The sequence below is a fragment of the Vibrio sp. 10N.247.311.14 genome, from assembly GCF_041467715.1.
Lineage (GTDB): Bacteria > Pseudomonadota > Gammaproteobacteria > Enterobacterales > Vibrionaceae > Vibrio > Vibrio crassostreae_C.
This window is the reverse complement of record NZ_JBFSVE010000002.1, coordinates 57672-115342: the sequence shown is the minus strand read 5'-3', so window position 1 is coordinate 115342 and position 57671 is coordinate 57672. Positions and strand designations below refer to the sequence as shown.

Below are 57671 nucleotides of genomic sequence, written 5' to 3'. Positions count from 1 at the left end.
TGCTATCGAGAGTGAACAGGTCGCCTACGGCAAGTTGGATTTTGCCATCTTTGAATGTCGACACACGAATCTTGGGACCTTGTAAGTCTCCGAGAATGGCGATTTGAGTACCGTGTCTTTTTGCTATTGCTCTGACTTTTTCTGCGCGTTGTATATGGTCGTCGCTGGTGCCGTGAGAGAAGTTCATACGAACAATATTGGCACCGGCTTTGATGATCTCTTCAAGCACGTTACCTTTATCAGTAGAAGGGCCTAGCGTTGTGACGATTTTCGTTTTTCTTAATTCGGCTGTCATGAATACTCCTAGAGTGAGGCCAAGTAATCTTTTAAAAGACTGAATTAAGTATATGCATTAATTGATAATTTATTGGGAGCTAGGAGGATATTTCTTGATTTGCCTTTAATTATTGAATTCAGGGCTCAAATGCGATGTTTTATTCTGAAAATTAAGTCGCAAATTATCGATGTGGGTATTAATTTTCCTCGAACTATTTGACTCGATACACAAAGATTCATGTATATACGTGATACTGGTCACGGCGATATACCAAGTGACTTCACAATTACTTCGCAAAGTAAAAAAATTACCTCGTTGATGATTTCTGGAGCGTAAAATGTACATGGCTCAACCGGGCCATATTGATCATATCAAACAGGTCAATGCTGGTCGTGTATATAAACTAATTGACCTTAAAGGTCCTATTTCTCGTATCGATCTGTCCAAGCAAAGTGAGTTGGCTCCGGCGAGTATTACTAAAATTACCCGTGAACTCATTGAAGCTCACCTTATTCACGAAACGACGGTTCAAGAAGCCACGACTCGTGGGCGTCCTGCTGTCGGTCTGCAAACCAATAACGAAGGTTGGCAATTTTTGTCGATGCGTCTTGGTCGCGGATACTTGACGATCGCGCTCCATGAATTGGGCGGCGACGTGCTTATCGATACCAAGATTGATATCCATGAACGTGATCAAGACGATGTGCTTGCGCGTCTTCTCCATGAAATCGATGAGTTCTTCCAAACCTATGCCGAGCAACTCGACAGGGTGACGAGTATCGCTATCACACTGCCAGGTCTGGTGAATTCAGAGCAAGGTATTGTGTTGCAGATGCCGCACTATAACGTTGAAAACTTAGCGTTGGGGCCGGAGATCTACAAAGAAACCGGTTTGCCAGTTTTTATTGCCAATGATACCCGAGCGTGGGCATTAGCAGAAAAGCTGTTTGGTAACTCACAAGACAACGACAACTCTGTTCTTATCTCGATTCACCACGGTTTAGGTGCCGGGATCATTCTTGATGGTCGCGTTCTGCAAGGACGTCACGGTAACATCGGTGAGTTGGGGCATATCCAGATCGATAAAGAAGGCAAGCTTTGCCACTGTGGTAATCGAGGCTGTTTAGAAACGGTGGCGAGTTCTCAGGCAATCCGTGAGCAAGTCAAAGAGCGATTGGTAAATGGTGAAGAATCAACGCTAACGGTGTTTGAAGACGTCACTATTGAACAGATCTGTGCTGCCGCTGCTAATGGGGATCCGCTGGCTGTCGAAGTGATTGAACAGTTAGGCCGTTATCTAGGTTCTGCGATTGCGATTGTGATTAACCTGTTCAACCCAGAGAAAATCTTGGTGGGTGGTGTTATCAATCAGGCGAAGAGCGTGTTATACCCGGCGATTCAAAAGTGTATCGAAGAGCAGAGTCTATCGGTTTACCATAAAGACTTAGAGCTGGTGGAATCTCGTTTTTATAAGCAGGCAACCATGCCAGGTGCTGCGCTCATCAAGCAGGCCTTATACGATGGCCAACTGTTAATGAAAGTTATTGAAGGTTAACCCCTTTTTCTCGTCTTGTAGCCTTACCTTGAACCTTTCCATGTACTTAAGCTTTGTATAACATCATTTGTTGTACTTAGTTTAAGCATTCTGTGCATTGGCGCTTTGCTTTAACCTATTGAAGTAGGCTATTGTAGCCACAGTTATTATTTGTCACTAAGGTGTTGTATGTCTGGCGTTTTAAATTCGGTTGATCAGAGAACCAAACTGGTCGGTGAAAACCGTCTGGAACTCTTGTTATTCAGCTTAAATAGTCGTCAACTATTTGCGATTAACGTATTTAAAGTGAAAGAAGTCCTCAAAGTGCCAGTACTCACTCGCTTACCGGGCTCTCATCATCATATTACGGGTGTTGCGTCTTTACGTGGTGAATCGGTGCCTGTTATCGATTTACGCAGTGCTATTGGCTTTCCGCCATCTCGTGCGGAGTCTCAAGAGAGCAACCTGATTATTACGGAATACAACCGAACCGTACAAGGTTTCTTGGTTGGGCAAGTTCGTAATATCGTGAACACGACATGGACAGAAATCCAGCCGCCGCCAAAGACAACAGGCCGTGCAAACTACCTAACCGCTATTACGCATATTCAAGAAGAAGAGCAGCACAAGATCGTCGAGATCATCGATGTTGAGAAAGTGTTGGCTGAGATCATTGATTACGATGTCTCGATCTCTGAAGGCGTTTTAGATGAACAATTAGCTCAGGAGATGATAGGACGCAATGTGCTTATCGTTGATGACTCTTCAACAGCGCGTAACCAGATCAAAGGCACCTTGTCGCAGTTGGGTTTGAACATTATTGAGTGTTGTGATGGCTTAGAAGCACTGACCTTACTTAAGGGCTGGTGTGATGAAGGCAAAGACATCAATCAAGAAATATTGTTGATGATCACCGATGCTGAAATGCCTGAAATGGACGGCTACAAGCTGACACACGAAGTACGTACTGACCCAAGAATGCATGACCTATTCATCACGCTAAATACTTCATTAAGTGGAAGTTTTAATGAAGCTATGGTTGAGAAAGTAGGGTGTAACCGCTTTATTTCTAAGTTCCAGCCAGACCTCTTGGTTGAAGTGACTCAAGAGCGAATGCGTCAGATTTTATAATTAATGCTGCTGTACGGTTTGTTTTGAGTGACCTTATAGAAAACGCTTGCTAATATTCACGCAGCATATTTTTCTTAACGAAATATGCTCAACTACTAGCGTAATTTTTCACACACAATCTAAGGTAGTTCCTCTTAATGATATGGTTAACGTCTAAAGTCGTCATGACTTTGAGCTTATTACTGTATAGGGAATTTAAGAAAAGACGTACGGAAGCTGAAGTTGAGTCATAACTCAACAATTGGAATTGAAGGGAAGCGGATGCTTCCCTTTTTCGTTGCTCTTTCTTTCGTTTCTTTAGCCAAGGACCGATTGAGGACAATTGCTACTTCGCTAATGAAAATCCCGAGATTTGGTTTTCAAACCAACAATTTCATCGGTAATATCGATAAGTTTCCCCGCGATAACATGCACAACTTCTCCTTCTTTTTCTAATATCCCTTGTACTTTTAACGCCTTGGCTGTGAGATAAGCTTGTTGTTGAGCGCGCGCGGTTGCTCCCCATACCACGACATTAATATTGCCAGTGCTATCTTCTAGCGTGACAAAGGTGACACCTGTCGCGGTTCCGGGAGATTGTTTGCCTGTGACTAATCCGACAACGGTGACCATAGATTTGTGTCTTTGTTGTATTAAATCTTTCATGTGTGTGAATCGACCTAATCGTCCTGCTTCTTCGAGCAAAGTGATGGGGTGCTTGTTCAATGAAATTCCGACACTGGTGAAGCCTTCGAGTAGATCTTGCATCTCATTGGGCTTGTGCAGTACATGTTCGTCATGTCCTGCCTCAGCATCGTCATAGGCTTGGCTAAACAGAGGTAAATCCGACGCCGAGTCCATGATCGCCCAGCGAGTCTGGAAGCGGTCTCCAGAAACGTTATGTAGCGCATTGGCCGATGCCAGTAGCTCGATATCTTTCTTATTCATCGATAACTGTTTCACCTGACTAGGGTGGCGATAACCGGATGGTGGACGATTGGCGAGCACGCTTTGAATTCCATGCTCGCTGAATCCTTTGATTTGTCGCAGCCCTAAGCGAATCGCTAGACCATTCTGATGAGAGACAACCGTGTGGTCGTTTTGAGAAGCGTTCACACATATCGGAAGTATCACCACATTGTGTCGTTGTGCGTCTTGTACCAATTGTGAGGGGCTATAAAAGCCCATGGGTTGGCTATTCAACAGAGAAGCGTAGAAACATTCAGGGTAGTAGCACTTCAACCAAGCTGAGCAATACGCTAACACCGCAAACGAAGCCGAGTGGCTTTCAGGAAAACCGTACTCGCCAAAGCCGCATATCTGTTTAAAGATCTGCTCAGCAAACTCTGTCTCATAGCCGCGCTTTTGCATTCCTTCGATGAGTTTGTTTTTAAACTTAAAGACGTTGCCATTTTTCTTCCAAGCGGCCATTGCCCGTCTGAGTTGATCTGCTTCTCCGCCTGTGAACCCTGCAGCCACCATAGCGAGTTTGATCACTTGCTCTTGGAATATCGGTACACCTAAGGTGCGCGACAGTACTGATTCCACGTCTTTAGATGGATAACTGATTGGCTCAATGCCATCTCGACGCTTGAGAAACGGATGCACCATATCACCCTGAATAGGGCCTGGGCGTACGATAGCGATTTGAATCACCAAGTCGTAATAAGTCTTCGGTTTAAGCCTTGGCAGCATGCTCATTTGTGCGCGTGACTCAATTTGGAATATCCCGACTGTGTCTGCTCGCTGAATCATGCCGTAAACCTGAGGATCGTCCTTAAGGCGAGTGATCTCAGCAATGGTCAGTGATCGCCCGTGAATACGTTTGATCAGGTCGAAACATTTACGAATCGCAGAGAGCATACCCAACGCGAGCACATCAACTTTCAGCAAGCCTAAGGTTTCTAGATCATCCTTATCCCATTGGATAATGGTTCGATCGTGCATCGCTGCATTTTCGACGGGAGCCAGCTCATACAAAGGCCCTGAGGATATGACAAAGCCACCGACATGTTGAGATAAGTGACGTGGGAAGCCGATAATCTCATTAACCAAGTGGATAAACTGCTGCCCCTTCAAAGAATCAGGTTGTAGCCCTAATTGAGTGAGCTGAGCCTGCCAACCTAAGCTTTTGTCCCTGCGATTGGTGTTCTTGATGAAGTAGTCGAGCTGAGTTTCTTGTAGCCCTAATGCTTTCCCCACATCTCTCACCGCACTTTTGAAGCGATAAGAGATGACTGTTGCAGCAAGTGCAGCCCGTTCTCTACCGTATTTTTTATAGATGTATTGGATGACTTCTTCACGACGTTCGTGTTCAAAATCGACATCAATATCAGGCGGCTCATCGCGCTCTTTACTGATGAAACGCTCAAACAGCACCGAGATCTGTCTTGGGTCGACAGAGGTGATTTCTAAGCAGTAACAGACCACGGAATTGGCCGCTGAACCTCGACCTTGGTAAAGAATGCCTTGGCTTTTGGCAAACATCACGATGTCATGAATGGTGAGAAAAAAGAAAGGGTAGTCAAGCTCGTCAATTAATCCCAATTCTTTATCTATGATTTGTTGGATGTCGTTAGGTACACCTTGTGGGAAGCGAGTCTGTTTTCCTTTTTCGACCAACATGCGCAGATAACTCATGGGTGTCTCCCCTTGAGGAATCAGCTCACTGGGATATTCGTATCGCAAGCTATTTAAATCAAATTCACACAGCTCAGCGATACGGTTGCTCTCTTCTAGCCACTCCGCTTTGAAGATATGAGAGAGCTTATTGATACTCCGTAAACAGCGCTCGGCATTAGCGAGTAAGTGACTGCCCACTTCGGTAATGGGCTTTTGGTACTTTATCGCAGTGAGTGAGTGCTGCAAGGGTAAGCGATTCGCATTGTGCATCAACACACCACCACAAGCTGTAATCGGCAGTTGGTGATGTTGTGACAGCTCAACGCAGTAATCTGTGTACTGCGGGTCGGTTTGCTTTAGGTGTCTTTGTAAGCCAATCCACAACCGACCTGAATGATGCTGGGAGAGCCATTGCCCCCAGTGTGCGTCTTCATTTTTCTGTTGAGGAAGCCAAAGAATAAAGCAGTGCTTAGCTGACATGATGTCCCACTCAGAGAGCTGATAATGTCCCTTGCTGCTACGACGTCTCGCGTTGGTAATAATACGGCACAGCTCGGCGTAGGCTTGTCTGTTTGGGCATATCAAGACCACTTGGCACTCTTCATTTAGCCAAAACATGCTCCCGACAATTTGCTTGAGCGACAGTTTATGTTGCTTGATCGCAGAGTGAACCTTAACGATGCCCGCGACTGAGCACTCATCAGTAACCGCGAGTGCTTTGTAACGCAAGAAATCGGCCTGTAAAACAAGCTCCTCTGCGTGTGAGGCTCCCTTAAGGAAGGAGTAATTGCTTTGGCAAAATAGCTCTGAGTATTGCTGAGACATAACGTAATCTCACTTAACCATTGCGAGTGAACATGATTGAAAAGGGACGCTGAAATTGAATAAGTAGAACGGAGGAGCTAACAAAGTTTCTTGCTGACTTACGTTCTTACCGACTAGCTAAATAAGCCGTGCAAAAACCACTGTTTATCTGGCGTTCTAAATATCCAGAGCCACCGACCGTTTTCGCTGTGAGCAATAAAGTAGTCACGAATGACCTTCTCTCCGTCCCACCAGCCAGACACAATGCGCTCTGGGCCTTGAGATAAGGTGACGCTTTCGGTTAAGGCTTCGGGCTCTGGCAGTAAAATACTGGGCCTGAGCCGCTGTTGAACGACGCTGAGAGCTATGGTTTGTTGCTCGCTCTCTGGGGGTGTTTGCCTTTTTGTCACAGACTTACTCAGTGTTGGGAGCGAATACTGATTGGCCTTTTCTGGCCTTGGGTCGTGCTGTATTTTTGGTGTTTGAATACAGGCTTGTCCAAGCTTTGCTTGCAGTAGTGAGAGCAAATCTAACGCGGCAAGTGTTCCGGTATTACCATCAAAAAGATCATGGTAGGCCATTTGGGGTTCTCCATGACGAACCAAGCTGAGGGTCAGTCCTTGAACCGGTGCGGTGAGCTTGAGTGACTCTAAGGTGAGATGAGTAAGGTTCGCCCATTTTTCAGCAAGGTAATCACCTTGTGCCGAATAAAAAGAGACAGGGTGATCGTCTTTATCTCTTAGGTGTAAAGTCAGAGTTAACTCGAAAGCCACTCGATCGCGTAGCTTCAAAAAACACTCGAGTTGATTCAGTAATTTCAGCAACGGCTTTTCGATAAATAGGATGTTTTCAATATCAAACAACAGCTCCAAATATTGCTGGAAATTCTCTGGTGGGTGATAGAAATCAATTGGGTGCTTGAACTGGCCGTTTAGGCGACCGACATAATTGACCAAGTCGATATCAAAGCGGCGTGCGACCTCTTGCAAAGGCAGCTTTAATAGATCTTCAACGATGTTGATACCGACACGGTTCAGGCGTTCAACTTGCTTGGTCGGTAGCTCACTGGAATTCAATGCTTGTTGATTGACCCAAGTTTTCATCTGCTCAATATTGTTTGTTGCTTGGTTGATCGCTTGCTTACCCAAAAGGATCGCAGAAAGCGGCGAATAACCCGTAGCGAAGCTGAACTGGATATTGAGCGTTTCTAAGTGGCTTTTGAGCTCATGCCAGTAGTTATCTAGCCCGTCGTAAAGTGACAGCATGTTAGAGGCTTTAATCAACAAACCATTAGGTGGCAATAACGCCATGTCGGAAGTGACCAAATACGCCCATTGAGCGATCTCTTTAAGCTTACTTTTCTCCAGTTCAATACTGTAAGGGTGGACGTGTAAGTTGTGGCACAAAGCTGCTGCAGACCCTAAGCCCATACCAAGCGAAATTCCCGATTGCAGCGCAGCTGGGTTTGCTTGCAGTACATGGTGATCTTTTTCATCCACGATGATAATAGGTTGTTCGCGTGAGTCTTCGCTCGAACCCAATTCATTAGAGTTAAACAAGGTATCCAACTGCAGAGATGGAAAGTGCAGATAAAGCCACAACATACGTTAGCCTTGCTTCGCAATAGGAAAAGCCAGCACAGTGTTACCAGACAAAGCGCGGTCTGAATTGTCTTCATAAACGACTTTCTCTGTGAGTAACGGCCAGTAGTGTGTCATGTCTAGAATAAAGCTGCCATACGACCAGCTGCCTTTTCTCTTAGTCACTTCAACCTTTAATCCCTGCGCGTGAGAAGAGAGTTTCATGCTTAAGGAAACGGGCAGGGATAATTGATTATGGCTGGTGGCTTTAAAGTGAAACTGCAGGCACTTACCGGTTTCACTGGCTGCTTGTAGGCGCTTTGTTTGGTGTATTTCTAGATCGGCTCCCCATAGCAATACAGAGTGACAAGCGCCGCTTTTGAGGCACTGCTCAGCTGCCCACAACGCATCGAGATCGCGTTGAGGCTGGATAACGAGAATGTTTTCTAATTCAATGCCTTGGCTGTTAAAAAACTCAGCACAGATCTTCCCTGGCGGGTTAATGAATATGGCCAGTTTTTGCGAGTTTTGTTGAGATAAATAGGGCGTCAGTAGGCGAAGCTCGCCGATCCCTTGTTGTGATTCAACTTCAATAACGCCGTGCGTCGGGAAGCCGCCATCAAGCTGTTTATCCAGTTGAGGATAGCCTGTTGAAGTGGTGCTTCCTTGCGTTGTTGATTGTAACCCTTTCCAGATTAGCTGGCGGTCTTGTAAGTTTTTTATTAGTTCATGCATAATTAAATACCTGTATATTTATACAGTATATTTAACAATGGAAAAGATGCAAAGCAAAATGACGAAAATTAGGGGAATAATACCAATCACAGTAAGTAAGTGATCATAAATAGCGCAGGAAAAATGCTTGAGAACAAGGCAGAAATTTTCGATAAGTAGTTATTCTACAATCAAAATTTCTAACGCCGTTATCGAGTGTTTTAACAAGCTAGGATGACCAGTTATTTACTACGATTGGTATCAGTGTTAGTTGATTGATTTAGATACAAAAAAAGCCGCTATGGAAGCGACTTTTTACTATTGGTCAATGATATCAGTTACTTAGGTTGAGCATCGATACATTGGCCATTAATGTCTGTCACACTTGGGTTCATTAAGTGTAGGTACAGTGGGATGATGTCGAGTGGCGTTTTTAGCTTATTCGCATCTTCTCCTGGGTACGCTTTTGCACGCATACGTGTTTGAGTGCCGCCTGGATTGATTGCGTTAACACGGATGTTCGTGTCTTCAAGCTCGTCCGCTAGGATCTGCATCATACCTTCGGTAGCAAACTTAGAAATTGCGTAAGTGCCCCAGAATGCACGGCCAGAGTGACCAACCGTTGAAGAGGTAAATACGATACGACCTGCTTCTGCTTTTTTAAGTGCAGGTAGCAGAGCTTGAGTCATCAAGAACTCAGACTTCACATTGATCTGCATAACATCATCAAAGGTTTCTTCATCAATCTGCTCAAACGGGCTCAGAGTGCCAAGAACGCCAGCATTATGAAGTAGGCCGTCTAAACGACCGAACTGTGATTGAATGGTTTCAGCCATATCAACGTAGTTCTGCTTTGTCGCACCTTTTAAATCCAATGGGATAATTGCAGGCTGCGGGTAACCAGCGCTTTCGATTTCATCGTAAATGAATTCTAGGTTTTTAACATTGCGGCCTAACAGAATGACAGTTGCGCCATGTTGAGCGAAGCTTAGTGCAGCTTGGCGACCAATGCCAGCACCGGCACCTGTAACCAAAATTACTTTATCTTTGAGGGCATCTGTAGAGATTGGGTAATCCACTGTGCTTATCCTTCTTTCTTTTATTATGTTCGTCATTCCATTGATGTTTAATCACACAGATAACCGCAGGAATGATGAGAAATTCTTGGTAATCGTGACAAGATGGTTACAATACACTAATTCATACAATAGGGGATATGACATTGGAATTTTTGTTGGACTACGGCTTGTTTTTAGCCAAGATTGCGACCGTTGTAATCGCCATCATTGCAATTTTAGTCATTGCTAAATCTGTGGGTGGAAAATCAAGCGCGATTAAAGGTGAGCTGGAAATCACGAACCTATCTGAACATCATAAACAGACGATTGAACAACTAGAGCACCATCTACACGATGATGCTTTCATCAAAGCCCGTGATAAAGCAGAAAAGAAAGCGGAAAAAGAGAAAGTAAAATCACGCGGTAAAGAAGTGAAGAAAGCAGCGAAAGAGGGTGAGCTTGATAGTAAGCGTGAACCACATCTATTCGTTCTTGATTTTAACGGCAGCATTGATGCGAAAGAAGTGGCTTCATTACGTGAAGAGGTAACGGCGGTTCTGGCTGTGGCTCGTGAAGGTGATGAAGTATTGCTGAAACTTGAGTCTGGCGGTGGCATGGTTCACGGCTATGGTTTAGCGTCTTCTCAACTTGATCGTATCAAAGCGGCAGGTTTGCCTCTGACTATCTCGGTAGACAAAGTGGCGGCAAGCGGCGGTTACATGATGGCATGTATCGCAGACAAAATTGTATCTGCACCGTTTGCTATTGTTGGCTCTATTGGTGTTATCGCTCAACTGCCAAACTTCAACAAACTACTTAAAAAGCACGATATTGAGTTCGAGCAGCTAACGGCGGGTGAGTACAAACGCACGCTTACTATGTTTGGTGAGAACAGCGATAAAGCACGTGAGAAGTTTAAAGAAGAGCTAGAAGAGACACATGGCCTATTCAAAGACTTCATCCGTGACCATCGTCCTGCGTTAGATCTTGAAAAAGTAGCAACGGGTGAACACTGGTTTGGTACACAAGCACATGAACTTGGACTGGTGGATGAGATCAGCACTTCTGATGACTTAGTCGTAGCGGCATGTAAGGACAAAACGGTTCTAGCGATCCACTATGTACAGAAGAAAAAGCTTTCAGACAAACTAGCGGGCGTGGCAGGTAAATCTGCAGACAGCGTGCTGATGAAGCTGATTGAACGCGGTCAAAAGCCGATTGTTTAAGCTTATTGAGTTCTAGTTCTAGTTCTAGTTCTAGTTCTAGTTCTAGGCTTGGTGCCTTACGTTCATTTACAGACGTTTGAGCCTTAAAAAGAAAGCGCATAAGTCATCAGACTTATGCGTTTTTTTATTGCTCCACTTCCGAGCGGGTGACCACTATGTTGTAGGGGGAGCGGAGTTTTATACCAAGCACTAGCTTACTGTGATTGATATTAAATCTTGGCTCCATAATCATTACGCTTTGGACAAGTAGTCAGAATCTCTCTATGACCCGTATCTTTGAGCTCTTCCAAAATTACATCAAAGCCCCACAAGCGATAGAGATGCTTCATCACTTCGTCGTAGCCTTTATCAAGTGGGATACGGTCATGAGGCACATATTGCAATGTCATTGAGCGGTCACCACGAACATCGACATTAAACACCTGAATGTTTGGTTCAAGGTTACTTAGGTTGTATTGCGCCGCAAGCTTCTCACGAATCAGGCGATAGCCCGGATCATCATGAATAGCACTCACCTCAATGGTATTTTTACGGTCGTCGTCGAGTACAGAGAACAGCTTAAAGTCTCGAATGATTTTTGGAGAAAGGTATTGGCTGATGAAACTTTCATCTTTGAAGTTGTGCATCGCAAAGTGCACCGCTTCTAACCAATCACTTCCGGCTAACTCAGGGAACCACTCTCTATCTTCATCGGTTGGCTCTTCACAGATGCGTCGGATGTCTCTAAACATCGCAAAGCCAAGCGCATAAGGGTTTATCCCGCTGAAATAAGGACTGTTGTAGGCAGGTTGTGCGACGACACTGGTATGGCTGTGTAGGAATTCTAAGATGAACTTATCACTCACCAAGCCTTCGTCGTAAAGGTGGTTAAGAATGGTGTAATGCCAGAAGGTTGCCCAGCCTTCGTTCATCACTTGAGTTTGTTTTTGAGGGTAGAAGTATTGGCTCACTTTGCGAACGATGCGAACACACTCTCGTTGCCAAGGTTCAAGCAGTGGTGCGTTCTTCTCGATAAAGTAGAGAATGTTTTCTTGAGGCTCGCTAGGAAAGCGGATCTTGGTCTCTTCTTCCTTACTTTTATTTTGAGGAACGGTTCGCCATAGCTCATTCACTTGAGATTGCAGATAAGCTTCGCGTTCTTCTTGTCTTGCTGTCTCTTCTGCAATGGAAATCTTCTCAGGGCGTTTGTATCGGTCTACGCCGTAATTCATCAGTGCGTGACAAGAATCAAGGAGCTGCTCGACTTCAGCAACACCATATTTCTCTTCACAACCACTGATGTACTTCTTAGCAAACAACAAGTAATCGATGATGGAACTGGCATCGGTCCATGTTTGGAACAGGTAGTTGCCTTTAAAGAAAGAGTTGTGGCCATAACAAGCGTGAGCCATTACCAGCGCCTGCATTGTGACCGTGTTCTCTTCCATCAGGTAAGCGATACAAGGATCGGAGTTGATTACGATTTCGTATGCCAAGCCCATTTGGCCATGCTTGTAGTTTTGCTCGGTTTGAATGAATTTCTTACCAAAAGACCAGTGGTTGTAATTGATAGGCATACCAATGCTCGAGTAGGCATCCATCATCTGTTCTGAAGTAATCACTTCAATCTGGTTTGGGTAAGTATCTAAACGGTAATGCTGCGCAACACGTTTGATTTCTACGTGGTATTTCTCCAAGAGGTTGAACGTCCAATCTGGACCATCAGGCAGCATCTTGTCGTTTTTCTTTTTTGCAGCTTTGTTTTTCTCTGCAACGTTTGATTTCGCTGTCATGGCAAACTCCCTTACGCTGTCTCTTTCTGGAACAGTTCTCTAAACACAGGAAAAATATCATCCACCGTTTTAATGTTTTTCATGGCGAAGTTGTCAAAGCTACTCTCGAGTTTTTCGTATTCGTGCCAAAGTGTTTGATGAGAGCGGCGTGTAATTTCGATGTAAGAGTAATATTGGCAAGTTGGCAGAAGCGTATTGACCAGTAACTCTTTACAGCGAGGAGAGTCATCAGCCCAGTTATCGCCATCAGAGGCTTGTGCTGCATAGATGTTCCACTCATTAGCAGGGTAGCGGTCTGCGACAATTTCCTTCATCAGTTTCAGTGCGCTTGAAACAATGGTGCCACCCGTTTCTTGTGAGTAGAAAAACTCATGTTCGTCGACCTCTTTAGCCTGAGTATGGTGACGAATAAACACAACATCGACGTTTTCGTAGGTGCGATTTAAGAACAGATACAGAAGAACATAAAAGCGCTTCGCAATATCTTTTGTGGCCTGATCCATAGAGCCCGATACATCCATTAGACAGAACATCACGGCTTGGCTAGATGGAATAGGGCGCTTCTCGTAGTTTTTAAAACGTAAGTCGAAGGTGTCAATGAACGGCACGCTTTCAATCTTTTTACGTAACTCGGCAATCTCTTCTTTGAGGCGACCTTCCTCAAAAGGTTGTGCCGGCTCCGTCATTTTAACTTGGTCAAGCTGTTCCATCAGTAGGTTAAGCTCGCGCTTTTTACCTGCTGTCATCGCGGTTCTACGAGCCAGAGATTGCTGTAGTGAACGAACGATAGCGATGTTGGATGGAATCCCCGCGCTTTGGTAACCAGAGCGGTGAGTTTTCCATTCGGTGATTTTGTTGACCTGATTTTTCTCTAGATTAGGTAGAGCTAAATCTTCAAAGAGAATATCAAGATACTCATCTTTTGAAATTTGGAAGGTAAATTCATCTTGGCCTTCGCCATCAGGGCTTGCGTCGCCTTGGCCTGAGCCACCACCTTGACCACCACCTTTAGGGCGTTCGATTTTATCGCCAGTGATGAACTGATCATTACCTGGGTGAACGCGCTCTCTTACGCCGCCTTGACCTTGGTGAAAGTTCGGCTCTTTGATGTCTTTATGGGGAATAGTGACGTCTTCACCTGTTTCTGTATTGGTGATTGAGCGTCGGTTAACTGCATCGGCCACAGATTCTTTGATTTGCTCTTTATGGCGTCGTAAGAAACGCTGTCTATTCACAGCACTCTTATTTTTGCCATTGAGCCTCCGATCGATAAATTGTGCCATAAGAACTCCCTCTCAGCTGATGTCGCGATCCTACTTTTTATTTGGGTATAAGAGTTATTGATTTACTAAGGTATAAAAGTTATTGGTTTATACGAGCTGCTCAGTTGAGCAGCTCAATACCGTTTAGTTATGAGGATTTACGAACTCTTAGGTACCACTCAGATAGCAGTCTCACTTGCTTCTCGGTGTAGCCTTTTTCCATCATACGAGCAACGAAGTCGTCATGTTTTTTCTGATCATCCGTTGAGGTCTTAGCATTGAACGAAATAACAGGAAGTAGCTCTTCTGTGTTAGAGAACATTTTCTTCTCAATCACAGTGCGCAGTTTCTCGTAGCTCGTCCACACTGGGTTTTGACCGTTATTGTTGGCTTTGGCACGAAGCACAAAGTTCACAATCTCATTTCGGAAGTCTTTAGGGTTACTGATACCGGCTGTCTTCTCGATTTTCTCTAGTTCACCATTCAGAGAAGCACGGTCAAATAGTTGGCCTGTTTCTGGGTCGCGGTACTCTTGGTCTTGAATCCAGAAATCTGCGTAGGTGACATAGCGGTCGAAGATATTCTGACCGTACTCAGAGTAAGACTCTAGATAAGCGGTTTGAATTTCTTTACCGATGAACTCTACGTAGCGTGGCACTAGGTATCCTTTCAAGAACTCTAGGTACTTCTCGGCGGTCTCTTGAGGGAACTGCTCCCGTTCGATTTGCTGCTCAATAACGTAGAACAGGTGCACTGGGTTCGCGGCCACTTCGGCTTGGTCGAAGTTAAACACACGAGACAGGATCTTAAAGGCGAAACGCGTTGATAGCCCAGACATGCCTTCGTCAACGCCAGCATAATCTCGGTACTCTTGGTAGCTCTTCGCTTTTGGATCGGTGTCTTTTAGAGTCTCACCATCGTAAACACGCATCTTAGAGAATAGAGATGAGTTTTCAGGCTCTTTTAGTCTCGAAAGAATGCTGAATTGCGATAGCAGATCGAGTGTGCTTGGTGAGCAAGGCGCTTGGGATAGCTCACTATGCTCAAGCAGTTTCTTGTAGATCTTAACTTCTTCAGACACACGCAGACAGTAAGGGACTTTTACAATGTACACACGGTCGAGGAATGCTTCGTTGTTTTTGTTGTTACGGAAGGTCTGCCACTCAGATTCGTTCGAGTGAGCGAGAATCATACCGTCAAATGGCAGTGCAGAAAGCCCTTCGGTACCGTTGAAGTTACCTTCTTGTGTTGCCGTAAGTAGAGGGTGTAATACTTTGATTGGCGCTTTGAACATCTCCACGAATTCCATCACACCTTGGTTGGCTTTACAAAGCGCACCAGAGTAGCTGTAGGCATCAGGATCATCTTGAGAGAAGTGTTCAAGTTTACGAATATCAACTTTACCAACCAGAGACGAGATATCTTGGTTGTTTTCATCACCTGGCTCCGTTTTCGCGATCGCAACTTGATCGAGAATAGAAGGGCGCAGTTTGATGACTTTGAATTTGGAAATATCACCGCCAAAATCGTGCAGACGTTTTGCTGCCCACGGAGACATAATTGAGCGAAGATAGCGTTTCTCAATGCCATATTCATTCTTCAATAAGTCGCCGTCTTCGTTAACGTCGAATAGACAGAATGGGTGATCGTTTACTGGGCTTCGTTCACCGTCAGCAGACAATACATAGATTGGTAGTTTCTGCATCAGGGCTTTGAGTTTTTCAGCGAGAGAAGATTTACCACCGCCCACAGGGCCAAGTAGGTAAAGGATTTGTTTACGTTCTTCTAAACCTTGCGCAGCATGTTTTAAGTAAGAAACAATCTGTTCAATCGCATCTTCCATACCGTAGAAATCTTTAAATTCGCTGTAGCGTGAGATGACACGGTTCGAGAAAATACGACTCAGTTGAGGGTCTTGAGCAGTGTCAATAACCTCTGGTTCGCCAATGGCTAGTAATAAGCGCTCGGCAGCATTAGCGTAAGCACTTTTATCGTCTTTACACAGCCCTAAGAACTCCTGCAATGTCAGCTCTTCTTCCTTGGCTGCTTCATAACGTGATTGATAGTGGTCAAAGATACTCATAGTCACATTCCCCTTGTTAACCAGTCAAAACTGACGAGCGATTGAAAAATAGGCTCTCCCTACATTTTAAGGTTAGACCGCTTCCACAATTTTGCTTAACAATTATGTATTTATTTACAATTTTGCGTGTGAAAAACGTGGCGAGCGCAATAGGCAACTTGAGGCGCGTAGAATCAAATTATTTTACATTCGAGGGGATCTGGCCGTTTGTTTTGAGATTTTAGGTCGCTTAACAATACTCACAATGGATTTATGTGCATTAGATGTATAACTGGGCTCTATTGATTTTTGGAATGGAGTACCATATAATGCGCGAAGTTATCAAAAATTGCTCAATAAATAGGTAGATGTAGTGAAGAATAATGGGTTCAAAATAGTGGCTATCTGCATGTTGCGCCAAATGTTCGAGTAACTGGTGGCGTTCGTTATACCAACCTTGAAGGTGATATAGAGAATAGCCCAATACTTGAAAGTGGTATCAACATGGCCGCGAACGTTGGTGTTGCTTACGTTTTCTAGTTGCTTTGGTTTTTCTCTTTGTGTGCGAACATTAAAAAAAGGGTTACTCATGATGAGTAACCCTTTTTCTTGAAACTTTTTAAAAGTTATCGCTGATCTATTAACGAATTAAGCGCTAAAGATTTGAGATAGCTCTGTCGCACATAGGTGGTACTGACGAGGGCAGTTGCGCCATGTTGTTAGCATGCGACGGTACTTCTCTAGCATTGGCATCTGGCTATTGAAGTGGTGATCGGCTTTGTCGAATTGAGGGTAAAGACCTTCAGAATCAACAAGGAAACGCACGTAGTGTACGATCTGCGCTTCAGAAGCGATATCAAAACCTAAGAACTGCAGGCGACGTTGGTCTACTTCAGCACGCTCTTGCTCTGCAAGCATTTTGTTCGACTCTTGCATTGCATGGTACATCTCCATGATGTCGATAATTTCGCGACATTCTGCTTCAGTCAAACAACCAAACTCTTTGTTAAGCTCACGCATTTGGAGTTCGTAACCACGTTCTACAATCGTTTGTAGACGTTGGTATTTAGCGGAGTTCTCAGGATCCATTTGAGACATTAGGTAGTATTGATTTGATAGAATTAGACGCTGAGCATTGGTCATTTCCATGGGAGGAGCCTCACTAAAAAACTAAATGTTGTATTCTTTTGTTGCAGTAAGAGTAACAGCATTCCTACGAGTGGAAACATGATCTCAACACGGATTTAATATGATTTTTTGAATTGATAAACAAAAGTTGTAAAGAAAAGTGAAAGGATTGTTTGGCTCGAAAAGAAAACGCCCCAATCGAAATTGAGGCGCTTGAAATCACTATGAACGTCAGTCTAGATTAGTATTTTACGTTTGAATGGTACTGGCTAAGAACAGCAACAATCTCGTCCATTTTCTCTTTGCTTGGCGGGTTTGTACCTTCAAGAGGGTAGTCAAAACCAAGTGCTTCCCACTTATGTGCACCAAGCTTATGGTATGGAAGCAGTTCTACTTTCTCGATGTTATCCATGTCTTTGATGAATTCGCCTAGCAGATGAGCATCTTCAGGTGTGTCCGTGTAGCCAGGGACAATCACATAACGAATCCACGTCTTCTTACCGATTTTGTGTAAGTAGCGTGCGAAATCCAGAGTACGTCTGTTTGATACACCAATGAAATCGTGGTGAATCTCATCTCGCATGTGCTTAAGATCCAACATAACTAGATCAGAGGCTTCTAGGACTTCATCAACCACTTCAGTGTGCTTACGAATGTAGCCATTAGTATCAAGACAAGTGTGGATGCCTTCAGCTTGAGCTGCGCGGAAAAAGTCACGAACAAACTCAGGTTGTAGCATCGCTTCACCACCAGAACAGGTGATACCACCGCCCGATGCTTTCATGAAATGACGGTATGATTTTGCTTCGTTGATGATCTCTTCGACCGTTACTTCCTTTCCGTCATGAAGATCCCATGTATCACGGTTATGACAGTACATACAACGCATTAAGCAGCCTTGAAGAAACACAATAAAGCGGATACCAGGGCCATCGACAGTACCACAAGATTCGAATGAGTGAATGCGACCAGTTGTAGACATGAGCTATTCTCGTAGAGGAATTTATACCGTTTATTTTATTACAAAAACGGTACATAAAATAGGGTCAAATGGTAACGAGACCTTTAAAAATAAAGGCAACCACCTGTGAAGATGATTGCCTTTATTAAACTTGAAAAGTAAAGGACGAAAGCCCTTACTGGTGGCTAGAAGAAAGCAAACATTGTGATACCGCCAGTGGTGTACACTGACTCTTTCGCTTCTTCGTAATCCGGTGTTTTTGCTGTTAGCGCGAAAGATGCACCAACGTATTGGTTATACCAAGCCACACCAAGCACAGCAGTAGCCTGAATGTTCTCTAAAGTCACATCGTATTGTTCTGGATTCGGCCAATTATCTTCGATTTCAGAACGATCGCCTTCGATAGTCAGGTCGTTGAATCGGTAGCGACCTTCAAGGCCGGCATAGGTAAACCAACCAGCGTTTGATGCGCCGATCATGCCAGGTTTGAATGGGTTTTCTGTGGTGATGTTAGCTGCACCAAAGTTACCGCCTAAGTCCGTACCCCAACGGAACATAAAACCAGTCGAGATATCACTTCTAAAGTTACCGACGTTGATTTCAGAAACGTTAGAGATTTCGTAGTCAGTATTCGCAAGAGCTTGATTACGCATTAGGTTGAAATGGCTTAGGTAACCAACGCTTCCCGCCCACTCATCATCAACTTGGTATTCCCAACCCATCGGCTCATCTGATTTTGTGATCGAGTGAACCAGCTTTTGAGCATCTTCAGACAGTGCACGTTCGCCCGTAGTACCAAACGTGATATTAAAACGCTGGGCTTGCTGTGGGTTTAAGCTGATGTAATTGAATTCAGTGTGAAGGTAACCTGCGTATGGGCGATCATTAGGCGATGGCGTTTCTAACTCAATGTCAGAAGGCGTATACATCTTGTGGCCAATGGTGATTTCCCACTTGTCTAGAGAGCTTGCGCCCCAGTAGGAAAGACTCAATGGTTTTACCCAGTTATATGGCGTAATACTTGATGATGTGTAACCCAGAAATAAGCCGTTGGTATAGTCTTGGTCGACACCAAAAATACCATCATTATCTAAAGCAAAAGTTAACGTAGAACGCTCAGAGGCTAAAGATGAGAAAGAGAGAAGAATCAGGGGTAAACAACGCAGGTATTTCATGGAGCAGTTACTCTTAAATTATGAACCGCGATATTACCGTAATTTGACAGAATTTGTGGAAAAAAAGTGAATGGCAGGGTGCTTTTTTGCTCAACCTAACATTTCGCGGGATAGGTGAGTGTAGTGCGATTTATTTCAGATATAAAAAAGCCCCGCACATTGGCGAGGCTAATATTATTTACTGTCTATTGAGCGTGAGCTTATAGAGACTCAGTAAATGTACGTGCGATTACGTCAGCTTGTTGCTCTGCAGTTAGAGAGTTAAAGCGAACAGCGTAACCAGATACACGGATTGTTAGCTGAGGGTATTTCTCAGGGTGCTTAACTGCGTCTTCAAGAGTTTCGCGGTTAAGAACGTTAACGTTAAGGTGTTGACCACCTTCAATGCCAGCTTCGTGGTGGAAGTAACCATCCATTAGGCCTGCAAGGTTAGCACGTTGGCTGTCTTGTTCTTTACCTAGTGCGTTTGGCACGATAGAGAACGTGTAAGAGATACCATCTTGTGCGTCAGCAAACGGTAGTTTACCTACAGACGTTAGTGATGCTACAGCACCTTTCTCATCACGACCGTGCATTGGGTTTGCACCAGGAGCGAAAGGAGCGCCAGCACGACGACCGTCTGGAGTGTTACCAGTTTTCTTACCGTATACAACGTTAGACGTGATAGTAAGAACTGACTGTGTAGGGATAGAGTTACGGTAAGTCTTAAGCTTACGGATCTTGTTCATGAACGTAGAAACTAGTTCACAAGCAATATCATCTACACGAGAGTCGTTGTTACCGTATTTAGGGTAATCGCCTTCGATTTCGAAGTCAGTTGCGATGCCATCTTCGTCACGGATTGGTTTAACAGTCGCGAACTTGATTGCAGATAGTGAGTCAGCTGCAACAGATAGACCAGCGATACCACAAGCCATAGTACGACGAACGTCACGGTCATGAAGAGCCATTAGAGACGCTTCGTAGCTGTACTTGTCGTGCATGTAGTGAATGCTGTTTAGTGCAGTCACGTATTGCTTAGCTAACCAGTCCATGAATGTGTCTAGGCGACCCATTACGTCATCGTAGTTAAGAACTTCGTCAGTGATCTTGTCTGAAACAGGACCAACTTGCATCTTAAGTTTCTCGTCCACACCGCCGTTGATTGCGTAAAGCATTGTTTTCGCAAGGTTAGCACGAGCACCGAAGAACTGCATTTGCTTACCAACGATCATTGGAGATACACAACAAGCGATAGCGTAATCATCAGACTCTAGGTCAGGACGCATTAGGTCATCATTTTCGTACTGGATAGAAGAAGTATCGATAGATACCTTCGCACAGAAACGCTTGAAGCCGTCAGGTAGTTGCTCAGACCAAAGAACAGTGATGTTTGGCTCTGGAGAAGGACCCATAGTGTATAGAGAGTTTAGGAAACGGAAGTTCGAACGCGTTACTAGCGTACGACCGTCGATACCCATACCACCCATAGACTCTGTTGCCCAGATTGGGTCGCCAGAGAACAGCTCATCGTACTCAGGAGTACGTAGGAAACGAACCATACGCAGTTTCATTACGAAGTGGTCGATCATTTCTTGTGCTTGTTCTTCAGTGATCTTGCCAGCAGCGATATCACGCTCGATGTAGATGTCTAGGAAAGTCGAAGTACGACCTAGAGACATTGCAGCACCGTTTTGAGATTTAACAGCAGCTAGGTAGCCGAAGTAAGTCCACTGGATAGCTTCTTGAGCTGTTTGAGCTGGCTCAGAGATATCGAAACCGTATTTCTCAGCCATTTGCTTGATTTGACCTAGAGCACGATGTTGCTCAGAGATCTCTTCACGCAATTGCATTGTTGCAGAAAGATCTTCGCCGTTCTCGAAACGCTCTTGTAGAGAAGCGAATTGAGCCGCTTTGTCTTTCATTAGGAAATCAATACCGTAAAGTGCAACACGACGGTAGTCACCAATGATACGACCACGGCCGTAAGCATCAGGAAGACCAGTCAGAACACCAGACTTACGACATTTTAGGATATCAGGAGTGTAGATATCGAAAACGCCAGCATTGTGTGTTTTGCGGTATTCTGAGTAGATTTTTGAAACCATTGGGTCAAGAGTTTCACCGTATGCTTTACAAGAACCTTCAACCATACGCACACCACCGTTAGGGATGATTGCACGTTTTAGTGGCTTCTCAGTTTGTAGACCAACGATAGTCTCAAGATCTTTCTCAATGTAACCTGCATCGTGAGCAGTAATGGTAGAGATAACAGAAGTATCGAAATCTACAGGTGCTTTAGTTGCGTTTTCCTGTTTGATACCTTCCATTACCGAAGACCAAAGCTTGTTAGTTGCTTCAGTACCCTCAGAAACTAGGAAAGACTCGTCGCCTTCATACGGCGTGTAGTTCTTTTGAATGAAATCACGAACGTTTACTTCGCTTTGCCACTCACCTGCAGCAAAATCTTCCCAAGCTTTAGCAAATTGCTCTGCCATGACATACCTACCTTTTTAGTAGAAAAAATACGTACATTAACACTGTTGAGCCAGCGCCCCTCGTAAGGGTAGTACACTCTTATTAATAACAATATATATGAGCATATAAGCATCATATGGTTATATATATTGTCACTACCTTTTATATGTTGTCTTTACTCTATGTATTCAAGACTACGCTAAAAAATTTCTGCAAACCTTAAAGTAAATCAATAAATGCCAAAAAAAGTTGAAAAAATTTGAGTGGCAGGGGTTGCCACCCAAACTTTTTTTTAATCCTAATACTACTTTTGTGTAGTAAGGACTATTATAGCCAAGCTTTTAGACCATACTGACCTTCTAGCATACCAACTGCAAGCATTGCCACTAGACAGATAACTAAAACGCCAACAGGGATAACAATCTTATCTACAAATGATAGACGCTTTGCACGCTCTTTATCACCAATTAGACCATTATTATCAAGAAGCATAGTTAGTGCCCATGCTAATACTGGGTTAACAACCGCTGAACCAAAGATACAGATACCAGCCGCTTGAGAATCTTTTGAATCCTTAACCATTTGCATACCTGCTTCAAGTAGAGGTAGAGATACACCTACAAGTAGCGCAACACGCATCACTGGTGGCCATACTGCTACGTCCATCGGGAAACCAAGAATCGCAACAATAATACATAGAGAACCAAGCAAGATTGCGCCGCCAGGAATTGGACGTTTCGCGATTGCTGCTGGGATCATGTAAGTACCCCAAGAAGATGTGATGTTACCACCACCAACTGCAGTACCTACCATTTGACGAACAGAACACATAGTCATTGTGTCATCAACATCCATCAGAACTTTTTCAGAGCGTTTAGGGTAGTTCAGTTCTTGGAAGATACGGTGACCTAGGAAGTCAGGAGACCACATTGCTACAGCAAGGATTGCAAATGGTAGAGATGCGATGAAGTGTTCAACGTTTGGCAAGCCAAGCATCCAACCTTCAGAAGTAGAACCCCACCAGTAAACTGGGTTTAGGTTTGGAATACCCATTTCAGTTTCGAATACGATGTCGAAACCAGCACCTAGAACTAATGCAATAGCAAGGCCTGTGAATGCACAAACAGGGATAGCTAACCAACGCTTGTTCACTTTTGCTAAGAAAGCGTAGATAGCAATAGTAATAGCAAGAACGATAAGACCCACGTAACCCATGCTACCCGCTTCAACAGTAGAAGATTGAAGACCAACCGCCCATGCTTGAATTGAGTTGATTTGGCTCATGGTACCGGTTAAGCCTAAGAATATGAGCAAGCCACCTGCTGTACCTTCAGAAGTTAGGTTAACAAGTTTAGATCCGCCTTTTAGGAAACTTAGGATGAGACCGAACACACCGATCAGGATGGCCAATGCAAGAGGGTGAGCACCAGCGAGAGCGATGGTACCGATAAGAGGGATCATTGGGCCGTGGTTGCCGGCAAGGTTTGCTTTAGGGTTAAAGAAACCAGAAGCAAGGATACAAAACAGTAGTGCAGGAATAAGCATTTCTACACGAGCGACTTCAATTGCGAAGTCTTTACCTAGGTTTACGTGATCCCAAGCTTGAGTTAGGCCATCAGCCCACGACATCATTACTGCAGAGTACATCGCAATGATACCAATAGTACCAGCAAGTGCAGGAACAAGATCTTCAAGTTCAAAGCGGAAGTCACGACCTGGAAGGTTTAAACCGAAGCGGCGAGGCTTCATGATTTGAAGTTCGTGATCTAGATAATCTGAGCGGCTCTCAAATTCAGAAGCAGGACGGTGTAGCTCTTTATAGCTTTTCTCTTCTACTTCAGAGTTCGCATTATTGACAACGTCTGACATAGATTCCTCATATTTTTTGTTAGTAATTCTAAAATTGAATTCTATAAGTTCGCGTAATTGCGTAATTGCGTTATTTCTTAGTTATAACTCATTAACATTATGTTGCACGGTTTTGCTGTGCTTTATGCAGCTAAGTTAAAAGAAATGTTTGGCATTTTTAATGCCTTATTCTTTGCTGAGGAGTCTAACAAGCTTACCCTTTAGGGTGATTGATCTTGATCACTTTATGAGTATATGTGAAAGAAAGCTACAAAACGCAGCGATTCATTAACTTCCCATTGATGAATCGTGTAATTAGTTTTCACAAATTGACGTTTACCTATCTTCTTCGAGCCTTTGTCGTCATGGCTCGAGTTCAATACTCAATTCTTACTGAGTTATTTCACTATTACTTGCTTCCCAACTGTTCCGAGTGAAATGCTTACAATGTAATAACCTTAAAATAATTGTGCCTTACGGTGTGTATGTAGTGTTGAGCGTGCAGATTATATTTTGCAGATCTCGGCGTATCTAAGTTCACAAAACTTGTTTTTCTTGTGAGACATCAAGCTACGTGAATCTCATTTTGATTAACTTTATTTAAACAATGTAAGGGGTGTAATTGCAGCTTATTGATAGAACTCATTCATTAAATTGAGGCGAAAACGCTACCTTTTGCATAATAAGTCAGAGTGAATCGCTATTTATTCCAATTTATCAGGTTAATAATTTGTTGCATGTTGTTTCGTGTGGTGCTAGTTTGTATCGCATGAAAAGGTCGGAGTACCTTGCATTTTCACAAACTTGGGAGAGAAAGCGCATGAAAGATGTACCAGCGCTGGACATAAAGGATCTACACAAAACGTTTGGTCAAAATGAAGTTTTAAAGGGAATTTCACTTTCTGCGCATAAAGGCGATGTTGTATCGATTATCGGATCTTCAGGGTCGGGTAAAAGTACTTTCCTTAGATGTATCAACCTTTTAGAGACACCAACTGCAGGCGAGATTTGGGTTAATGGCGAATTAATTCAAATGAAAAACAACCGCCAAGGCGTATCTGTTCCTGCCAACGAAAAACAAGTACAGCGTATCCGTTCACGCTTAGCGATGGTTTTTCAAGGCTTCAATCTTTGGTCTCACCTGACCGTTCTCGAAAATGTTATCGAAGCACCCGTTCACGTATTAGGTGTACCTAAAGCTCAAGCGATTGAAAATGCAGAACTACTACTTAAAAAAGTAGGCTTGTATGAGCGCAAAGATTACTACCCAGGTCATTTATCCGGTGGACAACAACAACGAGCGGCAATTGCTCGAGCGTTAGCGGTTGATCCGGAAGTGATGCTGTTTGATGAGCCAACATCAGCACTTGACCCTGAGTTAGTAGGGGAAGTACTCGGTGTAATGCGAGATCTAGCAGAAGAAGGAAGAACCATGCTTGTGGTAACACATGAAATGGCTTTTGCTCGTGACGTATCAAACCATGTGATGTTCCTGCACCAAGGTCTAGTGGAAGAACAGGGCGATCCAGCTAAACTGTTTACGGAACCTGAATCTGAACGTTTACAACAATTTATCTCATCGATTTACTAATCAGAATTGAAACGCCGTTGCCAACGGTAAACAGCGACGGTGTGAACAATAAAACACAACAAGTAAGTTAATAAGCAACAACAAACACAATATTAAAACTAGCAAAACATAAAAACCTAAATCACAGGAGTAGGGATATGAAAAAGTGGTTATTAGTCGCGGCACTTGCTGCAACTGCTGCAACGGGCGTAGCTCAAGCAAAAGAATGGAAAACAGTACGCTTTGGTATTGAAGGTGCTTACCCTCCATTTAGCTGGACAGAAGCTGACGGGTCACTGAAAGGCTTCGATGTCGATATGGCTAACGCACTTTGTACTGAAATGCAGGTGCAGTGTAAGATCGTTGCACAAGACTGGGATGGTATCATTCCTTCTCTACTTGCTCGTAAATATGATGCGATCATCGCGGCAATGTCTATCACGGAAGAGCGTAAGAAAAAAATCGACTTCACTGGTAAATACGCACTTATCCCAAACAAGTTCATCGCTAAGAAAGGTGCAGGCCTTAACTTTGATGATCTAAGCGGTCAAAAGATTGCAGTTCAACGTGCAACAACTCACGATAAATACCTAACAGACAACTACGGCGATACAGTAGAGATCGTTCGTTACGGTTCATTCGACGAAGCTTACCTTGATCTAGCAAACGGTCGTGTTGCTGCTGTACTAGGTGATGCATCTGCTCTAGAAGAAGGCGTGCTGAACAAAGCTGGTGGTGAAGACTACGAGTTTGTTGGCCCCTCTCTAACGGATCCTAAGTGGTTCGGTGAAGGTATGGGTATTGCTGTTCGTAAGCAAGACAAAGATCTGACTAAGCAATTAGATGCGGCAATCCTTTCACTACGTGAAAAAGGCATCTACCAAGATATCGCGGCTAAATACTTCAACTACGACGTATACGGTCAGTAATCTTTAGCGTCAATTCTTAAGGGAGAGGTTCTCCTCTCCCTGTCTTACCAACTTTTTCGCAGTTCTGTTGGAATCCATTATGTTTGATTTACAAGGATATGAAGCGTCGATCCTGAAAGGGGCGGTGCTCACAATCGAAGTTGCCTTGCTGTCGCTAATTTTAGCTATGGTTCTTGGTATGCTAGGTGCCTTAGCAAAACTCGCGCCTTATCGCTGGGCTCGTGCTATTGCAACCCTCTACACAACCGTCATTCGAGGCATTCCAGATCTCGTACTGATGATGCTGATTTTCTTTGGTGGACAAATCCTTTTAAACAACAGTTTGTATTCCATCAACGAGTGGCTCAACGAGTGGTTTGCATCCAGTGATCCTAACCACGAATGGACCGCTTACTTACCTGATTATATTGATGTCAGCCCATTTGTTGCTGGTGTCTTAACCATAGGCTTTATTTTCGGTGCCTATATGGCAGAAACGTTCCGTGGTGCCATCATGGCTGTCGACAGCGGTGAAATGGAAGCGGCAAAAGCTTATGGTATGAGCCCTGTAAAGGCGTTTCACCGCATACTGCTACCGCAGATGATTCGTCACGCATTACCGGGTTTTGGGAACAACTGGCTGGTATTACTTAAAACCACTGCGTTGGTTTCCATTATTGGCCTAGAAGATATGGTGCGTGTTAGCGCACTGGCAGCGGGTTCAACCAAAATGCCATTTACCTTCTATATGACAGTGGCGATTATCTTCTTATTCTTCACCAGTGTTTCAACGGGCCTGCTTAAGCTGGTTGAACGTAAATTCAGTATCCACGTGAGGTAGTTATGGACTTTTCATTGATAATTGAAAGCCTACCGATTTACCTTGGTGGTTTATGGACAACGGCTTGGATGGTTTGTGTCGCTTTGATTATTGGCTTATTCGTAGCCATACCATTAGCGATTGCTCGTAACAGCCCAAATATGCTGATTAACGCTCCGGCTTGGTCGTTCATTTATTTCTTCCGTGGTACACCGTTATTGGTTCAGTTGTATCTGATTTACTACGGTATGGATCAGTTCTTCCCAGTAAAAGACACGCTATGGGAAAACGCTTGGTTCTGTGCTCTAGTAGCATTCATTCTTAACACATCAGCATATACGGCAGAGATCATTCGCGGTGCCATTAACGGCTTACCTAAAGGTGAAGTTGAAGCAGCAAAAGCGTACGGCATGAGCACACCAAAGACTTACCGCCGCATCATTTTGCCAAGTGCTCTACGTCGTGCATTACCGGCTTACAGTAACGAAGTTATCTTCATGCTTCACGGCTCTGCGGTAGCGGGTATCGTAACCATTATGGATCTAACCGGTGCAGCTCGTTTGGTTAACTCTCGTTACTATGCCCCATTCGAGTCTTTCCTAACGGCAGGTCTGTTCTACATGGCACTAACGTTCATCATCATCGCGATTTTCAAATTCGCAGAGAAGCGTTTCCTTGCTTATCTAAGACCCCTTAGCTAATTGCACGGTATTCACACAGTTAACAAAACGGCGCTCATTGAGCGCCGTTCTTATTTAGGGTTTGTATAGGAATTAGTTGAGTAGCTCTTTGAAGCAAAAAGGACTTATTACACAAGCAATAAGTCCTTTAACTTTGCTTCTGATTTACTAGTTCAAAAAGCAATTAAACTTCATTAACGCCAATGAAATCACCATCAAAGGATGCATCAGTGTAGATGATGACTTCTTTGCCTCCTTTGGTGAAGCTATAAGCGGTAATCGTTTCAGTTCCATCGAGTCCAAGTTTATCTTGCATATCTTGGTCTAGCGTCACTGATGTTGCGGTTTGGTATTGGAATCCTTGAAGATGACTTGCGTCGATATCTTCAATTCCTAAAGCAAAGAATTCAGCAACTTGGTCGTCGTTCTTTGCTCTATTACCATCAAGGTCATGGTTTTGATTGAAGGTTTTACCTAGAGAAATAGTCAGTTTGTCATTAGCTGAGTCTCCCCCTATGACTGCTTCAAACCCATTGATGTTTGACCCCTTCGACATGTCGATATCGACACCACCAGGGTCATTGGCGACCAGTACATCGAACCCTTTACCACCATGAATTAGAGTATCCTCTGCATCAAAGGCTACTGTATCGTTGCCTTTACCCCCACGGATTTCGTCTGCACCACCACCACCAATGATGATGTCATCGCCTTTACCGCCTTTGATATGGTCGATTCCGTCTCCGCCATCAAGCCAATCATCGCCTTTACCACCAAACAATTGCTCTGGTTGGTCGTCGATTTCAACGGTGGTTACCACATCATCGAAGTCACCATCACCGCCAGGGTTGTCATTCCAGAACTGATTTCCGAGTTCTGTACCCGGATTGAAGTTGTTAATGCCGCTAACATCTAAGGTAAGGTTGCCGTTACTACCGACTAAATTTTGTACGCCCAGCAAGAAGGGGTGGTCACTATTGTTAGAGCTTGTCGCTTGTTGAGTGTTTAAGTCAATTGCGATACTTTCGCCTGAGACGAAACCGTCATTCCCGCCATCTGGGATAATGAAGAACCCGAGCGTATCAACGCAATCATCACAGTGCCCCAAATCGAGACTAAAGCTGTTGCCAGCTTCAGAGTTTGGAAGGTGATCCTTCACATTTCCCCAAATGACTTCAGCGTTTACATTGCCTTCACTGTCTTTTGTGAAGTAACCAAACGAATTTTCGAAGCCCGCTTCGGTGCCTTCCATAGTGACATCAATAGTCCCTCTGAAGTTACTTACATCGTAGTAACCCGTATCAGGATCGAGTTCAGGTACGCCACCCTTGGCGTTGTCGCCACCAAGAATGACATCGTCGCCACGACCACCGCGCAATATATCGGTTCCGTCACCCGTTAGGCCATCGGTGGTAACAGAAGTGACGTAGTAGTCACTTGAATCGGCATTAGCGTTTCCGTTTTTTTCAAATGCAGGACCAACGGCAGTAAACTGAAGTTCATCAAAGGCTTTAAAGCCAGTCTCATCAGGACCGATGTTTAGATAACCGCTGTTGTTATTGCCATCCGCTAAATCGCTCGCAATGAAATCGCCCTCAGCGACCAGAATACCTTCTCGATATGCTGCCCAATGGCCAGCCTCATCTACGCCATTGTCGCCTTCATTTAAGTAGAGGTTGGATATACCGACTTTAGCAATCATTGTATGTTCGTCTAAGCTGACAGAAAACATCTCTGATGCACCTTCACCAGAACCGCCGTCGTAGCTGAAGCCAATTTGAGCAAGCACGCCAGCCTCTGCTGCGCCATCTACCCCATAACCTGTACCGCCAGAACTTGCATTACCTGTATCAACGGTACCGACAGATCCATCAGCGTTGTAGGCGGTTGAATTTGCTGATAGGTCGACGGATGTCGTTGGCTCCGCTAATTCAAACTCGCCGGTTCCTTCGTTAAACGACAGCGCTTCAAAGTTATCGCCGATAATTACGTCATTCCCTTTACCGCCTCGAATCAAATCGTTCCCAGCAGCGCCTTCATTTGCAGCGTCTGGCCCGTTATCACCGATTAGCACATCGTTATGCAGTACTTGCTTCAATGACACATTGTCAATCAGAGCCCCAAAGGTATCTTCTGCACCGTCGGCAATAAAATTGAGTGAGTAATTTCCTGAAGAGAGATCGACATCTTCGCTAAACAGATCCCAATCATCATCTACGCCGTCAATGTCTTGGAAAGACTTTTCGAATACAACGTCGGTGCCTGCCATTATTTGAACTGTGAAAGGAGCAGTGGTGCTATCGCTTCCTTTATTACGGAAAGCGTAGGAAAAATCGAGTTGATATATACCGTCGTCATCGACCGTAAATGTTTGGGAAACGGTTGAATTTGAATTCGCGCCATGTGAGTCTAATTCTAGGAAGTGACCACTGGCGATATCAGTCCCGTAACCATCAGCTGGGACACCGCCATGCAGTTGTTCTTGAATCTCGATACTGCCAACCTCGGCGTTCCATGCACCGGCGCTTGGTGCTGTTCCCCACGTATTGCCAAGGTCAAAAGCTTCAAAATCACCATCGCTGATTAAGTTTTCGCCAAATTCTGCACCAGCGCCTCTGTCACCATAAATAATGTCATTGTTAGCACCGCCTTCAACGTAATCATCACCGGTACCTGCAACCACAATGTCGTCAACACACTCTTCTCCTAGCGCTTCTAAATCTTTATCGCGTGCCGCGCTTAAATCGCGGTTAACGCCGGCTTCATCACCAGCATTGAGCGAATGATTCCAAGCTTCAACCACATCGTTTCCGGCACCTGCTTTAATTGTGTCCGATCCACGTCCAGCAGCGATAAAGTCATCGCCGCTGCCGGCATGCACAATGTCGTCGCCTTTACCGGCTCGTACTTCGAGGTTATCGCCGCTGAGGTTAGAAAGGTCATTGTTGACATCTCTAGATTCTGGGGTGGGGAGGTTAGGACCATCTACTAGTATATTGGTATCATTGCTACCATTACTTTTCAGTCCTGCTGCTGTATTGGTTACTTCTGCCATCGTTTTTTCCTCACATATCATTCGATACATAGAGGCAGCCCAGCCATCTCGGCTTCATCCCTGAGATCTGGAGCTTTCCGTCCTCACCTCACGATGAGTTTGGCTTTATCTTCTTTGTGCGCTTGGTTAAATTTCTCTCATTGCCTTATAGGCGCTCACAGAGAGTGGGTTGAGTAGATACTCGAGCGGTGTTTGTTGCTCAAGTAATATCATCACTTCTGCGGGCATGCCCGGATACAATGAGATGTTTTCTAATGCTTCTAGCTCAGACTTATCTAACGATACTCTCGCTAAGTAAGCAGAAGATCCTGTAGCTTGATCGCTAATGCGGTCAGCCGAAATATGGACTAATTTCCCACGAATCGGTGGTGTTTTACGGAAACTGTATGCAGTCAGTCTTACTTGGGTATCCAACCCAATTCGTAAGGCTTCAATGTCTTCTGGCTTGACTAACGCTTCTACAATCAACTCGTCATTTTGCGGAACCAATTCCATTAAGGTTTCACCGGGTGGAACAATGGCATTTTCGGAGACCACATTAAGTCCAACCACCACACCACTTTGAGGTGCTCTTATTTCAACCCGGGTAAGAATATCTTGAGCATTGACCATAGCTTCTCTGGTTTCATTCAGCTTTCGTTCTAAATCTTGTATCTCTTCGCCGAGCGTTTTGGCGTAAGTATAATCCGCGTTGATCAGCTCTAATTTCGCTTCGGCGATGGTGCGCTTGGCGTGTCCGATTCTAGCTTTGAGGTCAGCAACGTTACCTTGTAATTGAGAGCGTTCTCGCTGTAAATCCAATAAGCGAGATTTGGATGTGTTACCGGAAACAAGCAAATCTTGGTGCATTTGTACCTGTTCTTCTAAATACTTCAGGCTTCGATTTCCGGCTAAGAATCGTTGTTGGAAGCCTTGCAGATCAAGTTTTGATTGCTCGACTTTTTGCTGTAACACATCGGATTCACCGGATTTTAACGATTGTCTTTTGCTGAAAAGTTTACTCTGCGTATCAAGTAAGCTTGATACGTTTGGGTCACTCATAAGGGAGAGTAATCTCATATCAAATTGAATTTCTTGATGACTCGCTAACTCTGATTGTAAGCGGTTCAGCCGCGCTAAATCACTTTGCCACTGAGCTCTTAGCCTTAGAAGCGATGCTTGAGCTTGTGTGTGACTTAACGTGATGAGCAGTTCGTCTTTTTGAACATGGTCGCCGTCAGAAACATGGACGATTTCTACAATCCCGCCTTCTAAGTGCTGAATGGGTTTTCGCTTTGATTCTACGATAATCACGCCTGGCGCAATGGCAGCAGAAGAAAGCGGGGCTAGGTATGCCCAAGCAGCAAAGCCACCAAGAGTAGTCACAAGAACTAACCAGATGAACACCTGTATTTTGAATGTAGAAAAGATCAGTTTTCTACCATCGTCGAAGTGAATACCTTTATCGTCATGATGAATACTAGCCATTCGACACCTCCGAGGAAGCGACATTGAAGAGCGACCGGACAACTTTACTCGCTTCGCCTGCTTGCGTTATCTGGCCGTTTTTCAATTCAACAACCCAATCGACATGTCTGAGTAAGCTTGGGTTATGCGTTACCATCACGACAGAAATGGATTTCTCTTTCGCCAATTGTAATAGCGAAACAAGAAACTCTTCGCCTTCTTTGTCGAGATGGGAATCAGGCTCATCAAGCACGAGTAGCTTAGGTGAGAAAACCAATGCTCTTGCGATGGCAAGTTTCTGGGCTTGTCCACCAGATAACTGATGACCAAAAGAACCGATAATCGTTTCATATCCATTCGGTAAGGCGACAACAGCATCATGCACACCGGCTTGAATAGCGGATCTGACGATTTGGCTATCCGTAACGTTGGAATCAAATCGGGCGATATTTTGTTTGACAGTGCCATGTAAAAAGTCGATGTGCTGAGGAACATAACCGACGGTGTGTTTGAACTGATTCAGATTCCACAACTCAACATTGAGTCCATCGATAGAAATGCCACCTTTTGAGGGCGATATGCCGTTAGTGATCATTTTGCAGATGGAAGACTTACCTGACCCGCTAGGGCCTATCAATGCGACTCGATTTCCTGATTCCAGTCTTAGCTTCAAACCATTAAGAGTCGGCTTGTTAAGTTTTTCAGACGCGAACCATGTGACGTTGTCGATGACCAGATCACCTTTAATTGTTTCCAACTCGGTTCGCTCGGTATGTTTAGTATGAGAAGCAAATTCCTTAGCTAAGCGTTTGTTTGCATCCAAACCAGTTTTCCATGCTTGAATACCACTAGAGAGCATCTCAATTGGCTGGAGTGCTCTCGCCATTAGGATTGAACCCGCAATCATTCCACCAGCAGACATGGCATTTTGAATGACTAGACTTGCTCCGACAGCCATGATGATGAGTTGAAGGACCATACGTATGTAACGAGAAAATGCACTCAGTGAACAGGTGGCTTGATCTAAATGGCTTCGAGACCAGCTCTTCTCCGCCAATATTTCTTGGTAGGTCTGACTTAAACCTTGTTGTTGATGTTGGCTAAAGATCGTGGCGTGTTTTTGAAAGCACTCGTCGTTTTTTCTTTGTGTTGCGAGCTGGCTTAAGTAAGTGGTTTTAAAGTGCTTAGATTTAACCCAATGAGAAAGCAATGTTGTCATGAGAATAAAAACAACGGCACCCACACCGACTAATCCTATATATGGATGAATCGCAAACATAATAATAAGAAAAAGGGGAGTGAATGGCAGATCAAACATGACAAAGTAGGCTGGAGAAGAGAGTAGGCTCTTTACCTCACTTATATCGTTGAACAGATGTTTTTCTTTTGATTTCGATGAGAAGGAGGTTTGTTCAAATAGCTGCTGAGACGCGATAAATTCAAATTTGATCGCTTTCTTTTGTGCATACTTGGCTCTAGACGCGTCAAGGAACGCTTGGGCTGTAAGTAGGAACACAGCAATGAAAGCCAAGAATAGAAGCGTATCTAAACTTTGACTTGAGAGGACTCGATCAAACACTTGAAGGCTGAATAAGGGAACGACTAACATCAATACGCTGATCGCTCCGCTGACCACCATCATCGGAAGTAAACTACGCAGATTAATTGGATTTATACCGGCCCAAGGCTTTGCGTCCATACAAAACTCTCTCCATTGGTTGTCCAAATAGTATAGATGGGCAGTGGCGAGAATGTGAACTATCTCAAGCTTTTTGAGTGGATTTGAGCTAAGTAAAAAAAATGCACAAGCTAAACAAAAGCTTGTGCATTTTTGATTTGAAATTTAATTTGGATTTTATTTAAACGTCGACCAAATCGGAGCGTGATCTGACGGTTTTTCAATGCCGCGTAGCTCGTAATCGATGCCAGCTTCAGTACACTTATCGGCAAGCTTTTGAGTCGCTAGGACTACATCAATACGCAGGCCGCGGTTGTCTACGAAGCCTTTTGAGCGGTAATCAAACCACGAGTATTGATCATTCACTTCAGGGTGCAGCAAGCGGAAGCTGTCTACAAAGCCCCAGTCCATCAATGTTTTCAACCATTCTCGCTCTTCTGGTTGGAAAGAGCATTTACCTGTTTTTAACCAACGTTTCGCATTAGGTTCACCAATGCCGATGTCTGCGTCGATAGGGCTGATATTAATGTCGCCCATCACAATCACTTGCTCATCTTTGTTGTGATAATCGTTTAAGTAAGTCATTAAGTCTTTATAGAACTGGCGTTTGTACGGGTATTTTGTTTCATGCTTGATGTTATCCCCTTGAGGGAAGTAGCCATTTAGCACGGTAACCTTTTCACCATCTTCATCTTCAAACGTCGCCATGATCATGCGTTTTTGATGGTCTTCATTATCTGTCGGGAAACCCTTCTGCACAGAAATAGGCTCTTGCTTACACAACATTGCCACACCGTAGTGGGCTTTTTGACCGTGGAAGTAAACCTTATAGCCCATTGCTTCAACATCAGCAATTGGGAAGGCTTCATCGTGCACTTTTATCTCTTGCAGACCAATCACGTCGGGTTGGTGTTTGTCGATAATAGCTTGCAGTTGGTGAAGGCGGGCTCTAAGACCGTTGATGTTGAAGCTAATTACTTTCATTTGTTTTTATACCTCTCGTAAACCTTTGTCACTGCTTGTTTTTAAAGGTTTTTGATTTGGTGGATTTCATGGTTCATCGTATTTAACCATGCTTAATAATTTCTGTCGCCACTTTGTAGAGACAAAATGGCGACATTAAATGATGTGAATACTTACAGTTACGTAGAATCTATTGAGTCTTAAGTAAATCCAAAAAGAACGCGTATTCAAGTGCGTCTTCTTTTAATCGTTTAAATCGGCCAGAAGCGCCACCGTGACCGGCTTCCATATCGGTTTTGAACAGCAATACGTTGTTGTCTGTTTTCATTTCACGCAGCTTCGCAACCCATTTCATTGGCTCAAAGTACTGCACCTGTGAGTCATGCAGGCCTGTCGTTACCAACATGTTCGGGTAGTTTTGTACCTTAATGTTGTCGTACGGTGAGTACCCCAGCATGTAATCGTAGTAGGCTTTATCGTTCGGGTTACCCCATTCGTCATACTCATTGGTGGTTAGAGGGATCGATTCATCGAGCATGGTTGTCACAATGTCTACAAACGGAACATGTGCACCAATACCACGGTACAGTTCTGGTGCTTGGTTGATGATTGCTCCCATCAATAGACCGCCAGCAGACCCCCCAACGGCGAACACTTTATCTTTCGCGCCGTAGCCTTCTTCAACAAGCTCTTTGGTTACATCAATAAAGTCGTTGAACGTGTTTTGTTTGGTCAGTTTTTTGCCATCTTCATACCAAGGGCGACCAAGCATTTCTGAACCGCGGACATGTGCGATGGCATAAACAAAACCTCTATCCAGTAGGCTTAGGCGAGTTGAGCTGAAGGTAGGTTCAATCGTAGAGCCGTAAGACCCATAGCCGTATTGGTAGATTGGGTTAGTGCCGTCTTTCTTAAATAAGTCTTTACGATAAACCAAAGAGACAGGAACTTGCTTACCATCGCGAGCCGTAATCATGATTCGCTCTGATTGGTAGTTATCCGCTTCGAAATCACCTAATACGGGTGTTTGCTTCATGAGCTCGGATTCACCTGTACTTAGGTCGAAATCATAGTAAGTACCTGGCGTGGTTAAGCTGCTGTAATAGATACGAACTTTTGCGTTATCTAATGCATAGTTACTCGTTAGGTAAGCGGCAAATGCGGTGTCGTTAAATTCAAGTGGAAACTCGTGGCCTGTTGAGAGTTGGCGAACTTTCACTGTAGACAAGCCATCCGCGCGTTGCTCGTAGACAAGATGGTCATCAAACAACTCGAAATCTACAAGCTGAGTATTATCGTCTGCTGGGATGACATCGACCCATTTTGAGCGATCATGCATCTCTTCGGTTGTGACTTTCATTAAACGGAAGTTGACCGCTTGGTAGTTGGTGTAGATGTAATACCAATCACCTAGCTTAGCGATGCTGTACTCTATGCCGGTCTCTTTTGGGTAGAAAGCCTCAGCTGTAGCCTTTGGGTTGTTGGCATCGATGACTGAGACACCGCTGGTTTCTGTGCTCGAATGCCAAATGTAGACCTGTTCTCCATCTTTGCTTTTACTCAAAGAGGTGTAGTAAGCGCTATCGGCTTCTTCGTAGATTAACTGATCGCTTGCTTGAGCGCTGCCTAACACGTGGCGGTAAACTTGATAACCCAGCAATGTTTGTGGATCTTTTTTGATGTAGTAGAAGGCTTGGTTGTCGTTTTGCCACGCGATAGCACTTGAAGCGCCTTCAATTTCATCTTTTAGGTATTCACCTGTTGTGAGGTCTTTGATCTTGATGGTGTAAATGCGGCGGCTTAGCGTATCTTCGCCATAGGCCAACAAGTTTTCGTCTGGGCTGATCGTTAAGCCACCAATACTGAAGAATTCATGCTCTTTTGCTAGCTCGTTTACATCTAAGATGACTTGCTTGTCTGTGCCTAAAAAGTTTTTTTCACGCAGGTGAACTGGGTATTCGTTGTCGCCTGTGACCTTATTCGAGTAGTAGTAACTGCCTTTGCGAACCGGTACCGAATTGTCGTCTTTCGCGATTCGGCCTTTAATCTCTTCAAATAATTGTTTTTGTGCTGCTTCTGTATGTTTCAACACCGTATCTGCGTACTGATTCTCTTGCTCAAGTTGTTGCAATATCTCTGGATCTTGGCGTGCATCATCGCGCATCCAATAGTAATCATCGATTCGGGTTTCACCATGAATCGTCATTGCGTGAGGGACTTTCTTAGCAACGGGTGCTTGGGTTTGTTGAGCGACGAGTTGTGATTGAGAGTAGTGGTTCATGGTTGAGATTCCTTGATTGCTGCATCCGGCGAAAAGCGCTATTGATACGGCTAATGTGGTTAAAGCGATACGCATCTATATATCCTTAGTGTGCACCTTACTCTTTTTGATGCCAGCATCCTTTGTTGGTTGGGTATCTTCCAGTGATATTATTTATAATTGGATTCTGGATATGCACCTTCATCGTAAGTGTCTGTTATTGTTTTCAAAAAATCAAAGTAATGTTAAATGAAATTACTGATACGTGAGAGTGGAAGGAATAAATGTGCAACAAAAAGGGACACACTTTTCAGTATGTCCCTTTCCTTTGTTTAGCAAGATTCGAGTTTTACGTTAAATAGCCAATGGCATTTCGTTTGAGTGGTCAGGTTTACGATTAACCCAACGTAAACCAAGCATAGCGATGAATGACATAGCAATCATCAGGCAACCGAGTGGCAGTTGGTCTTGAGCTGGGAAGAACGATGCCAATAGTGTTGCGATGCCAGCACCTAGGTTTTGCATACCACCTAAAATCGCACCTCCAGTACCAGCGTGGTACGGGAATGGCGAAAGTGCCCCTGTTGTTGCTGCTGGGAATAATATGCCAGCGCCCAAGAAGTAAATTGTGGCACCGCCAATCAAAGTTAATGCTGTTGTTTGACCAAACAGACCCGGTATCAATACCACTGTTGAGCCTACCAATATCGCAACCAGACCAACATTCAATGCACGGCGCTCAGAGCGACGTTGTGCGATGTAACTAGATAAGCCTGCACCGACTAAGTAACCTGGAATAGGCAAGACAAACAGCAAGCTTACTGTGGTTGCCGGTAAGCCAAGTACGCCACCAAGCAACACACCTGCCGCTGCTTCAAATACGGCTACACCAGCAAAGGTTGCGACTAATACCAATAAGAAACCTTGGAAACGTTTATCAGACAGAACGAACTTGTAGCTGTTGGCAACCGATTCAAGCTTGCGTCGTTCTTTCGGCAGTGTTTCCATCATGCTCGTCATCATAGTGATCACAACAGCAATACCAAACAGCGCAAGGAATAAGTAGCTAGAACGCCAGCCGAAAACTTCTGTTAGGTAACCACCCAGTACAGGAGCCATCAATGGTGAGAAAATCACACACATGCTAATCAAGCTGTTTGCACGGTGCAGCTCTGCGCCTTCAAAACAGTCGCGAGTCAATGTACGAGACATCGCACCACCACAACCGATGCCCAAACCTTGGATAAAGCTGCCCGCTAAGAACCATTCATATTCGTGAGCGAACAATGCTACCAGAGTACCGATGATGTAGATGATCAAACCAATCACGATGATCGGTTTACGACCTAGGCGATCTGAAAGTGGGCCGTAAACAAATTGCGACAGACCATAAGGGATCAAGTAACACGCCATCACTGCCTGCAGTGAAGATGCCGAAACTAAGAACTCACCTGCCATATGACCGATAGAAGGCACGTACATCGTTTGAGTCATTTGACCTACGGCAGTCAGAATAGCGATTAAAAAGGTAAGTTTCGCTAATGGAAACGAGGCGGACATTTGCGTATCTCTCCAAAAATTAAGACGTAAAAAGCCTTAGCGCTCCATTAAAGGAGAGCCAAATGAATAAAGTGTTCAGGGAATCTAGGCGCGAGATATTAGAGCTTGATTGCGGGCTTAGCAATCAAAAAGTGTGAAGTTGAGTAAGATAAAAATCTATAACTTGGATTATAAAAACTAATCCGAAGTTACTGCATTTTAAAGAGGGAGAGGGTGGAGTGGGCTTCCTTTAAATATCGATGTTCTGGCTATGTCCAAAGCGCTAAAACCTAAGCAACACAGCTAATGATTATATGAGTACATCATTTGAAATCACAGAAAAAAGGAAGAAAACACGCTCTATTAACATTTGTATAAACTTTCGTTTTATATGTAAGCAATTTGTGCTGTAATTATCCGCTAAGCTATTCGTCTAACTCATTTACATTGTGTACAGCAATTCGTTGTCGATGTGATAGTTATGGTTATGGAAGTCTTTTGGCTTAAATAAGGATATTAAATGCGCTCTCTATCGGTACAGTGGAAAATAACCCTCTTAGCAGGTTGTTGTTTAATCATTACGTCACTGTCTCTTATTGGTTTCTCGATCTACAACGCGACGAGCAATCAACAAGTCATCAAATCTCAAAGTTCAGAATCAGTTATCAATAAAACTCAGCAGTTGCTGGCGTCTGTTTCTCAGCTAAACGCTCAAGAAACTCAACGTTATGTAGACGAAGCTATTTACCGCGCAGAGATGCTTGCGGCCAGTGCTCAGTTTCTAAAAAACAATGCAGACGAAAACTTTACACCAAGTGAAGAGCTTCGTACCGCCTTGGATGAAATGGTTCGTCGCTCGGTTTTAAACTTCGACTCTATTCAAGGAGCGTATCTAGTTTTCAAGCCTGACTTGCTCGATAGTGAAGATGCGAATTATGTCGATGCTGATTATGTTGGTTCTAACGAAAAAGGTCGTTTTGCTCCTTACTGGAAGGTGGCAGATAACGGTGAAAATGTTCTAGCGAACGTTCTTTCAGAATCTATCTTGAATGATGACAGCAATAGCGAACGTTTTTACTGTCCTTTGTCTTCAGGGCAAACGTGTATTAGTACGCCGAGAGTCGTGAACAGCGGTGGTGTAGCACTACTTACGTCCTCTATTTCAGTCCCTATTTTGGTTGACGACGTTGCTATTGGTTTTCTTGGTATTGATCTAAGACTTGATGGTTTAACGAGTGTGATTACTCAATCTGACCAGAGCTTGTTTAACGGTGCGGGTAAAGCTTACGTGGTTAGTCTAGATGGTTCGGTCATCGCTTCTGATGATTCAAGCATTGCAATCGGTTCAACTTTCCAAAGTGGCAATACAAACAGTGATTTAATGACGGACTTTATCTTTGGTGGTGAAGTGACAACGCAATGGAGCGAGAACGGTGAGTGGTTACTTGCCTTTGCACCTGTTGTTGCAGCTAACCAAACTTGGGGTGTGTTGTTCGAGATTCCAAGAGAGAGCGTCGTCGCTGATGCCAACAAATTGGATTCCATCATTAGTACTAAGCTAAGTGAAGGCATCAAGACGGAAGTAATTGCAGGTACCGTATTCATTTTGTTCGGCTTAGCCATCATCGCATTTGCTTCCCTTTCAATTGTGAAGCCTATTCGACAAGTGGTTGAGCGACTTAATGATATTGCTTCTGGTGAAGGTGATTTGACGCAGCGCTTGGAAGTGAAGTCTCAAGATGAAATCGGTCAGTTGTCAAAAGGATTTAACCTGTTCCTAGATAAGCTGCAACACACAATCAAAGAAGTCATTCACACCACAGAACAAGTGGCAAATACTACCAGCCAAGCGAAAGCATCAGCATCAAGTACTCGTGAAAGCAGCGAGTCTCAATTTAAAGAAGTGGATCTAGTCGCGACAGCGGCCGAAGAGATGACTCAAACTGCGGGCTTAGTGGTACAAAATGCAGAAGTGGCCGTTGATGCAGCGTGCGAAGCGAATCGTTCTGCTCAACAAGGGCAACAAGTCATTGAACTTTCAGCAGGTGAAATGAGAAAGCTGGTGGAGCGTATGTCGAGTGCTGTTCCTATTGTTGAAGAATTGGCAAAAAATAACGGAAACATCACCGAGATCTTAAGTGTGATTGAAGGGATCTCTGAGCAAACTAACTTACTGGCATTGAACGCGGCGATTGAAGCGGCTCGTGCTGGCGAACAAGGTCGAGGTTTTGCTGTTGTTGCGGATGAGGTAAGAAACCTCGCAAGTCGCACCCAGTCATCGGTTGGTGAGATCAGAGCGGTGATCGACAAGGTTCATGCTGGAACTCAAGATGTCGTTGAAGCAATACAAGAAGGCAATATCCTAGCTAACGATACAGCACTACACGTTCAGAAAGCAGTTGAAGATCTGGGGTCGATCTTTACTTCTATTGAGGCGATCAGTGATATGAACAGTCAGATCGTTCGAGCAGCCGAAGAGCAACAATCGGTTTCCGGTGAAGTAAATCAAAGCGTGGTTAATATTCGCGATTTGAGTGCGAAGATCTTGGAGCAAGCCGCGGCTTCTGAGCAAGTCGGCAATGAAATTGACCAACTGTCTCAACAACAACAGAAGTTGGTCAATCAGTTCAAGGTATAAGCATTAAGCCTTAACCAGTTCTTGAATAGAAAAAGGGACAAATGAAGATTTCATTTGTCCCTTTTTTAATTGTTTATTTAGAGGCTAGGCAATAACCAGCGGTTGACGCTGCTTACTCTTCGATAAACCAGTAGCCTTTGTTGACCAATTCAGTCACGACAGTTACGCCCGAAGGAGATAGGGCAGTAGCCGAGGTAATCATGGTCTCATCGCAAAGTATGTTGAGTAACGAAGAATCCGCTTCATCAACCTTAACCACTTCGCCATTGATGTAAGCCGTGTTGCTTTCATTTTCGTGGTAGAGCGCTTTTAAGCCTGATACTCGGTGAATTTCACCTTCAGACTCTATGTGTTGAGCGATCTCTTCTTGAGTCCATAGTGGCTCTGGAGCAACGATATCAAGCTGGTGGCGTGATTGGCTTAGCAGACAACCCATGAATTCACTGATGGTTTCAGGTTGCTCTAGTGCAGATTTCAACATGCCTGTGAGATTACTTAAATCCGATGAACGAATTTTTCCGTAGCCTTCTTGCATTTTGAATTCTGGATCGTGCAGGTGTACGTCACCCATATCATGAGCAAGCACAAAATCGGCAAAGTTGCTGATCAGTTCTTGTTCTTTAGGCGAGCGGTAGCCAATAGAGTAGCTCATTGACGGCTCTAACGTGCTCCCTTCATGTGGGAAACCTGGTGGGATATAAAGGATATCGCCCGGCTCTAAAGTTTCATCAATGATTGGGTCAAAACCTTCAATTTGACGAAGTGCAGACGCTTGAACAGTCTCTTTGTATTGGCCAACATCTTTAGCGCCAACCTTCCATTGACGTTTGCCTTGACCTTGAATGATGAAGACATCGTATTGATCAATATGTGGGCCTACGCCGCCTTCAGGTGCTGAGTAGCAGATCATGAGATCGTCGAATAACCAGTTTGGTAACGCTTGGAACGCCTCAGTCAGCTGATTTGCGCCTTGGTGCCAGTGGTTCGCTGCTTGAACGATCAGTTGCCAATGAGTTTCGGTTAATTCGCCAAACTTTTCTTCAGAGAATGGGCCGTGTTCTGCAGTCCACTGATTGTCGAGGTTAGAGACAAAGCGAGAATCCACTTCTTCTTCCATCGATAAACCAGCAAGTTCTTCCGGCGAAATTGGGTCGACGAAGTTTTGGAAGCCACCCTTTAAGATGGTTGGTTTTTTATGCCAGTAGTTTTCAAGAAACTCGGGCATAGAAAAGCTGAGTTGGTACATGTGAATCCTGTATATTTTTATGCTAGATGCTAGATGCTAGATGCTAGATGCTAGATGCTAGTTTGGCTTGTAAATCTTGCTGGACAATTTTGATTGCTTCTAACGCGACTTTTGGATCGATTTCGTTGCTTTCGAGCAGATAGATCAGGTCGACAGCTAAATTAACTTCTTCTGGTGCGTTATCCAGTGGTGATGGTGTGTTATCAGTGTTCATTTCGCTTAGGGTTCTCTAAGTTAATCAGTCTCTCAATATTTTTCATTGAGTCTTCACAGCGTTCTAATCGCTCTTTTGCTAACTGCCAAGCCTCTTCCGCTTTTTTCTTACTGTGGCGAGGCGCAGAATCAAACGTTAACTTTCGTACTCGTACTAAATCGACCAATCGCTTTTGCCAGTCTTGGTGCTGGGCGAGTTCGTTGTATAGGTCGTTCAGGGTTTTCCCTGACTTGCTTTTTCGGTCCAAGCGTAAATCGTGGTTGGCTAACTCTCTTTGGATTGCTGCAATCTGATTGGTCAGCTTTTCTGTCAGGTAGTTGGCTCTGGACGCGGTCAGTTGATTTGAGGTTTGTTCACGTACAATGGTGCGGTACGTTGCCTGAGTTTCAAGTGCATAGGGAAGCAAAACAGAGGCGCCGCATTTAAATAAGGCTCGGTCAAACAAGGCTTGATGATAAGCCCCTCGAGATTTGTCAACCTGCGAGCAATGGCCAATCAAGGTATCAATAACACTTTTTAGCTTTGAAAATTGATTCATTTCACTTCCCGTTGGCTACTGCCTATAAGTTCACAAACCAAGCTTCGTATGCCAGTTTAATTGCAAGTACGCTTACAACTGTAACAAACACAGGTCTTATAAATGTAGCACCGAACCGAATAGCAGAGTGAGCGCCAACAAATGCACCGGCCATCAAACAAAGGCCCATGGTTAAACCTAGAACCCAATCAATATGACCAAGAATCGCGAAGGTCACCAAAGAGGTAAAGTTACTGGTAAAGTTCATGGCTTTGGATAGACCAGAGGCAAGTAAGATGTTTAAGCGATAAAGCGCCATAGAGCTTACCGTCCAAAACGCGCCAGTTCCTGGGCCAGCAACCCCATCATAAAAGCCAAGAATGAATCCTTGGTACTTTTGTTTTCTCTTAAGCACAGGGCATGGCTTAGGAGACACATTATGGCTCACATCTGGAGTCTTATGAAAAATGGTATAGACCGCTGCGGCAAGAATGACTAACGGCAATACCTTCTCTAACCACTCGGTGCTAATGGCATCAACAGTGAGTGTGCCGATGGTCGCACCTATTAAAGTAGATATGAATGCATTGACCCAACACTCAGGCTTGAACAGCTTTTTACGGTAGTAAGTGAATGCAGCTGTAGATGAAGCAAACGTTGCGGCCAGCTTATTAGTTCCGAGTGCAATGTGTGGCGGCAGGCCAAGCGATAGCAAAGCTGGAACGGTTAACATCCCTCCGCCACCTGCGACAGCATCAATAAAGCCTGCTGCAAATGCAACCAGAGCAAGTATGACCAACATGGTTGGCTCAATCATTTCCATAAATAGCTAGTGTTCTCGTTATCGGCTGATAGGGCAGCCACATGAAAAATCTATGGATTAGTCATGTTGGGTTGTGAATGCAAGGGCCTAGCGATGAAGGCCCATAACTACCTCAAGGGCAGGGGATATTAGTATTTTATTGTTCTTTTAAAAGGCGGTAGTGAATCGAGTAGGGACTTTCCGTATCGCTTCGTTACTATGCGTCTATCAAGGATCGTGACTTTACCAGAATCTCTTTCCTTACGCAGTAGTCTACCCACAGATTGAATAAGCTTTTTACTCGCATCTGGAACAGTAATCTGCATAAAAGGGTTACCACCGCGTGATTCAATATATTCTGAATGTGCTTGCTCTACGGGAGAGGTAGGAACACCAAAAGGAATCTTGGTAATAACGAGGTTTTCAAGAAGCTCACCCGGTAGATCAAGACCTTCAGAAAAGCTGCCAGTTCCAAAAAGAACGCTGGTTTTACCTTGGTCTATTAGCTCTTTATGTTTTTTTAGAATTTCAGTTCGTGAAGTATCGCCTTGAACCTGCAATGCCCACGACTTTTTAACGAAATCTGTTGTTAAAGCCTCTGCAACTTTGTTCATTTGCCAGTAAGAAGAGAATAGAACGAGATTGGCTTTTTTGTCTTCTATTACCTTAGGCAAAATTTCAATAAGATATTCGGTAAACTGAGGTGCTTGTGGTTCGTACTTCATTGCCGGAACGATCAGCTCAGCTTGATTCTGGTAATCAAACGGTGATGCCAAAGCCAAAAACTGTACGCCATCTTCTGCTTTTTGGCTGATACCGGCTTGATGACAGAAAAAGCTGAAAGAGTTGAGCGCCCTCATGGTCGCAGATACTAATACGGCACCCACACAGCGGCTCCAGATTTGTTGATCCAGTTGCCAACCTACCTCTAGTGGCGAAACATTCACAACGAAATCGCCTTCGCTTTCTTTATTCAGTTCGAGCCAACGAGCCAAAGGAGCGCCTTTTTCTCTCTTCGGTTCAGCCATTAAGCGCCAAACTTGAGCAAGGTTCTCTGTTCTTTGTATATAGAAGCCAATTTCTGCCAGTGCCGGCTCTGCAAGTTTTGCTGAAAGCTCGCCGTCTTTAACTCGTTCTGCAATTAGGTCTGCAATCTTCGCAACGGCTTGGCTCGCCTTTTGCGTGAGCTGCTTGAGATCTTTAGATTCATTCTCTAGCCACTCAGGTAAGTCGCCATGTTCGAAGCGATACAAGCCGTCTTCAAAGTGGTTAGCGTCAAACTGTTTACTCATTTGAGTCAGGGTAGGGATCAGCTGTTGCACTGAGTCTTGCAGTTCATTTCGAAACCGGTGGACACGTTTCTCGTCAGCGAGGCCTGAAAGCTTAGTGATGGATTGGTTCAAACGCTCCAACCATGACGCCGCGCCTTTTAAGCTCGCAGCCGCAGAAGAGTGATCTCTGGCTACATGCGGTAAATGGTGAGCTTCATCGAATATATAGATGCTATTTTCTGGCTCAGGCAGTATCACGCCGCCTCCTAGGTCTGCATCCGCCATCACCAAGCTGTGATTGGCAATTATCACGTCTGCTTTATCTAGCTCTGAGCGCGCTTTTTGGAAAGGGCAGTCTCTATGAGTAGGCATACTGTTATTACAGCTGTGCTTATCGCTGACAATCATCTGCCAAATCATGTTGTCGATGGGTTTTGGCCACGAATCACGGTCACCATCCCATTTACCTTGGGTTAGGCTACGATACATGGTTTGAAGTTGGTCGATATCCTTCTTCTTTGGCTTAGATTCGAACATGGCCATTTGTCCACCATCAACCCCGCAGGCAGCGGCTAGCTTTTCGGAACAACAATAACGCTGTCTGCCCTTCGCTAATATGAAAGAAAACTCTCGATCAGTCAGTCTTCTATATAGAGGGAGATCTTTATTGACGAGCTGTTCTTGTAGCGCAACCGTCGCCGTTGATATGACTATTTTTCGGTTATTGAGCACAGCGACAGGAATAGTTGCCATTAAATAAGCCAGTGATTTCCCGATCCCGGTTCCCGCTTCTGCAACAATCATGCGATTACTTTTGTGGTATTGACCACAAAGTGTCTTCGCTATTTCTGCAACAAGGTAATTTTGAGCACGTCGAGGTACAAAGTTGTCCAACTGATCTTGGAGGTTTTGATAACTGGTGCGAATAGATTTTTGAATTTTAGTAGTTAGCATACTGTGACCTACGTAACGGAGCGAGGATAGTAGCACATATCACTAGTCGGTACATTTACGGTGAAATAGCTTGCTTTTGAATCAAAGGTAGATCTTGTTCACAAAAAAAAACTGAACCATCAGGAACTTAACTATTTTATTTATGTTGCGAAATATAAATATTAAAAAAGACTTGCTTGTAGGTGTTAAATCCTGAGATGTGGCGTTTTTACAAGTTGTTTGTGGTGTTAAATGCTGTTTTGTTCTTTTTTTGGATTATTATATTTCCTGATAAAACTAAGGATAAGCTGCTCGTAAAACTATGAAAAAAAATGTAAGTAGTTGATTTTGATTGCTTTGTGTTTTTTTTAGGTTTGTTTTTAGTTTATTTGACACGCAGGATAATCTTTTGCAATCTAGACCTCGAAATTTAGTGACGGTGATTAACCAACAAAGAGTGGTAATGACCAGTCATAAAAATAAAAGGGAACCGGGCAAGGATCTCCCATTCTTAGAAAAGGCAGTGGATTTATTATGAAAAAGACTCTATTAGCGCTAGCTATCGCAGCTACAGCAACTTCTGTAAACGCAGCAGAAATTTACTCTAACGACGATACTAAAGTTGGCCTAAAAGGCGAGGTAGATATCTACCTATCTCAATCTGAAGTAGACAAAAACCTAACTGAAACAACTAAGAACGAAGCTGACGTTTCTACTTGGGCTAAAATCCAACTTGACGCTGAGCAGAAGCTTAACGATCAGTTCACAGCATTCGCATCTTTCGAAATCGAAACTGACGGCAGCAACGCTAAGTTCGATGACGTTCTAGCTGGTTTTAAAACTGACACTTGGGGTATGGCTTTCGGTGAAACTGGCGACCTAGCAGAATCTGCTGACGCTATCCAGAAAGATGATATCACAAACGAAGGTAACTACATGGGCTCTACTGGTGGTCACCACCGCGAGTCTTCTGGCCACGGCGCTGTATTCAAAGGTCAATTCGTTGAAGGTTTCACAATCGTAGCTGACGTTAACACTGATTCTACTGAAGACGTTGACAACACTTACGGTATCTCTGCAGATTACGCATTCAGCAACTTCTCTATCGGTGCTTCTTACATCACTGGTGACGCTGCTAAAGACGTAGATTACTCTCTTGCTGGTGTTTCTGCTTCTGCTGAATTTGGTGGTTTTTACTTAGCGCTTACTTACGCACAGTTTGAAGGCAACCAAGGTTACGGTTACTGGGACCTATCTGACATCGCTGCTGATTCTTACGGCAACGGTGAAACTATGGGTATCGCAGCTGCTTACCAAATCGACGCTGTTCGTCTATACGCTACATACTCTGTAGCAACAACTGACGAAATCGCTACAGCAGCGGGTACTTCTAAGATCTCTGATATCGACTCTACTAACCTAGTTGTTGGTGTTGATTACGCATTCCGTGACAACATCCTATTCCTAGCTGAATACCAAACTGCTGATTTCGAATACGCATCACAAACTCTAGATGCTGACGGCGTTATCGCTGGTGTTTACTACACATTCTAATCTGTAGTTAACTATGCTATACAAAAGCCAGCTATTAGCTGGCTTTTTTACATTTATTGATTAAGGAATCGTACATGAACAAGTGGTATTTGAGTTTTGTCTGTCTATTCTCTGCACCATACGCAACGGCTGCTCTTGATTTGGCTTCTGGTATTTCGCTAAATACTTTGAACGGTGAGGTTGTTGAAAGTGTGGAAGACGCTGTATTCACCTCAGGTGAAAACCAACTCGTTTTAGATTACACAGGGTATTTGAGCGATAAAGGCAAACGCGAGTTTATCAGTACAGTTCCTTACATTATGGTAGTTAATGTTCCCGAAAATGCTGATGTTGATATTGATCTTCTAAGTAGAAAGTACGCTAAAATCGAAAAAAATGTAGACAGAGAACTTCCTATATTCAGTATCTCTGTAAACGGTGATGATGCAGAAGTCGTGCAAGAAGTTTTGCCTCCATCTCAAGGTGCACTGCCTTACAGCGATATCCCTCAGTTGGTTAAAGACTACAACCAAGAAAGAGGCTTAGTTTTTGATTCAGGCAAGATTCGTTCGTTGAAAGAAGAGCTAGCGGCGGTACAAACTGGTGCAGTAGTTGGAGCAACGGTAGCTGGCGACAGTACTGTGCAAGAGTCTGAAAATACGCTTCAACTTAAGCTATGGTATTCAAGAGCAAATGAAGAAGAGCGTAAAGCATTCCAAAAATGGTTAATTGACCAAAAGTAATCAATCTTCACGTACAAAAAAGCGAGACGTAAATCTCGCTTTAATATATCGCTATGAGTTAAATCTCTTTCCACTCACCAGGCTGCAGCTGCCCCACATTCATATTACCCATTGAGTAACGGATAAGACGCAGGGTAGGGAAGCCGATATTGGCTGTCATTCGTCTTACCTGACGGTTACGTCCTTCAATGATTGTAATAGCCAACCATGTTGTCGGTATCGCGGCTCTGAAGCGTACTGGAGGGGTTCTATCCCACACAACAGGTTCAGACATCACCTCAACCTGAGCGGGCAGTGTCATGCCGTCTTTTAGTTCGACACCTTTTCTCAATTTATCTAAATCTTCCTCAGAAGGTGCGCCTTCAACCTGTACCCAGTAAGTCTTTGGGGATTTTGAGTTTGGTTGAGTTAGCTTAGCTTGAAAAATACCATCGTTGGTCAAGACCATTAACCCTTCGCTGTCGCGGTCAAGGCGACCTGCAGCATAAACGTCTTTCACTGGAATAAAGTCCGCTAGCGTTTTTCTCCCTTCGCCATCTGTAAATTGGCTTAGAGTATCGAAAGGCTTGTTGAACAGAATTACTTTGCGATCTTCGAGCGCAACCTTAGGTTTTGCATTGGTAGGCTTGCCTTTATATCGGTGCTTGCTTGAGTGAGATTTGTTGTGCGAATTGCCAGTGTTATTCTTATCACTGCTTCGGCTTTGTCTATTACCGCTTTGTTTTAATGTTGCACCAGAACGAGCCGGTTTGTCTGAACGAGATGCGCTGCGTGAGCGAGTAGACATGTTAACTACCTTGCAAAAATGTAAACGAAGTGTGCTGAAAAGTTTTCACTGAAACGGAATTGAGCTATCATTTGCGCGCCTAAAAGACACAAAATAGAACAAGTTGATGGACTCTTAAGCCTGATTTGTTTAATTATACCTTCGTGTTTTATTATAACAACGCACTCACGGATTTGGTTCATGCTGTCATCAAGATTGTATGAAAAATAAGATAGAGTACGACTATCGAGTAAGCAGTTTTCACTCTTAGAGTGGCTTACTGGTCAATTTATAACACGCTCACTACTTTAAATGAGCTTGTAAGAACTATAGGGAAATTTCATGCCTACTGAAAAACCAACGATCATCTATACCATTACAGACGAAGCTCCGGCGCTAGCAACATACTCTCTGCTGCCTATCATTCAATCTTTTACAGCTTCTTCTGGTATTAACGTTGATACTCGCGACATTTCACTTGCAGGGCGTATTATTGCCAACTTCCCTGACTATTTGAACGAAGAGCAACGTATTGGTGATGCATTAGCAGAACTAGGTGAATTGGCTAAGACACCAGAAGCAAACATTATCAAGCTTCCAAACATCTCTGCATCTGTACCTCAGCTTCAAGCAACAATCAAAGAGCTACAGTCAAAAGGTTACGCACTTCCTAATTACCCAGAAGAAGCAAACACTGACGAAGAGAAAGCAGTAAAAGCGACTTACGACAAAATCAAAGGCAGTGCAGTAAATCCAGTATTGCGTGAAGGTAACTCGGATCGCCGCGCTCCACTTTCTGTTAAAAACTACGCGAAGAAGAACCCACACTCAATGGGTGCTTGGTCTGCAGATTCTAAGTCGCACGTTTCAAGTATGGACGACAAAGACTTCTTCGGTAGCGAAAAGTCAGTAACCATTGAAGGTGCTACAGAAGTTAGCATTGAATTCGTTGGCAAAGATGGTGCGAAGAAAACATTGAAGCCAGCTTTTGCACTGCAAGATAAAGAGATCATTGATGCGTCAGTGATGAATAAGGCCGCTTTGGTTGCATTCTTCGAAAAAGAAATCGCATCGGCTAAAGAGCAAGGTGTACTGCTTTCTCTTCACTTGAAAGCGACGATGATGAAAGTATCTGACCCAGTGATCTTTGGTCACGCGGTTAAGGTTTACTACAAAGACGTATTTGCTAAACACGGTCAGCTGTTTGAAGAGCTAGGCGTTGATGTAAATAACGGCATCGGTGATGTCTACGCGAAGATTGATGCGCTTCCTCAAGAGCAGAAAGAAGCAATCGAAGCTGACCTGCAAGCGGTATACGAGACTCAGCCACCACTAGCGATGGTTGATTCGGACCGTGGCATTACTAACCTACACGTACCAAGCGATATCATTGTGGATGCATCTATGCCTGCAATGCTGCGTTCTTCTGGTCAAATGTGGGATCCAGAAGGTAAGCAAAAAGATACCAAAGCAATGATCCCAGATCGTAGCTACGCGAGCATTTACCAAGCGGTTATTGATTTCTGTAAAGAGAACGGCGCGTTCGATCCAACAACGATGGGTAGCGTACCAAACGTTGGCTTGATGGCTCAAAAAGCGGAAGAGTACGGTTCTCATGATAAGACTTTCATCCTTGAAGCTGCTGGTCAGGTTCAAGTTGTTGACGCTTCAGGCGCTGTGCTTCTTGAGCAAGACGTAGAGGAAGGCGATATCTTCCGTATGTGTCAGGTTAAAGATGCACCAATCCAAGACTGGGTTAAGCTTGCGGTAACGCGTGCTCGTGCATCGGGTGTTCCAGCGGTATTTTGGCTAGATGCGTCACGCGCACATGATGCTCAGCTTATCAAGAAAGTTGAAGCATACCTTCCTGAATACGATACCGATGGTCTTGAAATTAAGATCCTTGCTCCACTTGAAGCGACTCAATACTCACTGGTTCGTATCAAAGAAGGCCTAGATACTATTTCGGTTACTGGTAACGTATTACGTGATTACCTAACTGACTTGTTCCCGATTTTAGAGCTTGGTACATCAGCTAAGATGCTATCGATTGTTCCACTAATGAACGGTGGTGGTCTGTTTGAAACAGGTGCTGGCGGCTCTGCTCCTAAACATGTTCAACAAGTAGAGAAAGAAAACCACCTGCGTTGGGATTCTCTAGGTGAATTCTTGGCACTAGCGGCATCTCTAGAGCACCTGAGCGTAGTAACAGGTAACGCTAAAGCACAAGTTCTAGCTGATGCGCTTGATAAAGCGACGGGTGAGTTCCTTGATAACAACAAGTCTCCTTCACGTCGAGTAGGTGAGCTTGATAACCGTGGTAGCCACTACTATCTAGCGGCATACTGGGCTAAGGCGCTTGCTGAGCAAACGGCTGACGCTGATCTTGCTGCTGAGTTTGCAGGTGTGGCAAGTCAACTGGCTGAAAGTGAAGAAGCGATCGTTGCAGAGCTGAACAACGCTCAAGGTGTGGCTGGCGACTTAGGTGGTTACTACCTACTTGACGATGTATTGGTTTCAACACTAATGCGCCCAAGCTCAACGCTAAACGCGTTTATTGATGCATAGTGATTGGACTCATCGTTAGTCACTCATGAACGTGATTTGCTAACGAGTTGCTTAGGCTGATAGCTAAGTTATAGATAAAGTCAAAACGAAAGACGCTTTAACGATAATGTTAAAGCGTCTTTTTTCTGTCTAATACTTCTTAAGACCTAGCTTAAGGGGAGTAGCTCTTCGAGCTCATTGTCCAGTGAGCAACTTTAGAGCCCCCAAAACGAAAAAAACCGCTCACGTAATCCTGTGTTACAGGTATTAAATGAGCGGTTTCAATATTCTGTTTACCTGTCAGCCGTTAATGACGACTGATGGAGGTTAACATGAGTTTGCATTCGCCTATTTTGCGGCGCTGCCTTCTACAGGAACAACGGAGCTAGCATGCGAGCCTTTAGGTCCACTTTCTACTTCATAGTCGACCTGCTGACCAGCCTTTAAGGTTCGATAACCTTCCATTTGTATTGTGGAGTAGTGCGCGAAAATATCGCCGTCTTCACCTTCTGGACAAATAAAGCCAAACCCTTTGGCATTGTTAAACCATTTTACTGTACCTGTAGCCATGCTATACATCCCTCATGCATTTTGTTACTAACGTTGTTATATCAATTGTTGTAAGTGCGATTGATATCATTCCTACCAGCTAAAGAATTTCAGCTAATAGCTTGAATCTCGTACATTGCTTACGGAAATTAACGCTACCCTGCGTAATTATTCCTTATTGTTAATTTTTGAAGCGTGTTACTGATTTTAATTCATGTTGCAAAAGTGTATTAAAAAAACCTTTTAGCTCCAATGTAGCTAATGATTGAGCACAGTCAATAGTAAATTGGTATAAAAGTGATCAATTTTAATAACAAATCACATTCGAGATTAACCGCAAACTATTAACTAAATAGTAACTTAGCGGTAATCTTATCGTTAGTATCAATAGTTATGGCGTCTTTTTAATCAATCACATATGTTAATCTTGTTAATCGAGATCTTTTATTTGCAGCGATGGAAATGGTGGATTAGGCTCAGTATAGAGGAATATTTTTTGGTACTGTTTCTAGGTGCAGTTTCTTAGTACACGGTAAAGCGTGAATGTGGTAAATTTGAGTTAGGTAAACACTCACGACTTCCGAAAAATAACCCTTAGCAAAGCGATATGAGCAGAAACTTTGAATGGGCATCTCCAGGCTCAGATTTACTGGAGAAAGAAGCAACAAAAGTAAAGCCACCGGCGATGTATAACGTTGTGTTGAATAACGATGACTACACGCCCATGGACTTTGTAATCGAGATCCTAGAGCGATTCTTCTCACTAGATATCGAAAAAGCAACGGAAGTGATGCTCAAGGTTCATTATGAAGGTAAAGCTATATGCGGCACATACAGTGCTGAAATAGCGGAAACAAAGGTAGCGCAGGTCACGATGTACTCAAAGGAAAATGAGCATCCGCTACTATGTACAATGGAGCAAGTATAAATTGCTCGAACAACACTGTTGTTCCCTTAGGAGGTACTTATGCTAAATAAAGAATTAGAGACGAGTTTAAATGGCGCATTTGCTCGTGCGCGAGACAAGCGACATGAATTCATGACTGTTGAACACCTCCTACTAGCATTATTAGAAAATGATGCGGCCAAGGAAGCGCTCCAAGCTTGTCAGGCTGATCTCGATGCTCTTCGCAATGAGCTCGATATTTTTATCGATCAAACGACCCCACTTATCCCTGAAAGCGATGAAACTCGCGAAACTCAGCCTACGTTGAGCTTTCAACGAGTACTTCAACGCGCTGTTTTTCATGTTCAATCTTCAGGTCGCAGCGAAGTAACAGGTGCTAACGTACTTGTGGCTATTTTTAGTGAGCAAGAATCTCACGCGGCATATCTTCTTAAGAAAAACGACATTAGTCGCTTAGATATTGTTAACTTCATCTCACACGGTATTACCAAAGCCAGCAACGAAGGCGACAGTCCTTCATCATCCGATTCATTTGGTGGTGCAGAAAATGCTGAAGAAGCTAACTCTGAAGACCGTTTAGAAAATTTTGCTACTAACCTTAACGAAGTCGCAAAGCAGGGCAATATTGACCCACTAATCGGTCGTGACAAAGAGCTAGAACGCACTATCCAAGTTCTGTGTCGTCGTCGTAAGAACAACCCTCTGTTAGTGGGTGAAGCGGGGGTAGGTAAAACTGCCATCGCGGAAGGTCTTGCATGGCGCATCGTTGAAGGACAAGTGCCTGAAATCATTCAGAGCAGCGTAATTTATTCTCTAGATATCGGTTCACTGTTAGCCGGAACCAAATATCGTGGTGACTTTGAGAAACGTTTTAAAGCGATTCTTAAGCAACTGGAGAAAGAAGAAGACGCGATTCTGTTCATCGATGAGATCCACACCATTATCGGTGCCGGGGCTGCATCGGGTGGTCAGGTTGATGCGGCAAACTTAATTAAACCACTACTAAGCAGTGGCAAATTACGTTGCATCGGTTCAACAACGTACCAAGAGTACAGCAGTATTTTTGAGAAGGAGCGTGCTTTAGCTCGTCGCTTCCAGAAAATAGATATTATTGAACCATCGCTAGACGATACGACCAAGATCCTGATTGGCTTGAAGCCAAAATACGAAGCTCACCACGAAGTGCGCTACACCAACAAAGCGTTGCGTGCCGCTGTGGAACTGTCAGCTAAATACATTAATGAACGCCACCTTCCTGATAAGGCCATTGACGTAATCGATGAAGCGGGCGCTCGTAGTCGTTTGGCACCTGCAAGCCGTCGTAAGAAAACGGTAAGCGTGGCTGATATTGAGTCAATGGTTGCGAAAATGGCGCGTATTCCTGAAAAGTCAGTATCGTCTTCAGACAAAGATACACTCCAGAAACTGGATGAGCGCATGAAAATGTTGGTATTCGGACAAGACCCTGCAATCGATGTATTGAGTGAAGCGATTAAGCTGACCCGTGCTGGATTGGGTGCAGACAATAAACCTGTTGGTTCATTCTTGTTTGCTGGTCCTACTGGTGTCGGTAAAACAGAGGTGACTGTTCAGCTGTCTAAGTTGATGGGTATTGAGCTTCTGCGCTTTGATATGTCTGAGTACGGTGAGCGACACTCAGTGAGCCGCTTGATTGGTGCGCCTCCTGGTTATGTTGGTTACGACCAAGGTGGTTTGCTAACGGATGCCGTAATCAAGAACCCGCACTCTGTTGTGTTACTGGATGAAATCGAGAAAGCTCACCCAGATATCTTTAACTTGCTACTGCAGGTAATGGATAACGGCACGCTAACTGACAACAATGGTCGCAAAGCGGACTTCCGCAATGTGATTCTAGTGATGACGACCAACGCAGGTGTGGCTGAAACCGAGAAGAAATCGATCGGCCTGATCCAACAAGATCATGCGCCAGATGCGATGGGCGAAATCAAGAAGGTATTTACTCCTGAGTTCCGTAACCGTCTTGATAATATCATTTGGTTCAACAGCCTTGACCCAAGTGTGATTAGCCAAGTAGTTGATAAGTTCATTGTCGAGCTTCAGGTTCAACTGGACGCTCGTGGCGTGTCTTTAGAGGTTTCTGAGGATGCTCGTCACTGGTTAGCTGATAAAGGCTATGACAAGACCATGGGTGCTCGTCCAATGGGACGTGTGATTCAAGAGAAGCTTAAGAAACCACTTGCTAACGAGTTACTGTTCGGTAGCTTGGTTGATGGCGGTACGGTTAAAGTATCCCTGAAAAAAGACGAATTGGATTTCATCTATGTTGGTGCTAAAGAAGAGGTCATGCACTAACGAAGTGATTGATAAATCAAAGGCTTAAATATAAAACGCATGACTTAGGTTGTGCGTTTTTTTATGCTTGCGAGATGCGAGATGCGAGATGCGAGATGCGAGATGCGAGATTGTGTAGTAAAAAGCTCAGGCAATAAAAAACGGAGCCTTAAGCTCCGCTTCTTATTGTATTCGCTAATTAAAAATTAACGAGCACGGAAGACGATGCGGCCTTTAGAAAGGTCGTATGGAGTCATCTCAACAGTTACTTTATCACCAGTAAGAATACGGATGTAGTTCTTACGCATTTTACCAGAGATGTGTGCTGTCACTACGTGACCGTTTTCAAGCTCAACACGGAACATTGTGTTTGGTAGAGTATCAAGGACAGTGCCTTGCATCTCGATTACGTCTTCTTTAGCCATCTAATCCTCTTTCGAAATTTGGCGGTTTTCAACGGCTTGATTGTGCCGTTAAAATCAAAATATGTAAAGTTGTCGCGTATTCTACCCTTGCCACCGCTGATTTACTAGCCTTTGATGACGTTGAAATCGTACTTTATAGTTCATCGCAGGGCATTCATCGATTTGATAACCCAAATATAACCATTGTTTTTGTTCTTTCTGGGCATGTTGGATCTGAAATAGAACGCCAAGTGTTCCCATCGAAATGTCTATATCAGGATCGAAGAAGGTATAAAACGCGCTCGTACAGTGAGCCATGATATCGGTTACGGCGATACCAACCAACTTGTTCTCATCATAGATGTGCATGAACTTTGTAGTAAGCCACTCATTTTTAGAGAATTGTAGAAACTCTTCTTTCTTGGGTGGGTACATGGTTCCCGAACGGTGACGAGCGGTGATATAGCGACTGTATAAGTCAAACCAGTTGTCATCCATCTCATCTTTCAGTTCCCAACGTAGTGATTTTCCTTTGTTAAGGATCCGTCGTTGGCTTTTGGAAAGCTTAACCTCAGGAATTGAAAGCCGAATCGCTTGGCATGCTGAGCAATTATCGCAATGTGGCTTATAAATGGTTGAACCACTGCGGCGAAATCCATTCGCAAGCAGAACTTCATAGTTATCTGAGGTGTGCATGTGTTCGTCAAGCGTGACCGCCACTCTCTCTTCGAAGTGAGGTAAGTAGCTGCAAGCGTGATTGTCTGTTAATCCAATTCTGATTTGTTGTAAATCTGGATTCATTAAGGCATTTCCTTTAGCCATTGGGTTTTAAAGCATGCATCGTCAACGGAGAACTCTTTGAGTAATTGCAGAGAGCCTAGGAATTCATCCCTATCAACCTCGATAGCGCCCAAGGATTCCAAGTGAGGGTTCATGACTTGGCAATCAATCAGTTGTCCGCCGAATCGGGTAAAGTGTTTACAAAAGTACCACAGCGCAATTTTAGAGGCATTGGTCTTTAGGCTGAACATCGATTCACCGCAAAAGACTTGGCCTCTTTGTAAGCCGTAAAGTCCACCGATCAGTTCATCATCTTGCCAAACCTCAACCGAGTGGCAGAAACCTAATGAAGCGAGTTTGCGGTAGGCTGACTGCATGTCGCTGTTTAGCCAGGTTTCTTCTTCGGGTCTTAGTGAAGAGCAATAACCAATTACTCTGTCCGTCGCTTGGTTGATGCTGACTCGGTAATTGTGCTTTCTTTGAAACTTTTTAAGACTTTTTGACGGTTCGAATGTCTTAGGATTAAATACCGCTCGCGGTGCAGGGCTCCACCAAAGTATAGGCTCACCTGGGCCATACCATGGAAATATACCTTGGCTATAAGCGTTTAAAATTCGCATTGGTGATAAATCACCACCGAAGGCGAGCAGACCGTTGGGGTCATCAAGCGCGTCGAAAGGCGAAGGAAACTCTATACTAGTAGTATCAAGTTCGGTTAGGTATATAGTCATAAGTACCGCATTACAGATTAATCACTGACCAAGAGGTCTTTAGGAGTTTTACCATGAAGAAGTTGCTTTGGATTTTACTTGTTTTGCCCATGTTGGCAAATGCAGCTTACAACAGAAACCAAGCTCGACCAGTAAACGAGGTTGTTTATGGTGAGATTGATACGGTCAGATACATCACTCAGCAAGAGATCGTTGAGTCGAAAGCGAATGGTTGGGAAACCTTGTTAGGTGCGGCGATTGGTGCCTTGATTGGTAACCAGTTTGGCGG

The 57671-nt window shown here is 44.1% G+C and carries 43 protein-coding genes, 1 pseudogene and 1 riboswitch (2 of these 45 cut by a window edge); of the genes and pseudogenes, 15 read left to right on the top strand and 29 right to left on the bottom strand.

Annotated elements, in window-relative coordinates:
- Nucleotides 1-295: the start of a pyruvate kinase gene (gene pyk, locus AB6F11_RS01640; protein ID WP_017062141.1), read on the bottom strand. Its footprint begins 1154 nt before the window's first position; 295 of the gene's 1449 nt are visible here — the first part of the coding sequence; it begins with the start codon at nt 293-295; its stop codon lies off the left edge, out of view.
- A 319-nt stretch (nt 296-614) separates the two neighbouring features.
- Between pyk and AB6F11_RS01635 the strand changes: the two genes are divergently transcribed.
- Entirely contained in the window at nt 615-1832 is a 1218-nt protein-coding gene (locus tag AB6F11_RS01635) for an ROK family protein (RefSeq protein ID WP_017062140.1), read from the top strand.
- A 168-nt stretch (nt 1833-2000) separates the two neighbouring features.
- Nucleotides 2001-2942 (top strand): chemotaxis protein CheV, encoded by a 942-nt coding sequence (locus AB6F11_RS01630; protein ID WP_017062139.1) that lies wholly within the window; start codon nt 2001-2003, stop codon nt 2940-2942.
- A gap of 333 nt (nt 2943-3275) precedes the next feature.
- On the opposite strand, the gene AB6F11_RS01625 is transcribed toward AB6F11_RS01630, so the two are convergent.
- The 4 genes from AB6F11_RS01625 to AB6F11_RS01610 form a co-directional block, all read right to left on the bottom strand.
- Nucleotides 3276-6368, bottom strand: coding sequence for an error-prone DNA polymerase (locus AB6F11_RS01625; RefSeq protein ID WP_102393537.1), 3093 nt, complete (start codon nt 6366-6368; stop codon nt 3276-3278).
- 113 nt (nt 6369-6481) lie between these two features.
- Nucleotides 6482-7951 carry a DNA polymerase Y family protein gene (locus AB6F11_RS01620; RefSeq protein ID WP_102393538.1) on the bottom strand — a complete coding sequence of 490 codons (1470 nt, stop codon included), beginning with the start codon at nt 7949-7951 and terminating at the stop codon, nt 6482-6484.
- Nucleotides 7952-7954: 3 nt separating this feature from the next.
- A complete protein-coding gene (gene imuA, locus AB6F11_RS01615; protein WP_017063488.1) occupies nt 7955-8662 on the bottom strand; it encodes a translesion DNA synthesis-associated protein ImuA in 708 nt (235 codons plus the stop codon).
- A 317-nt stretch (nt 8663-8979) separates the two neighbouring features.
- Nucleotides 8980-9720 carry a YciK family oxidoreductase gene (locus tag AB6F11_RS01610; RefSeq protein WP_017062135.1) on the bottom strand — a complete coding sequence of 247 codons (741 nt, stop codon included), beginning with the start codon at nt 9718-9720 and terminating at the stop codon, nt 8980-8982.
- Nucleotides 9721-9863: 143 nt separating this feature from the next.
- Between AB6F11_RS01610 and sohB the strand changes: the two genes are divergently transcribed.
- Complete coding sequence (gene sohB / locus AB6F11_RS01605) at nt 9864-10925, top strand: protease SohB (protein WP_009849001.1); 1062 nt, start codon at nt 9864-9866, stop codon at nt 10923-10925.
- 209 nt (nt 10926-11134) lie between these two features.
- On the opposite strand, the gene AB6F11_RS01600 is transcribed toward sohB, so the two are convergent.
- The 3 genes from AB6F11_RS01600 to AB6F11_RS01590 all read right to left on the bottom strand — a co-directional run bounded on the left by AB6F11_RS01600 (nt 11135) and on the right by AB6F11_RS01590 (nt 16042).
- A complete protein-coding gene (locus AB6F11_RS01600; protein WP_017062134.1) occupies nt 11135-12697 on the bottom strand; it encodes a SpoVR family protein in 1563 nt (520 codons plus the stop codon).
- An 11-nt stretch (nt 12698-12708) separates the two neighbouring features.
- Nucleotides 12709-13980, bottom strand: a complete 1272-nt coding sequence (locus AB6F11_RS01595) for a YeaH/YhbH family protein (RefSeq protein ID WP_017062133.1) — start codon at nt 13978-13980, stop codon at nt 12709-12711.
- A 127-nt stretch (nt 13981-14107) separates the two neighbouring features.
- On the bottom strand, nt 14108-16042 hold the full coding sequence (locus tag AB6F11_RS01590; protein WP_017062132.1) for a PrkA family serine protein kinase: 1935 nt from the start codon (nt 16040-16042) through the stop codon (nt 14108-14110).
- A gap of 378 nt (nt 16043-16420) precedes the next feature.
- Here AB6F11_RS01590 and AB6F11_RS01585 point away from each other — a divergent pair.
- Nucleotides 16421-16561: pseudogene (locus AB6F11_RS01585) on the top strand (MipA/OmpV family protein); the annotation flags it as partial.
- Nucleotides 16562-16669: 108 nt separating this feature from the next.
- Here the strand turns inward: AB6F11_RS01585 and AB6F11_RS01580 are convergent.
- The 5 genes from AB6F11_RS01580 to AB6F11_RS01560 all read right to left on the bottom strand — a co-directional run bounded on the left by AB6F11_RS01580 (nt 16670) and on the right by AB6F11_RS01560 (nt 23611).
- Nucleotides 16670-17170: a YfbU family protein gene (locus AB6F11_RS01580; protein ID WP_017066932.1), complete on the bottom strand. Its 501-nt coding sequence runs from the start codon at nt 17168-17170 to the stop codon at nt 16670-16672.
- A gap of 220 nt (nt 17171-17390) precedes the next feature.
- On the bottom strand, nt 17391-18131 hold the full coding sequence (gene pflA / locus AB6F11_RS01575) for a pyruvate formate lyase 1-activating protein (RefSeq protein WP_010437353.1): 741 nt from the start codon (nt 18129-18131) through the stop codon (nt 17391-17393).
- A gap of 164 nt (nt 18132-18295) precedes the next feature.
- Complete coding sequence (locus tag AB6F11_RS01570) at nt 18296-19285, bottom strand: lipid A deacylase LpxR family protein (protein WP_102332498.1); 990 nt, start codon at nt 19283-19285, stop codon at nt 18296-18298.
- Between the two features lie 200 nt (nt 19286-19485).
- The gene (gene pflB, locus AB6F11_RS01565) at nt 19486-21762 is read right to left on the bottom strand and encodes a formate C-acetyltransferase (RefSeq protein ID WP_102427865.1); all 2277 of its coding nucleotides are present in this window, start codon (nt 21760-21762) and stop codon (nt 19486-19488) included.
- Between the two features lie 307 nt (nt 21763-22069).
- On the bottom strand, nt 22070-23611 hold the full coding sequence (locus tag AB6F11_RS01560; RefSeq protein ID WP_104216117.1) for a DUF3360 family protein: 1542 nt from the start codon (nt 23609-23611) through the stop codon (nt 22070-22072).
- A 799-nt stretch (nt 23612-24410) separates the two neighbouring features.
- Here AB6F11_RS01560 and AB6F11_RS01555 point away from each other — a divergent pair.
- The 4 genes from AB6F11_RS01555 (at nt 24411) to AB6F11_RS01540 (ending at nt 27589) form a co-directional block, all read left to right on the top strand.
- On the top strand, nt 24411-25181 hold the full coding sequence (locus AB6F11_RS01555) for an ABC transporter ATP-binding protein (RefSeq protein WP_004736532.1): 771 nt from the start codon (nt 24411-24413) through the stop codon (nt 25179-25181).
- A gap of 137 nt (nt 25182-25318) precedes the next feature.
- On the top strand, nt 25319-26089 hold the full coding sequence (locus AB6F11_RS01550) for an ABC transporter substrate-binding protein (RefSeq protein WP_017062125.1): 771 nt from the start codon (nt 25319-25321) through the stop codon (nt 26087-26089).
- Nucleotides 26090-26168: 79 nt separating this feature from the next.
- Nucleotides 26169-26909, top strand: coding sequence for an ABC transporter permease (locus AB6F11_RS01545; RefSeq protein ID WP_104216118.1), 741 nt, complete (start codon nt 26169-26171; stop codon nt 26907-26909).
- A 2-nt stretch (nt 26910-26911) separates the two neighbouring features.
- Complete coding sequence (locus tag AB6F11_RS01540) at nt 26912-27589, top strand: ABC transporter permease (protein ID WP_017062123.1); 678 nt, start codon at nt 26912-26914, stop codon at nt 27587-27589.
- 163 nt (nt 27590-27752) lie between these two features.
- On the opposite strand, the gene AB6F11_RS01535 is transcribed toward AB6F11_RS01540, so the two are convergent.
- From AB6F11_RS01535 to emrD, 6 genes are all read right to left on the bottom strand, one after another.
- Nucleotides 27753-30623 carry a hypothetical protein gene (locus tag AB6F11_RS01535; protein WP_104216119.1) on the bottom strand — a complete coding sequence of 957 codons (2871 nt, stop codon included), beginning with the start codon at nt 30621-30623 and terminating at the stop codon, nt 27753-27755.
- A 30-nt stretch (nt 30624-30653) separates the two neighbouring features.
- A riboswitch (cyclic di-GMP riboswitch) is annotated at nt 30654-30737 on the bottom strand.
- A gap of 12 nt (nt 30738-30749) precedes the next feature.
- Nucleotides 30750-32090 carry an HlyD family type I secretion periplasmic adaptor subunit gene (locus AB6F11_RS01530; RefSeq protein WP_017070029.1) on the bottom strand — a complete coding sequence of 447 codons (1341 nt, stop codon included), beginning with the start codon at nt 32088-32090 and terminating at the stop codon, nt 30750-30752.
- Nucleotides 32083-33768, bottom strand: coding sequence for a type I secretion system permease/ATPase (locus AB6F11_RS01525; protein ID WP_017062120.1), 1686 nt, complete (start codon nt 33766-33768; stop codon nt 32083-32085). Before AB6F11_RS01525 ends, AB6F11_RS01530 begins: the two co-directional genes overlap by 8 nt.
- 156 nt (nt 33769-33924) lie before the next feature.
- Entirely contained in the window at nt 33925-34731 is an 807-nt protein-coding gene (gene xthA / locus AB6F11_RS01520; RefSeq protein ID WP_017070028.1) for an exodeoxyribonuclease III, read from the bottom strand.
- Nucleotides 34732-34900: 169 nt separating this feature from the next.
- Nucleotides 34901-36991 (bottom strand): S9 family peptidase, encoded by a 2091-nt coding sequence (locus AB6F11_RS01515; RefSeq protein ID WP_170964263.1) that lies wholly within the window; start codon nt 36989-36991, stop codon nt 34901-34903.
- Nucleotides 36992-37324: 333 nt separating this feature from the next.
- The gene (gene emrD / locus AB6F11_RS01510) at nt 37325-38530 is read right to left on the bottom strand and encodes a multidrug efflux MFS transporter EmrD (protein ID WP_104216121.1); all 1206 of its coding nucleotides are present in this window, start codon (nt 38528-38530) and stop codon (nt 37325-37327) included.
- A gap of 499 nt (nt 38531-39029) precedes the next feature.
- On the opposite strand from emrD, the gene AB6F11_RS01505 reads away from it, so the two are divergent.
- Complete coding sequence (locus AB6F11_RS01505) at nt 39030-41147, top strand: methyl-accepting chemotaxis protein (protein ID WP_104216122.1); 2118 nt, start codon at nt 39030-39032, stop codon at nt 41145-41147.
- A 112-nt stretch (nt 41148-41259) separates the two neighbouring features.
- Here the strand turns inward: AB6F11_RS01505 and AB6F11_RS01500 are convergent, their stop codons facing one another.
- The 5 genes from AB6F11_RS01500 to dinG form a co-directional block, all read right to left on the bottom strand.
- On the bottom strand, nt 41260-42393 hold the full coding sequence (locus AB6F11_RS01500) for a cupin domain-containing protein (protein WP_017066710.1): 1134 nt from the start codon (nt 42391-42393) through the stop codon (nt 41260-41262).
- A 43-nt stretch (nt 42394-42436) separates the two neighbouring features.
- The gene (rsmS, locus tag AB6F11_RS01495) at nt 42437-42607 is read right to left on the bottom strand and encodes a pleiotropic regulatory protein RsmS (protein WP_104216123.1); all 171 of its coding nucleotides are present in this window, start codon (nt 42605-42607) and stop codon (nt 42437-42439) included.
- Nucleotides 42597-43145 (bottom strand): primosomal replication protein, encoded by a 549-nt coding sequence (locus tag AB6F11_RS01490; RefSeq protein WP_017062115.1) that lies wholly within the window; start codon nt 43143-43145, stop codon nt 42597-42599. Before AB6F11_RS01490 ends, rsmS begins: the two co-directional genes overlap by 11 nt.
- Nucleotides 43146-43167: 22 nt before the next feature.
- Nucleotides 43168-43947: a TSUP family transporter gene (locus tag AB6F11_RS01485; protein WP_017062114.1), complete on the bottom strand. Its 780-nt coding sequence runs from the start codon at nt 43945-43947 to the stop codon at nt 43168-43170.
- Nucleotides 43948-44075: 128 nt separating this feature from the next.
- On the bottom strand, nt 44076-46151 hold the full coding sequence (gene dinG, locus AB6F11_RS01480) for an ATP-dependent DNA helicase DinG (RefSeq protein ID WP_104216124.1): 2076 nt from the start codon (nt 46149-46151) through the stop codon (nt 44076-44078).
- Nucleotides 46152-46664: 513 nt separating this feature from the next.
- On the opposite strand from dinG, the gene AB6F11_RS01475 reads away from it, so the two are divergent.
- Both AB6F11_RS01475 and AB6F11_RS01470 read left to right on the top strand, forming a co-directional pair.
- The gene (locus AB6F11_RS01475; protein ID WP_104216125.1) at nt 46665-47684 is read left to right on the top strand and encodes a porin; all 1020 of its coding nucleotides are present in this window, start codon (nt 46665-46667) and stop codon (nt 47682-47684) included.
- A 74-nt stretch (nt 47685-47758) separates the two neighbouring features.
- Entirely contained in the window at nt 47759-48406 is a 648-nt protein-coding gene (locus AB6F11_RS01470; RefSeq protein WP_102398103.1) for a DUF2057 family protein, read from the top strand.
- A 58-nt stretch (nt 48407-48464) separates the two neighbouring features.
- On the opposite strand, the gene AB6F11_RS01465 is transcribed toward AB6F11_RS01470, so the two are convergent.
- Nucleotides 48465-49193, bottom strand: a complete 729-nt coding sequence (locus tag AB6F11_RS01465; protein WP_017062110.1) for a pseudouridine synthase — start codon at nt 49191-49193, stop codon at nt 48465-48467.
- A 321-nt stretch (nt 49194-49514) separates the two neighbouring features.
- On the opposite strand from AB6F11_RS01465, the gene AB6F11_RS01460 reads away from it, so the two are divergent.
- Nucleotides 49515-51740 (top strand): NADP-dependent isocitrate dehydrogenase, encoded by a 2226-nt coding sequence (locus AB6F11_RS01460; protein WP_104216126.1) that lies wholly within the window; start codon nt 49515-49517, stop codon nt 51738-51740.
- 327 nt (nt 51741-52067) lie between these two features.
- Here the strand turns inward: AB6F11_RS01460 and cspD are convergent, their stop codons facing one another.
- Entirely contained in the window at nt 52068-52289 is a 222-nt protein-coding gene (gene cspD / locus AB6F11_RS01455) for a cold shock domain-containing protein CspD (protein ID WP_004736548.1), read from the bottom strand.
- A 586-nt stretch (nt 52290-52875) separates the two neighbouring features.
- Here cspD and clpS point away from each other — a divergent pair.
- Nucleotides 52876-53196 (top strand): ATP-dependent Clp protease adapter ClpS, encoded by a 321-nt coding sequence (clpS, locus tag AB6F11_RS01450; protein ID WP_004737430.1) that lies wholly within the window; start codon nt 52876-52878, stop codon nt 53194-53196.
- 39 nt (nt 53197-53235) lie between these two features.
- Complete coding sequence (clpA, locus tag AB6F11_RS01445; RefSeq protein ID WP_017062108.1) at nt 53236-55509, top strand: ATP-dependent Clp protease ATP-binding subunit ClpA; 2274 nt, start codon at nt 53236-53238, stop codon at nt 55507-55509.
- A gap of 185 nt (nt 55510-55694) precedes the next feature.
- On the opposite strand, the gene infA is transcribed toward clpA, so the two are convergent.
- The 3 genes from infA to aat all read right to left on the bottom strand — a co-directional run bounded on the left by infA (nt 55695) and on the right by aat (nt 57403).
- On the bottom strand, nt 55695-55913 hold the full coding sequence (gene infA / locus AB6F11_RS01440; RefSeq protein WP_001040192.1) for a translation initiation factor IF-1: 219 nt from the start codon (nt 55911-55913) through the stop codon (nt 55695-55697).
- 81 nt (nt 55914-55994) lie between these two features.
- Entirely contained in the window at nt 55995-56693 is a 699-nt protein-coding gene (locus tag AB6F11_RS01435; protein WP_065585123.1) for an arginyltransferase, read from the bottom strand.
- A complete protein-coding gene (gene aat / locus AB6F11_RS01430) occupies nt 56693-57403 on the bottom strand; it encodes a leucyl/phenylalanyl-tRNA--protein transferase (protein WP_017063504.1) in 711 nt (236 codons plus the stop codon). The genes AB6F11_RS01435 and aat overlap by 1 nt, the downstream gene beginning before the upstream one ends.
- A 53-nt stretch (nt 57404-57456) precedes the next feature.
- On the opposite strand from aat, the gene AB6F11_RS01425 reads away from it, so the two are divergent.
- Nucleotides 57457-57671 carry the start of a glycine zipper 2TM domain-containing protein gene (locus AB6F11_RS01425; RefSeq protein WP_104216127.1) on the top strand. The gene runs 241 nt beyond the window's last position, so 215 of the gene's 456 nt are visible here — the first part of the coding sequence; the start codon lies at nt 57457-57459; the stop codon falls past the right edge of the window.

What these genes read in the sequence shown, in the direction of transcription:
- AB6F11_RS01635 (WP_017062140.1), top strand. Translation starts at nt 615, where the DNA reads ATGTACATGGCTCAACCGGGCCATATTGATCATATCAAACAGGTCAAT.
- AB6F11_RS01630 (WP_017062139.1), top strand. Translation starts at nt 2,001, where the DNA reads ATGTCTGGCGTTTTAAATTCGGTTGATCAGAGAACCAAACTGGTCGGT.
- AB6F11_RS01625 (WP_102393537.1), bottom strand. Translation starts at nt 6,368, where the DNA reads ATGTCTCAGCAATACTCAGAGCTATTTTGCCAAAGCAATTACTCCTTC.
- AB6F11_RS01620 (WP_102393538.1), bottom strand. Translation starts at nt 7,951, where the DNA reads ATGTTGTGGCTTTATCTGCACTTTCCATCTCTGCAGTTGGATACCTTG.
- imuA (WP_017063488.1), bottom strand. Translation starts at nt 8,662, where the DNA reads ATGCATGAACTAATAAAAAACTTACAAGACCGCCAGCTAATCTGGAAA.
- AB6F11_RS01600 (WP_017062134.1), bottom strand. Translation starts at nt 12,697, where the DNA reads ATGACAGCGAAATCAAACGTTGCAGAGAAAAACAAAGCTGCAAAAAAG.
- AB6F11_RS01595 (WP_017062133.1), bottom strand. Translation starts at nt 13,980, where the DNA reads ATGGCACAATTTATCGATCGGAGGCTCAATGGCAAAAATAAGAGTGCT.
- AB6F11_RS01590 (WP_017062132.1), bottom strand. Translation starts at nt 16,042, where the DNA reads ATGAGTATCTTTGACCACTATCAATCACGTTATGAAGCAGCCAAGGAA.
- AB6F11_RS01580 (WP_017066932.1), bottom strand. Translation starts at nt 17,170, where the DNA reads ATGGAAATGACCAATGCTCAGCGTCTAATTCTATCAAATCAATACTAC.
- pflA (WP_010437353.1), bottom strand. Translation starts at nt 18,131, where the DNA reads ATGTCTACAACTGGTCGCATTCACTCATTCGAATCTTGTGGTACTGTC.
- AB6F11_RS01570 (WP_102332498.1), bottom strand. Translation starts at nt 19,285, where the DNA reads ATGAAATACCTGCGTTGTTTACCCCTGATTCTTCTCTCTTTCTCATCT.
- pflB (WP_102427865.1), bottom strand. Translation starts at nt 21,762, where the DNA reads ATGGCAGAGCAATTTGCTAAAGCTTGGGAAGATTTTGCTGCAGGTGAG.
- AB6F11_RS01560 (WP_104216117.1), bottom strand. Translation starts at nt 23,611, where the DNA reads ATGTCAGACGTTGTCAATAATGCGAACTCTGAAGTAGAAGAGAAAAGC.
- AB6F11_RS01555 (WP_004736532.1), top strand. Translation starts at nt 24,411, where the DNA reads ATGAAAGATGTACCAGCGCTGGACATAAAGGATCTACACAAAACGTTT.
- AB6F11_RS01550 (WP_017062125.1), top strand. Translation starts at nt 25,319, where the DNA reads ATGAAAAAGTGGTTATTAGTCGCGGCACTTGCTGCAACTGCTGCAACG.
- AB6F11_RS01545 (WP_104216118.1), top strand. Translation starts at nt 26,169, where the DNA reads ATGTTTGATTTACAAGGATATGAAGCGTCGATCCTGAAAGGGGCGGTG.
- AB6F11_RS01540 (WP_017062123.1), top strand. Translation starts at nt 26,912, where the DNA reads ATGGACTTTTCATTGATAATTGAAAGCCTACCGATTTACCTTGGTGGT.
- AB6F11_RS01535 (WP_104216119.1), bottom strand. Translation starts at nt 30,623, where the DNA reads ATGGCAGAAGTAACCAATACAGCAGCAGGACTGAAAAGTAATGGTAGC.
- AB6F11_RS01530 (WP_017070029.1), bottom strand. Translation starts at nt 32,090, where the DNA reads ATGGCTAGTATTCATCATGACGATAAAGGTATTCACTTCGACGATGGT.
- AB6F11_RS01525 (WP_017062120.1), bottom strand. Translation starts at nt 33,768, where the DNA reads ATGGACGCAAAGCCTTGGGCCGGTATAAATCCAATTAATCTGCGTAGT.
- xthA (WP_017070028.1), bottom strand. Translation starts at nt 34,731, where the DNA reads ATGAAAGTAATTAGCTTCAACATCAACGGTCTTAGAGCCCGCCTTCAC.
- AB6F11_RS01515 (WP_170964263.1), bottom strand. Translation starts at nt 36,991, where the DNA reads ATGAACCACTACTCTCAATCACAACTCGTCGCTCAACAAACCCAAGCA.
- emrD (WP_104216121.1), bottom strand. Translation starts at nt 38,530, where the DNA reads ATGTCCGCCTCGTTTCCATTAGCGAAACTTACCTTTTTAATCGCTATT.
- AB6F11_RS01505 (WP_104216122.1), top strand. Translation starts at nt 39,030, where the DNA reads ATGCGCTCTCTATCGGTACAGTGGAAAATAACCCTCTTAGCAGGTTGT.
- AB6F11_RS01500 (WP_017066710.1), bottom strand. Translation starts at nt 42,393, where the DNA reads ATGTACCAACTCAGCTTTTCTATGCCCGAGTTTCTTGAAAACTACTGG.
- rsmS (WP_104216123.1), bottom strand. Translation starts at nt 42,607, where the DNA reads ATGAACACTGATAACACACCATCACCACTGGATAACGCACCAGAAGAA.
- AB6F11_RS01490 (WP_017062115.1), bottom strand. Translation starts at nt 43,145, where the DNA reads ATGAATCAATTTTCAAAGCTAAAAAGTGTTATTGATACCTTGATTGGC.
- AB6F11_RS01485 (WP_017062114.1), bottom strand. Translation starts at nt 43,947, where the DNA reads ATGGAAATGATTGAGCCAACCATGTTGGTCATACTTGCTCTGGTTGCA.
- dinG (WP_104216124.1), bottom strand. Translation starts at nt 46,151, where the DNA reads ATGCTAACTACTAAAATTCAAAAATCTATTCGCACCAGTTATCAAAAC.
- AB6F11_RS01475 (WP_104216125.1), top strand. Translation starts at nt 46,665, where the DNA reads ATGAAAAAGACTCTATTAGCGCTAGCTATCGCAGCTACAGCAACTTCT.
- AB6F11_RS01470 (WP_102398103.1), top strand. Translation starts at nt 47,759, where the DNA reads ATGAACAAGTGGTATTTGAGTTTTGTCTGTCTATTCTCTGCACCATAC.
- AB6F11_RS01465 (WP_017062110.1), bottom strand. Translation starts at nt 49,193, where the DNA reads ATGTCTACTCGCTCACGCAGCGCATCTCGTTCAGACAAACCGGCTCGT.
- AB6F11_RS01460 (WP_104216126.1), top strand. Translation starts at nt 49,515, where the DNA reads ATGCCTACTGAAAAACCAACGATCATCTATACCATTACAGACGAAGCT.
- cspD (WP_004736548.1), bottom strand. Translation starts at nt 52,289, where the DNA reads ATGGCTACAGGTACAGTAAAATGGTTTAACAATGCCAAAGGGTTTGGC.
- clpS (WP_004737430.1), top strand. Translation starts at nt 52,876, where the DNA reads ATGAGCAGAAACTTTGAATGGGCATCTCCAGGCTCAGATTTACTGGAG.
- clpA (WP_017062108.1), top strand. Translation starts at nt 53,236, where the DNA reads ATGCTAAATAAAGAATTAGAGACGAGTTTAAATGGCGCATTTGCTCGT.
- infA (WP_001040192.1), bottom strand. Translation starts at nt 55,913, where the DNA reads ATGGCTAAAGAAGACGTAATCGAGATGCAAGGCACTGTCCTTGATACT.
- AB6F11_RS01435 (WP_065585123.1), bottom strand. Translation starts at nt 56,693, where the DNA reads ATGAATCCAGATTTACAACAAATCAGAATTGGATTAACAGACAATCAC.
- aat (WP_017063504.1), bottom strand. Translation starts at nt 57,403, where the DNA reads ATGACTATATACCTAACCGAACTTGATACTACTAGTATAGAGTTTCCT.